The sequence below is a fragment of the Streptomyces sp. NPDC029152 genome (assembly GCF_055564355.1).
Window position 1 is genome coordinate 562,386 of the sequence record NZ_JBVHWR010000001.1, and the last position, 56,471, is coordinate 618,856.

Consider the following 56,471-nt stretch of genomic DNA (forward strand, 5'->3'; position numbering starts at 1 on the left):
TGTGGGTCCGGGCCGTGCCGGGGTGCGGGCGCGCCGCGTGGTGGGCGTACGGGGCAGGTTCGGGGCGTCGGCGCGTGGCGGCCGGCCGGGCCGGTCGGAAGCCGAGCCGGCGCAGCTGCTTCGGGTCGCGCTGCTGGTCCTCGGCGCCCTTCACGTGCGGGTCCGGGCCGTGCCGGGGTGCGGGCGCGCCGCGTGGTGGGCGTACGGGGCAGGTTCGGGGCGTCGGCGCGTGGCGGCCGGCCGGGCCGGTCAGAACCCGAGCCGGCGCAGCTGCTTCGGGTCGCGCTGCCAGTCCTTGGCGACCTTCACGTGCAGGTCCAGGAAGACGGGCGTGCCCAGCAGCGCCTCGATCTGCTTGCGGGACTTGATGCCGACGTCCTTCAGGCGCTTGCCCTTGGGGCCGATGATGATGCCCTTCTGGCTGGGACGCTCGATGAAGACGTTGGCGTGGATGTCCAGGAGGGGCTTGTCGGCGGGGCGGTCCTCGCGCGGGAGCATCTCCTCCACGACCACGGCGATGGAGTGCGGCAGCTCGTCGCGCACGCCCTCCAGCGCGGCCTCGCGGATCAGCTCGGCCACCATGACCTGCTCCGGCTCGTCCGTGAGATCGCCCTCCGGGTAGAGCGCGGGCCCCTCCGGCAGCAGCGGGGTCAGCAGGTCGGCGAGGAGGTCCACCTGCTTGTTCGCGGTGGCCGACACCGGGACGATCTCCGCCCAGGTGATGCCCAGCTCCTCCCCGAGCCGGTCGATCGCGATGAGCTGCTCGGCCAGCGTCTTGCCGTCGACCAGGTCCGTCTTCGTGACGATCGCGACCTTCGGGGTCTTCTTGATCCCCGCCAGCTCCTTGGCGATGAAGCGGTCACCGGGGCCCAGCTTCTCGTTCGCCGGCAGGCAGAAGCCGATGACGTCCACCTCGGCCCACGTCGTGCGCACGACGTCGTTCAGCCGCTCGCCCAGCAGCGTGCGCGGCTTGTGCAGACCCGGGGTGTCCACCAGGATCAGCTGGGCGTCCGGGCGGTGCACGATGCCCCGCACGGTGTGCCGGGTGGTCTGCGGACGGTTGGAGGTGATCGCCACCTTCTGCCCGACCAGAGCGTTCGTGAGGGTGGACTTGCCCGCGTTGGGGCGGCCCACGAAGCAGGCGAAGCCGGCCCGGTGGACAGCCTCGGCCGGCTCTTCGGATGACTGGGTACGCACGCTCATGGCGCCCATTGTCCCTGATCCCCGGAGCCCCGCCGTACCACCGTCGTGTGCGGGCCGGCGGGAGGCGCGAGGATCAGCCCGCGGCCACCGTGTCCCGGACCGTCCCGTCGGGCGAGGCGACCAGCACCGGCGTCCCCGCCCCGCCCAGGTCCCGGACCGCCGCCAGGTCCTCGGCCGACGCCGCCCCCGCCTCGGTCACCACGGCCGCCGCCTCCAGCGACGTCGCGCCGGACGCCACCGCCATCGCCACCGCGGTCCGCAGGGCGCTGAGCTTCAGGGAGTCCAGGGCGACGGTCCCGGCGACGTACGTGCGGCCGGTTTCGTCGCGTACGGCCGCCCCCTCGGGGACGCCGTTGCGGGCCCGGGCGGAACGGGCCAGGGTGACGATCTTGCGGTCCTCGGGGCCGAGGTCGGTGGTGTCGGTCATGGTCAGAGCATACGGAGGCGCCGCGCCGGTCACCCCGCCACCGGGTACATCGCCCCGCGCCGCCCCTGCGGCGACACCAGCCACTCCAGCTTCGCGGCGGTGTTCGCCTCGTCCAGCGGCGTGTGCAGCACGATCGTCAGGTCGGGCCGCGCGGGCACCTTCAGCGCCGTCGACTCCACGCACAGCAGACCGGCCAGCGGGTGCTCCAGCTCCTTGCGGATCTGCCCCGCGTCCTCGATGTCCCGCTCCTCCCACATCCGGACGAACTCGGGGCTGCCGTCCAGCAGCTGCGCCAGCACCGCCTGGAACCCCTCGTCGTCGGGACTGGCCGAGCACGCCGCGCGGAACTGGGCGACGACCGTACGGGCGTTGCGCTCCCAGCTCTGCGAACGGGCGCGGTACAGCGGGTCCGTGAAGAAGTCGACCAGGCAGTTCTGCGTGATGTCCGGCCGCATGCCCAGCACGATCGCCGCCGCGTCGTTGTACATCACGCAGTTGTAGTACCGGTCCATGATGTGCGCCGGGTACGGCATCCACGTGTCGATCAGCCGCCGCATCCCCTCGCACATGTCCCGCTTGGCGGGCTCCACCTCGGGCGCCGGCGGGTTGAGCCCGGCCAGCAGGTACAGGTGGCGGCGCTCGGCGTCGCTCAGCCGCAGCACGCGGCCGACCGCGTCCAGCACCTGCGGGGAGACGGAGATGTCCCTGCCCTGCTCCAGCCACTGGTACCAGGAGGCGCCCACCCCGGCGAGCACGGCGACCTCCTCACGGCGCAGGCCCGGCGTGCGGCGCCGTCCCCCGCCGTCCGGCAGCCCCGCCTCGGCCGGTGTCACGCGTGCGCGGCGGCTCATCAGGAACTCCCGCAGCTCGCGCCGCCGATGGGACTTGAGTCCGGTGTCCGTCACGTACCGATTCCCCCCTGCTTCCCGGCTGGTGGTGCCACCACCAGGACAACCGCCCGCTCCCCACGATCATTCCGGCGCCCGCAGGCTCTTGTCCATGGCGATCGACACCTCCACCTCCACTCCGCCGGCGGCCGCCGGCACGCCGGCCGCTCCCCGGTTCTCGGCCCGCGACCGGCTCGTCCTGTTCGTGCTCTGTGCCGCCCAGTTCATGGTCGCGCTCGACTTCTCCGTCCTGAACGTCGCCCTGCCCGTCCTCGGCGCGGACCTCGGCATGAACCGGTCCGCCCTCCAGTGGGCGGTCACGGCGTTCGCGCTGCCGTCCGGCGGCTTCCTGCTGCTCCTCGGCCGCATGGGCGACCTCTACGGCCGCCGCCGGCTGTTCCTCGCCGGCCTCGCGCTCTTCGGCGCCGCCTCGCTGCTGGCGACCTTCGCCTGGGACCCGGCCTCCTTCCTCGCCGGACGCGCCCTGCAGGGCCTCGGCGCGGCGGCCATCGTGCCGACCGGCATGTCCCTGCTGACCACGACCTTCCCGGAGGGGCCGGCCCGCGACCGCGCCCTCGGCATCTCCGGCACGCTGCTCTCGCTCGGGTTCACCGTCGGCATGGTGGCCGGCGGGGTGCTGACCGACCTGCTGAGCTGGCGCTCCACCATGGGCCTGCTGGCACTGTTCGCCCTGATCGTGCTGCCGCTGGCCCCCGGCCTGCTCCCGGAGTCCCGCACTCCCGACCGCCCCCGTCTGGACGTGCCCGGCGCGGTCACCGTCACCGGCGGTCTGCTGTCCCTGATCTACGCCCTGTCGACGGCCGCCGAACACGGCTTCGGCCGCACCGACGTCCTCGTCACCCTCGTCGCGGGCCTGCTGCTCCTGACCGCCTTCGGGGTCGTCGAGTCCCGCTCCGCCGCCCCGCTGGTCTCCCTGCCGATGCTGCGCCGCCGCACGGTGGCCTGGGGCAACCTGGGCGGTCTGGTCACCTTCTCGATGATGTCCACGGTGATCTTCGTGCTCACCCTGTACCTCCAGGAGGTCCTGCACCTGAGCGCCTTCGAGACCGGCCTGGTCTTCGGCGTGCAGGGCGTGCTGTCGGTGGTGGCCGGGACCTGCGCGTCCCGCGTCATCGGCCGCTTCGGCGCCCGCCGCACCCTGGTCGGCGCGCTCGCCGGACAGGGCGCCCTGGGGCTGCCCCTGCTGGCGCTGGGGGAGGGCGGCTGGTCGGTGTTCCTGGCCACGGCCGCCGTCTCCCTGGCCAGCATGTGCCACCTGGGCGCGATCATCTCCTACGGCCTGACCGTGACCTCCGGCGTCCCCGACGAGGAGCAGGGCCTGGCGACCGGCCTGGTCACCTCCACGCAGCAGGCCGGCATCACCGTCGGCATCCCGGTGCTGGGCGTGCTGGCCACCACCTCCGCGGACCTGCGCTCCGGCGTGCACACGGTGCTCGTCCTGGACGCGGCGATCGTCCTCGCGGCGGCCGCCCTGATCGCGGCCGGACTGCGCCCCCGCCGCTCAGGGACGGTCGAGGCGGAGCCGGTCGGCGCGCGGTAGACCGGCGACGACCAGGTCGTACGAGTCCTCGACCAGCTCCCGGACGACACGGTCCGGGAGCCCGCCGTCGGCGGTCACCGTGTTCCAGTGCCGCTTGTTCATGTGCCAGCCGGGCACGACCAGGCCCTCGTGCTCGGTGCGCAGCCGGATCGCGTCCTCCGGGTCGCACTTGAGGTTGACGGTGAGCGGGCGCGCGTCCAGGGAGGACAGCGCGAACATCTTGCCCAGCACCTTGAAGACCGAGATCTCCGGACCGAAGGGGAAGTCCTCCACGGCCGCGTTGAAGGACAGGCAGAACGCGCGCAGCTCCTGGGGCGTCACTCCTCCGCCATCTCCCCGGCACCGGACCTCGCCGGGGCCACCGGCTCCACCAGCACCGTCACGATCTTGTTCCGGCGGCCCGCGGCGGCCTCCGCCGTCAGCCGCAGCTCACGGCCGTCGGGCAGCTCGACGACCGACGTGGCCCCGGCGATCGGCACCCGGCCGAGCGCCTTGGCCAGCAGACCGCCGACGGTCTCCACGTCCTCGTCGTCGAACTCCTCCAGCCCGTACAGCTCGCCGAGGTCGCCGATGTCCAGGCGGGAGGTGACCCGGTAGCGGTCCTCGCCCAGCTCCTCGACCGGCGGCAGCTCGCGGTCGTACTCGTCGGTGATCTCGCCGACGATCTCCTCGAGGACGTCCTCGATGGTGACGATGCCGGCCGTGCCGCCGTACTCGTCGATGACGACGGCGACGTGGTTGTGCTCCTTCTGCATCTCGCGCAGCAGGTCGCCGGCGTTCTTGGTGTCGGGCACGAAGAACGCCGGGCGCATCGCCGTGGACACCAGGTCGCCCTCCGCGTCCCGGCTGATGTGCGTCTTGCGCACGAGGTCCTTCAGGTACACGATCCCGACGATGTCGTCCTCGCTCTCACCGGTGACCGGTATGCGGGAGAAGCCGGAGCGCAGGGCGAGGGTGAGGGCCTGGCGGATGGTCTTGTACCGCTCGATGACGACGAGGTCGGTGCGCGGCACCATGACCTCCCGCACCAGCGTGTCGCCCAGCTCGAACACCGAGTGCACCATGCGGCGCTCCTCGGCCTCGATCAGCGACTCCTTCTCGGCGAGGTCGACCAGCGCCCGCAGCTCCGCCTCGGAGGCGAAGGGGCCGCGGCGGAAGCCCTTGCCGGGGGTGAGCGCGTTGCCGAGGAGGATGAGCAGCGACGGGATCGGGCCCATGACCCGGTCCAGCGGCACCAGGACGTACGCCGCCGCCGTCGCCGTGTTCAGCGGGTGCTGGCGGCCGATGGTGCGCGGGGAGACCCCGATGGCCACGTACGACACCAGCACCATCACCGCGATGGCGACCACCAGCGCCTCGCCGGTGCCGTCGAACTGCTTCAGGCAGGCGTACGTGACCAGCGCGGCGGCGGCCATCTCGCAGGCGACGCGGACCAGCAGCGCCACGTTGAGGTAGCGCGTCGGGTCGGCGGCGACCTTGGCCAGCCTGGCGCTGCCGCGCCGTCCCGCGCGCACCGCCTCCTCGGCGCGGAAGCTGGAGACCCGCGCCAGGCCCGCCTCCGCGCAGGCGGCGAGCCAGGCGACCACGACCAGGGCGACGGCGCCGGCGACGAGCGGGAGGCTCATGAGACGGTCGGGGCCGGGGACGGGCCGGTCAGGCCCTTCTCCGCGCGCCAGCCGTCCACGATGGCGGCCTGCAGGCCGAACATCTCGGCCTTCTCGTCGGGCTCCTCGTGGTCGTAGCCGAGCAGGTGCAGCACCCCGTGGACGGTGAGCAGCTGGAGCTCCTCGTCCATGGAGTGCTGCGTCGGCGCCTCCTTGCCCTGCCTCTCGGCGACCTCCGGGCAGAGCACGATGTCGCCGAGCAGCCCCTGCGGCGGCTCGTCGTCGTCCTTCGACGGCGGACGCAGCTCGTCCATCGGGAAGGACATGACGTCCGTCGGACCGGGCAGGTCCATCCACTGGATGTGGAGCTGCTCCATGGCGTCGGCGTCCACGACGATCACCGAGAGCTCGGAGAGCGGGTGGATGCGCATCCGCGCGAGCGCGTAGCGGGCGATGTCGAGGATCGCCTGCTCGTCGACCTCGGTTCCGGACTCGTTGTTGACGTCGATCGACATGGTCGTGCTGGTCTACTTCCCCTTGGCCTTGGCACCGCTTCTGGGCGTCCGGCCGCCGTTGTGGCCGCCGTTCTCGGTGCCGTTCCTGCTGTCGTACTGCTCGTACGCGTCGACGATACGGCCCACCAGCTTGTGCCGGACGACGTCGTGGGACGTCAGCCGGGAGAAGTGGACGTCCTCGACGCCCTCCAGGATCTCCTGCACCTGCCGCAGACCCGACTTCGTCCCGCCGGGCAGGTCGACCTGCGTCACGTCACCCGTGATCACGATCTTCGAGTCGAAGCCGAGCCGGGTCAGGAACATCTTCATCTGCTCGGGGCTGGTGTTCTGGGCCTCGTCCAGGATGATGAAGGCGTCGTTGAGGGTCCGGCCGCGCATGTACGCCAGCGGCGCGACCTCGATCGTCCCGGCCGCCATCAGCCGCGGGATCGAGTCCGGGTCGAGCATGTCGTGCAGCGCGTCGTACAGCGGACGCAGGTAGGGGTCGATCTTCTCGTAGAGCGTGCCGGGCAGGAAGCCGAGCCGCTCGCCGGCCTCGACCGCCGGGCGGGTCAGGATGATGCGGTTGACCTGCTTGGACTGCAGGGCCTGCACCGCCTTGGCCATCGCCAGGTAGGTCTTGCCGGTGCCCGCCGGGCCGATGCCGAAGACGATCGTGTGCTTGTCGATCGCGTCGACGTACCGCTTCTGGTTCAGCGTCTTGGGGCGGATCGTGCGGCCGCGCGAGGACAGGATGTTCTGCGTGAGCACCTGGGCCGGGGTCTCCTGGCCGTCGCTCTCCCCGTTCTCGCTCGCCTTGAGCATGGCGATCGAGCGTTCCACTGCGTCCTCCGTCATCGGCTGCCCCGTGCGCAGCACCAGCATCATCTCGTCGAACACGCGCTGGATCAGGGCGACCTCATGGGCGTCGCCGACCGCGTTGATCTCGTTTCCCCGGACGTGGATGTCGGCCGCCGGGAAGGCCGTCTCGATCACGCGCAGGAGGGAGTCGCCGGATCCCAGGACGGTCACCATGGGGTGCTGGGCGGGGACGGTGAACTGTGCTCTCGCCTGCCCCTGCGCGGGGGTGTGAGCTGAGGGTGTCTGAGTCATGGGCCGGCGCTCGAGGCCTGCACGTCCTCCTCTGCGGCGTGCGCCGCGTGACGGGTGTGTCTGCTGTCTCCAGCGTACGACTCCGCGCCGACAGCACCCAGGTCTTTTATCCGACCGCCCCCGGAGTATGCCCGGGGGCGCTCACCGCTGGGCGCGCAGCAGGTCCCGGAACCAGCGGTACGACGCCTTGGGCGTCCGCGCCCGCGTGGCGAAGTCCACGTGCACCAGCCCGAACCGGCGCGCGTAGCCCTCCGCCCACTCGAAGTTGTCCAGCAGCGACCACACGAAGTAGCCGCGCACGTCCACGCCCGCCTCCAGCGCCCGGTGCAGGGCGCGGACGTGACCGTCGAGGTAGGCGATGCGGTCCTGGTCGTCGAGGCCCTCGTAGGAGCAGCCGTTCTCCGTGATGACGACGGGCGGCAGCCGGTCGCCGTAGCGCTCGGCCAGGCCGGTGAGCAGCTCCGTGAGCCCCTCGGGGACCACGGGCCAGCCGAAGTCCGTCAGCGGCCGGCCCTCGATCGGACGCACCGAGAAGGGCAGCCCGGCCGGGACGCGCACACCGCCGGACTCGGTCGCCTCGCCCCGCGGGGCGCCCACCCTCGCCGGCGCGTAGTAGTTCACGCCGTACCGGTCCAGCGGCTCGGCGATCACCTTCAGGTCGGCTTCGATCCCCCCGGCGGAGCCCGGCATCAGCTCGCCGAGGCCGTCCGGGTACCGGCCCAGCAGCAGCGGGTCGGCGAACAGGCGGTTCAGCAGGACGTCGTAGAAGTCCGCCGCCTCCCGGTCGGCCGGCTCGTCCGAGGCGGGCCAGGTCGGCCCGTGCGAGTTGGCGATCCCGACGTCGCCCGCGCCGGCCGCGCGCAGGGCCCGTACCGCCAGGCCGTGCGCGAGGAGCTGGTGGTGGGCCACCGGGAGGGCGTCGAACAGCAGCTCCCGGCCGGGGGCGTGCGTGCCCAGGGCGTGGCCGAGCAGGGTGTGCTCGGCGGGTTCGTTGAGGGTGAGCCACGTGCCGACCCGGTCGCCGAGCCGCCCCGCGACGACGGACACGTACTCCGCGAACCGGGACGCCGTGTCCCGGTCGAGCCAGTCCAGGTCCGCCGGGAGGTCCCAGTGGAAGAGCGTCGGCACCGGGCGGACGCCCGCCGCGCACAGCTCGTCGACCAGGCGGTCGTAGAAGTCGAGGCCGCCGGGGGAGTTCACCCGGGGCCAGGAGACCGAGAACCGGTAGGCGTCCACGCCCAGGCCGGCGAGCAGCGCCACGTCCTCGCGGTAGCGGTGGTAGTGGTCGCAGGCCACCGCCGCCGTCGAGCCGTCCCTGACCCGCCCCGGCTCGTCCGCGAACACGTCCCACACCGACCGCTCGCGCAGTTCGGCCGCGCCCTCGATCTGGTGCGCCGAGGTCGACACGCCCCACAGGAAGCCGTCCGGGAAACGGGGTACCGGGTCCGTGCGCGATGCGGTCGCCATGCGCGGATCATCCGCACCCCCGGCGACGGAAGTCAACGCCCTTGCGCGCCGGCGGCGTCACGCGCCCTCCTTCAGCACCCGCGAGATCAGCCTGCGCTGGTCGTCCGTCAGCCGGGGGTCGGCCGCGTACACCGTCCTCCCGTCCACGGTGATCTGGTAGCTGAACCCGTCCGGCACCCCGACGGGCGGCGTGCCCCGCCCGTCGGCGACCGCCCGCTCGGCCAGGGCGTGCCACTCGGCCGCGTCGGGGCGTCCCGCGGTGTCGATCTCCGCGTGGCGTTCGATGCCCGCGAAGCCTCCTGTGCGCCTCACCTGAATCCGCATGGGACCGTGTCTAGTACGGAACTACCGCGTGTGCACCCCGACCTGTTCCCAGCCCTTGCGCACCGCCTCCAGCTCGTCCCCGTCGCCGTAGCGCTCCCGGGCGGCCCTCACCGTCAGCGTCGCGAAGTCCGCGAACGACGCGTCCTCGCGCAGCTCGCCCCCGGTCAGCACGTCGTACCAGACCTGTCCGGCCCGCTCCCAGGCGTGGCCGCCCAGCTCCGTGGCGACGAGGTAGAAGGCGTGGTTGGGGATGCCGGAGTTGATGTGCACGCCGCCGTTGTCGCGGCCGGTGCGCACGTAGTCGTCCATCGTGGCGGGCTGCGGGTCCTTGCCGAGGACGTCGTCGTCGTACGCCGTGCCCGGCGCCTTCATCGAGCGCAACGCCTCCCCCGTCACGCGCGGGGCGAGCAGTCCGGCGCCGATCAGCCAGTCGGCCTCGGCGGCGCTCTGGCCGAGCGAGTACTGCTTGACGAGGGAGCCGAAGACGTCGGACACCGACTCGTTCAGCGCGCCGGGCTGGCCGTAGTAGGTCAGGTTGGCGGTGTGCTGCGTGACGCCGTGGGCCAGCTCGTGGCCGATCACGTCCACGGGGAGGGTGAAGTCGAGGAAGATCTCCCCGTCCCCGTCGCCGAAGACCATCTGCTCGCCGTTCCAGAAGGCGTTGTTGTACTCGCGGTCGTAGTGCACCGTCGCGTCCAGCGGCAGCCCCGCGCCGTCGATGGAGTCGCGCCGGTACGCCTTCAGGAACAGCTCGAAGGTGGCGCCGAGCCCCGCGTAGGCGCGGTTGACGGTGGCGTCCTGCCCGGGCCCGTCGCCCTCGCCGCGCACCTTGCGGCCGGGCAGGTCGGTGCCGTGCCGGGCGTCGAAGACCGTGCGGTGGGGCTTGCCGGCCTCGGCGCCCGCGCGCGGGGTCACGGCGGCGGCGCCGATGACGGTGGTCAGGCCGCGGCGGGTGCGCTCGACGGCGTCGCGCTGGATGGTCCGGCGGGCGGGCCCGGCGAGCACGGGATCCTCGTTCCGGGCGAGCTTGTCGAGGACGTGCGGCGGGACGATGGTGCAGAAGACGGGCTCGAAGCCCCCGTTGGTCGTCATGTCCGGAACCATCGCACTGCGTGACCACCCTGTCACTACCCGCGACCAGGATCGGTGGAATGCGGCGTCAAGAGGACCCGCCGAGCGGCCGGAAGTGGTATACGGCACTTTTTGTCCCGATACTCTCCGTGGTCCCGCATACTGATACGGACCCGCGTGACCGGCGTGGCTCGGCTAAGGTGCTGGGCATCATGCGTTTCGGGCTGCTTCTCCTTAGCTGCCGCGGCGAGGGCCTGTAAGAGGCCGACTCCCTCCCCGCGGTGCTTGGTGTTGCGCGTCGGCCGTCCTTCCGGACACGCGGACACCGCGGACATCACGAGGAGCCCACGCGATCATGGCCAACCGCCAGCAGCCCAGTTCCATGCCGACCACCAAGTACCGCGGCTACGAGCAGGTCGACATCCCCGACCGCACCTGGCCGGACCGGCGCATCACCACCGCCCCCCGCTGGCTCTCCACCGACCTGCGCGACGGCAACCAGGCCCTGATCGACCCCATGTCGCCCGCCCGCAAGCGCGCGATGTTCGACCTGCTGGTCAAGATGGGCTACAAGGAGATCGAGGTCGGCTTCCCGGCCTCCGGCCAGACCGACTACGACTTCGTGCGGTCGATCATCGAGGACCCGGACGCCATCCCGGACGACGTGACCATCTCCGTGCTGACCCAGGCCCGCGAGGACCTGATCGAGCGCACGGTGGAGTCCCTGAAGGGCGCCAGGCGCGCCACCGTCCACCTGTACAACGCCACCGCCCCCGTCTTCCGCCGGGTCGTCTTCCGCGGCTCGAGGGACGACATCAAGCAGATCGCCGTCGACGGCACCCGGCTGGTCATGGAGTACGCCGAGAAGCTGCTGGGCCCGGAGACGGAGTTCGGCTACCAGTACAGCCCCGAGATCTTCACCGACACCGAGCTGGACTTCGCCCTGGAGGTCTGCGAGGCGGTGATGGACACCTACCAGCCCGGCCCCGGCCGCGAGATCATCCTCAACCTGCCCGCCACGGTGGAGCGTTCGACGCCGTCCACGCACGCGGACCGCTTCGAGTGGATGCACCGCCGCCTGTCCCGCCGCGAGTACGTCTGCCTGTCCGCCCACCCGCACAACGACCGCGGCACGGCGGTCGCGGCGGCCGAGCTGGCGGTCATGGCCGGCGCCGACCGCGTCGAGGGCTGCCTGTTCGGCCAGGGCGAGCGCACCGGCAACGTCGACCTGGTCACCCTGGGCATGAACCTGTTCTCCCAGGGCGTCGACCCGCAGATCGACTTCTCCGACATCGACGAGATCCGTCGCACGTGGGAGTACTGCAACCAGATGGACGTCCACCCGCGCCACCCGTACGTGGGCGACCTGGTCTACACGTCCTTCTCCGGCTCCCACCAGGACGCCATCAAGAAGGGCTTCGACGCCATGGAGGCCGACGCCAAGGCCAAGGGCGTCACCGTCGACGACATCGAGTGGGCCGTCCCCTACCTGCCCATCGACCCCAAGGACGTCGGCCGCTCCTACGAGGCCGTCATCCGCGTCAACTCCCAGTCCGGCAAGGGCGGCATCGCCTACGTCCTGAAGAACGACCACAAGCTGGACCTGCCGCGCCGGATGCAGATCGAGTTCTCGAAGATCATCCAGGCCAAGACGGACGCCGAGGGCGGCGAGATCACGCCGACCGCGATCTGGGACGTCTTCCAGGACGAGTACCTGCCCAACCCCGAGAACCCCTGGGGCCGCATCCAGGTCAGGAACGGCCAGACCACGACCGACCGCGACGGCGTCGACACCCTCACCGTCGAGGCCACCGTCGACGGCGAGGAGACCACCCTGGTCGGCACCGGCAACGGCCCGATCTCGGCGTTCTTCCACGCGCTGCAGGGTGTCGGCATCGACGTACGCCTGCTGGACTACCAGGAGCACACGATGAGCGAGGGCGCCTCCGCGCAGGCCGCCTCGTACATCGAGTGCGCCATCGGCGACAAGGTCCTGTGGGGCATCGGAATCGACGCGAACACCACGCGCGCCTCGCTGAAGGCGGTCGTCTCCGCCGTCAACCGGGCGGCTCGCTGACCAGCCGGATCGGTGATCCGGGGCCCCGCCCGCCGTTCTCCGGCGGGCGGGGCCCCGTCGTATACCGGCCACCTCCACACGCAGGTCACGGAAAGGTCTCCTCCGGGGTACTGACTCCACGTCGGTGATGTGGCTAACATCACGCAAGCGCGGCGATGTTGCCGCGCGGTTACGGAGGTGCGACGTGCTGCCTGGACGGGGACGAGACGACCGAGCTGCCCGGCTGCCGCGCGTCCTGGGCACCCGCACCGCGTGGACGCCCGTCGGCGACGGCGAGTTCTTCTGCCCCGGCTGCGGTGGCGACCGCAACTACCAGCGCCTCGCCGGGCGCCGCCGCTTCACCCTGCTCGGGGTGCCCGTGCTGCCGCGCGGCGAGTCCGCGCCGACCGTCGAGTGCGCGGCCTGCCGCCGCCACTACGGCACCGAGGTCCTCGACCACCCGACCACCACCCGCTTCTCCGCGATGCTCCGCGACGCCGTCCACACCGTCGCCCTCGCGGTGCTCGCCGCGGGCGGCGCCTGCTCCCGCACCTCCCTGGAGGCGGCGGTCGCCGTGGTGCGCGCGGCCGGCTTCGAGGACTGCACCGAGGACCGGCTCGGCGCGCTGGTCGAGGCGCTCGAGGCGGACACCGGGCGGTTGCGCGACGAACCCCGCGTACCCGGGCTGGCCATAGAGCTCCACGAGGCGCTGGACCCGCTGGCCCCGCACCTCGCCGCCGCCGGCCGCGAATCGATCCTCCTCCAGGGCGCCCGCATCGCCCTGGCCGACGGCCCCTACACGCCCGCCGAGCGCGACGTCCTGGCGACGGCCGGCGCGGCCCTGACCCTCCGCTCCGACGACGTGACCCGGCTGCTGGAGTCGGCGGGCACCCCTTCGTGACGCCGCTCAGCGGCCCCCGGTGAGGTCCAGGCGCAGCACCAGGCGGTCCATGCCGGGCCCGAAGTAGTCCGGGCGCAGTCCGGCGTCGGGGCCCTCGGGGTCGAAGCCGAGGGAGCGGTAGAGCAGGATCGCGGCGTGGTTGGCGGGCTCCACGGTGAGACGGACCCGCTCGACGCCGTCCCGGCGCAGCCGGGCCAGGATCTCCGTCATCAGTTCCCGGCCAAGACCGTTCCGGCGGCGGTCCCGGGCCACGCACAGGCCGAGGATCCAGCTGTCCCGGCCGAGCGCCGGCGTGGTCGTGGCGGCCAGCACGTAGCCGCGCAGCCGACCCCCGCCGTCGTCGAGGACCAGGAAGTGGTCCGCGTACATGTCGAAGAGCTGGCGCAGCAGGAAACCCGGATAGGCGACCTCCTGGAAGACCTCCTCGTCGAGTCGTCGCAGTTCAGGCAGGTCGGACTCCCGTGCCGTCCGCAGGACCGGGGGCAGGGCGTCCGGGAGCGGCCCCCGCTGCGTGAGTTGCTCGTGGCGGTCCAAGGCGCGTTCCAGCGGTTCGGCGGTCATGCCACCCCCCAGTCATGATGTGCGGACGTCAACGCGACGAGCACCGGGCCGCACTCGATGGAATGAACGGTCCCGCTGGCGGCCCAGTGCTCCCTCTGGCTAGAGTGAGCGCCCAACTCCCGCCGTGCAAGGGAGAGTTAGGGTGTGCAACGGTGCGCCTGACGTGCGCCCGGAGGATGTGGACTGGCGGGATCCCGGCTGTCCGGACGTGTGGCGGCGGCCTATCTTGCGAACAAGGAGACGCCTCTTCACCGGTCGGCGTCCACGGGACCCGCGCTCGCGCGCGCGGTCCTGTCCACAAGCGAACGGAACGCGGCAGGGTGACTATGGATCGCAATGCCGACGCGCCTTGGTCGAAGTTCGATCCCGAGGTGTACGTCGACAACAACTACCGGACCCCGCTCGAAGTCGACCGGCTGATCGTGCGCCTGATGCGCGACTACTTCAGCCGCTGCTTCGAAGGGGCCGTACCGGACGCCGTCCGGGGTGTCGACGTCGGCGCCGGCGCGAACCTCTACCCCGCCCTGGCCATGCTCCCCTGGTGCGAGGAGGTGCTCCTCCTCGAGTACGCCGGCCCGAACGTCGAGTACCTGAGGAGGCAGGCCTCCCCCCAGGGGTACGACGCGGCCTGGGACGCCTTCTGGGAGGAGCTCCGAAAGGCCCCGGCCTACCGCGGCCTGGAGCCGAGGGCCCGCTTCAGCGAGATCGTCCGGGTGGAGCACGGCAACCTCTTCGACCTCGACGGGCGGACCCGCTGGGACCTCGGGACGATGTTCTTCGTCGCCGACTCGATGTCGGAGTGCCCCGAGGAGTTCCAGCGGGGCGTGCGGTGCTTCATGAACGCGCTCGACGAGGGAGCGCCCTTCGCCGCCGCGTTCATGAAGGAGTCGGTCGGATACCGGGTCGGGGAACACCGGTACCCGGCCTACCGGGTGAACGAGGACCGGGCCAGGGAGAGCCTGATCCCCTACTGCAAGGAACTGGAGATCCACGACCTGCACCACGTGGTGCGGCCGGGACACGAGGGAATCCTCCTCGCCCTGGGACAGCGCAACGCGGAGATTGCCGCCCCGTGAGAACGGGGACCATGTCCGAGCACACGGTCTGAACACAGGGCAACGAGATCTGTACGAGGGGTACGGGGATGCAGATCAAGCCACGCCAGCACCTGCTGGACATCTGGCAGGCCATGGCCCGCCACTCGTTCGACGACGGGAAGCTGGTCCAGGGGCCCACCGACGGACTGAGCAGCGTCGCGGACGCGGAGCGGCTGCTGTGCCTGCTGTATCCGGCGACCGAGGTCCCCGCGTTCCGCCTCGACCAGCCCGACACCACCGAACGCGACGTGCTGCGCGCGCTGGAGAGGGTCGGCACCCGGCTGGAGATCCCCGCCAACCTGATCACGGCGCTGGCCCAGTTCATGCGCACCCACGCCGGACCGGACGACAGCCCCACCTTCGCCGGCGGACACTACTTCAAACCGGCCGACCCCCAGGGGCAGATCACCCACGAGCAGAGCCAGCTGGGCGTGGTGGACTCCTACTCCATGTCCGTCACGCTCTCCCTCGCCACCCTCGGGTACCTCAAGGTCTACGAGACCACCACCACCCGCCCCGAGGTCCTCAAGGCGATCGCCGAGCTGCGCGAGGCCACGAACGCCCGGCTGACCTCCGCCATGATCAGCCTGCTGCGCTCCTTCACCGTCAACGTCTTCGACGCCGAGTCCGAGCAGGGCCGCAGGCTGATCCAGGTCATCGGCCAGGGCAACCAGTCCGACCGGATCGCCCTCCAGCAGTTCTCCCGGAAAATGCGTCCCCTGCGCGCCACGATCATCGAGAGCCTCACCCGCGGCATCCAGTTCGACGAAGGCATCCGGGACGAGAGCCAGCTCTTCGAGTGCGGCTGGGCCTGGGGCATCGTCCAGGACGCGCCCAAGATCACCGACCTGGACGTCCAGGTGCCCGGCCAGCCCGACGGCATCGCCGACCGGCTGCCCTACGTGTACTTCACCGTCGTCGCCCTGGACGGCATCCAGGACCTGTTCTCCGAGCGCACCCTCACCCTCGGTCTGCTCGACGCCGACCAGCAGAAGCTCGCCGAGGCCCTGCGCCTGCGCTGGGAACTCAGCCAGCAGTACTGGTCCGCGATCGCCCGCTTCGGATCCGAACGCTGGCCCCTGGAGGACCTGCCCTGGCAGACCACCGGCCTGCAGCTGGAGTCCGAGTACTTCTCCCTCACCGTCGCCGCCATCCTCGTCCACGACCTGGTCCGCCGGAAGGCCACCGACGACGACCTCACCCGCACCGTCGCCATCATGGAACGCCTCGCCGACCGCGGCCGCGTCACCAGCCGGATGACCCGGGACGACCCCACCATCCGACTGCACAACCCCGGCGTCACCATGCCGCTCGCCGGATCCGAGCGCTCCGGCGGCCTCCTCCTGTGGCGCATGACCGACTTCTCCGCCCAGCTCCTCAAGCGGATCATCCAGCTCGCCGAACTCTCCCGGAACATCGGCGCACAGGACCGGCTGCTCCGCCTCGCCGAGCAGACCTTCGAACACCTGTGGAACCGGCGGATAGAGGACGACGAGGGCGCCGGCCTCTGGGACAACGTCCGGGCCGTCTACCCCGGCGCGCGCGACGCCGAGCTGCGCATGTCCTGGAGCATCACCGAGCGCGTCACCGAATGCCTCGTCGCCGCCCGCAACCTGTACGAGCAGCAGCCCATCCGCAGCCCCGAACTCGCCGAACTGGCCCGCGAACTGCTCAGCGAGGCCACCCACCTGTTCGGCAAGGAACAGCTGGAGGCGTCCGCCGCCGCCGACGGAAGCAGAGCCCGGGCGATGCGCAGCATCGAGAGCCGCCTCGACCACGCCCGCAGCCTGGTCGACGACCGGCCCGCCACCGCCTTCGCCCTCGCCCTGCCCGTCCTGCAGGAACTCGACACCCTGGCCCAAGCCAGGGGCGCGGCCGCACAGGAGGTGTGAGCGTGCTCGTCTTCGCCGCCTCCGACAAGGGGGGCACCGGCCGCTCGGTGACCAGCGCCAACCTGGCCTACCAGCGCGCCCTCACCGGCGACCACGTGGCCTACGTGGACTTCGACTTCGGCTCGCCCACGGCCGCCGCCGTCTTCGACGTGCCCGGCGCCATGCGCGGCACCGAGGAACGCGGCCTCCACTCCTACCTGGAGGGCGAGACCGCCGAGCCCGCCCGGATCGACGTCTGGCGGCAGACCGAGCACCCCCTGCTGCGCTCCCGGCCCAACCAGTCCGGCCGGCTGGTCCTGTTCCCCGGCGACGCGGGCGGCGGCGAGTTCGCCACCGGCGAGGACGCCCTCGAACGCTGCGTCGACCTGCTGCTGCGCCTGAACGGCGAGTTCGACCTGATCGTCGTGGACCTCAGCGCCGGCCGCAGCTACGCCGTCGACATGGTCCTCGCGGCGACCGCCCACCCCCGGATGCAGTTCGTCCCCTTCCGCTGGCTCGTCTTCCACCGCTGGACCCGCCAGCACGTGATCGCCGCCTCCGGGCTCGTCCACGGCGAGCACGGCATCATCCGCGGCGGCGTCGAGCGCGGCCACGACGAGGAGGCGCTGCGCGCCGCGGTCCGCTTCGTACGGGCCGCCGTGCCCGACCCCGAGTCGCCGCTGTGGTCCCAGGGCTCGCCCGCCCAGGCCGCCTGGATGCAGGCCTGCGACGAGGCGCTGCGCCGGCTCGCCGCCGAGCACCGCATCGGCGACAGCGTCGTCCTCGGCATCGTGCCGCTGGAGCCCATACTCCAGTGGCGCGAGCAGCTGATCACCGAGGAGGACGTGCTCTCCACCCAGATCGCCAACAAGGAGACCCTGGAAGCGCTGGAGGAGATCGCCCGGCGCCTGACGGACGACACGCACTGGGGGCGGCCGTGACGGAGACCCGGTTCCGCGAGACCGCCGCCGAGCCGCGCACCGAGGCGGTGCCGCTGGCCCACCTCTCCCTGGAGCTGGGCCACCTCTACATGGAGGACTTCGAGGCCGGCCCCGAGCGGCTGCGGGACCACTTCACCCAGGTACGCCCCTGGGCAGAGGCGGCCCGCGCCGCCACCGCCGCGCGGACGGGCGGCAAGCGCGCCCGGATCAGCACCTGTTTCCTCATCGACGACTACTTCACCCGCTTCTCCACCCCCGCCGAGGTCGTCCCCATGCTCCTGGCGGAGGCCGAACGGGCCGGGCTGACCGTCGACTACCTCGCCCGCGAGTCCGGCTGCGCCGTCACCGGCAAGGTGCCCGTCGCCGAGGCGGTGGCCGGCCGCATCGTCGAGTCGCCGCCGCCCGGCAGCTACGGCATGCGTCCGCCCACCGCCCAGAGCGGCTGGCTGGCCAACGGCGAACGCAGCCCCGTCGCCCGCGCCCCGCAGGCGATGAAACGCGCCGCCGCCTGGCAGCCGCCCCGGGAGACCGCGGCCCGCCGCCACTCCGTCTTCCTGGACGTCGAGCTGTGGAGCGACGGCCCCGACGGACAGCGCACCTGGTCCTGCCCCTTCCTCGCCGCGGTGTGGCAGCTCGCCCGCCTCGGCCTGCTGCGCCACCAGGGCGAGGCCGTCCTCGTCCCCCAGCCGCACACCACCGCCGGCTTCCCCGACGACTGGGACGACCTGCCCTCGCTGCTGCGGCTCAACCCCCGCGCCGACCCGTTCGCCGCCTACCGGACCTGCTCGGTGCTGCCGGTCCGGTTCCTGCCCGTCGAGCACGCCGTCCGCGTGATCCTCGACCAGATCGAGGTCGACCCGGCCGCGCTGGACCAGGTGGCCAAGCGGTCCGCCGGCGAGAAGGACGCCGTCCCCCGCTCGGTGGCCGACCGCGCCTCCTACGTCTACTACGCGGGGCTCTGACGTGGCGCCGCGGGACATCACGCCGCGCGCCGTGCTCGCCGGCGGCGAGGTCCGCACCTGCCTGCTGCCCACCCGGCAGGCCCTCGACATCCGGGCCGCCGCCCAGCTCCTGGGCCTGCGCGCCGACGAGCGGGTCCTGCTCTCCGAACGCCCCAACCTCTACGCGCGTTCCCCCGACACCCTCACCGGCGTCGACTGCCCCCTGCCCAGCGCCAACGGCGCCCGGATCCGCGCCGTCGGCACGGTCGTCGCGCGGGCCGCGCTGACCGAGGGCCGCGTCCTGCAGACCTCCGCCCACTTCCGCGTCCCCGCCGCCGGGCCCGACCAGCGGCTGCCCTGGGGCCACTACCTGGTGCGGCCCGGAGTGGTCGAGCCGCTCGGCAGGCTGCCCCGCGAGGCGGTCGCGCAGGGCGTGCTCGGCGGCGGACGGCACGGCGACCTCGACGCCGGACTGATCGCCGACGGACTGCTCACCCGGCTGCTGCGCCACCCCCTCCTCGACCACCGGCCGCCGCTGAGGTCCCGCCCCACCCGGCTGCGCTGGGCGGCCCTGCCCGCCCCGCCGGGCGAGGGTCCGTCGATCGAACGGTTCACGCTCGCCGAGGACGAACTGCGCACCGTCCTGCTCCGGGTGCCCGAGGGCACCGCCGGCGCCGACCTCGCGGCCCTGTGCGACGACCTCGCCCTGCACGACTGGCTGCTCACCACGCTGGTCCGCATGCTCGACGGCATCCGCCTGGGCGCGGGCCCGGAACACGGCTCCGCCGTCGTCGAGGCGCTGCGCCCCGCCGTCGACCACCTGCTGCACCTGTGGATGCCGCGTGCCCGGGTGCCCCAGGAACTGGCCGCACTGTGGGACCCGCTGGAGGAACGGCCCGGCTTCACCCGCCAGTGGCAGACGCTGGTGCAGCGCATCCGCGACCAGCTCACCCTGCACGCGATCCCCTCGGCCCGCCGGGAGGTGGAGCCGGCTTCCTGAGCGGACGGCACGATCTCCCACGCACGTCCCCGCACCCCGATCCGACGCGTATCCCAACGGGGGGAGAAGCGAGATGAGCACGGCACAGTCACCCCAGCCCGACGACACGGCCGTTCCGTCCGGCCGTACGGACGGCCGGACGGTACCCGGCCTCGCGGTCCTGACGGGGGAGTCCCCCTGGCCGCGCCGCCTGCTGACCGGCCTGGTCCTCGGGGCCCTGGCCTGGAGCGTCACCGCACTGCTGAGCCCGGACAGCGGTCCGCTGCGGCAGTTCGCGACCGCCGCGCTGTGCGCCGGCGCCGCGGTGCTCGTCCAGTGCGTCCACGGTCTGGACCGGCACACCGAGGACCGGCGCGCGAGGGACTCCCACACCCGTGACCTGCTGGTGGAGGAGCACACCCGGCGGGTGGAGGAACACACCCGCCGCGTGGAGACCGCGCTGGCCGAGCACGCCGCCGCCGTGCGCGACGGCCTGAACCAGTACGACGACGAGTTGCGGACCGGCCTGGTCCGGCACACCGAGGACGTGAAGCAGCTCGTCGAGAACCACCTCGTCCAGGCGGGCCACGGCACCGAGCCGCCCTACCCCCCGCTCGACCGCGCCCGCATCGAGGGCGTGCCCGAACTGGCCAAGAGCTTCGCCGAGGTCCTCGCCCCCGGGCCCTCGATCCTCTACACCTTCGTCCGCCTGGAGATGACGCGGGTCGTCGGCTACATGGCGGACCTCACCAACCTGACCGCGGAGTGCCCGGGCGAGAACCACGACTGGATGCTCGCCCTCACCCGGGCCGCCGAGCAGTCCATCTGCGCCACCAGCACCTCCGTCGACCGCGAGTTCTGGAACAGCGAGCCCGCCAGCCGCTACCTGGAGGCCCAGCAGGACGCGGTCGACGAGCAGGGCGTGTCGGTGCGCCGGCTGTTCCTGCTGGAGAGCGCGCGGGAGCTCGACGACCGGCTGCTGCGGCTGTGCGAGGAGCAGGAGCTGCGGCACATCGAGGTCCGCGCGGCGGTCCTTCCCGAACTGCCCCCGCACCTCCAGCGCGGCACCACCAACGACTTCATCGTCTTCGACGAGGAGGTGTCCTTCGAGATCGAGCAGGACCTGCGCGACGTCAACGTCAGGACCCGGCTCATCGCCCGCCAGGAGCACGTACGGGACCGGATGAAGCGCTTCAAGGAGCTCTGGGAGGGGAGCATGAGCCTGCGCGAGCTGGAGGTGCGGGTCGACGCCGAGGAGGACGGCAACTGGATGGTCGACCAGGCCTGAACCGGGGCCCGTCACTCCCCGGGGAGCAACGGCGGGCGCGTGTCACCCCCCGCGGGTCGGCGCCGTGCGGGGCGTCGCGCGGGGCGGTGACGGGCTGAGCGTCGAGGCGGGCGGCCCGGGCGCGCTCGCCACCGACGCCGGCGAGGCCGGCAACTCCCTCGACGGCCCGCTGCTCCACACCACCGCGGGCGTGGTCGCCCTGCTGCCGGCCCTCATCCACCGCAGCCCGTTCCTGTGACCGGTCCCGCTGACCGCGAAGACCCGTGTGAGCCGCATCACGGGCAAGCCGGGGGCGGGGGGCGGGCGCGGAGGCGGTCACGGGCGCGGTGACGGCCAGGAGGGCGGTGGAGACGCCGACGACGGCGGCGTTGCGGACGGTTCGTGTGCGCTGCGTCATACGACGAGCCTCGCGGATCCCCGGGGCCCGTCCCATCCGGGCAACGCCCGGAGACCCAGGGGGGCTTGCCCCAGTGCGCAGCTCAGGGTCCTCCCGACGTCCTGCCGGGCGGTCACAGGAAGAAGCTGTCGTGCCTCACCTGGAACTCCCTCAGTTCCTCGCCGCCGCGCTGCGCGAACTCGGCGACGCGCTCGAAGTACTCCTCGCGCGGGGCGCCCGGCGAGAAGAGCATCAGCATGGACACGGGGGCGTCGCTGTCGTTCTTGAAGGCGTGCAGTCCGCCGACCGGCACGTACAGGAAGTCGCCCTGCCGTCCGGTGACCCAGCGCTCGCCGTCGTAGAGCTCCACCTCGCCCGACAGGACGTAGAAGGACTCGGAGATGCTCCGGTGGAAGTGCGTCCTGGCCCCGGGGGCCTTGGGCCCCATGTCCACCTTGTACAGGCCGAACTCACCTCCCGTGGAGGCGTGGCTCGCGAGGTAGTGGGTGGTCGTGCCGCCGGGGGAGACGATGTCCGGTGGGGTGCCGGCTCCCCTGAACACGGCGTTGATCTCGCCCTTCTCGCCGAGGTAGCGCGGCTCCGGGTACGACATGGCTGCCTCCTTCGTGTGGGTGCGTGGGGCGATCCTCACCGACGGGGGGCGCCCCGGTCATCGACCGGGAGACCGAGGGGGCGGGGGCCGGGAGACATAGGCCGGCCGGACCCGACGGTGCGCAGGAACTCCGCCCAGGCGGCCGGCCCGACGAGGACCACGGGCCCGTCGGCCACCTTGCTGTCCCGGACGGGGACGACACCGGGGACTCCGCCGGCGACCTCGACGCAGTCTCCGCCGTTGCCGTCGCTGTAGCTGCTCTTGTGCCAGCGGGCGTTGGTCAGCTCGTACTCGCGCATCGCCTGTGGTCCTCCACCGCCGCCTCGATTCGGGCCAGGGACGCCTCCGGGGACAGCGCGGCGGCCCTGATCAGATCGTATGCCGAGTGCACCTGCTTCACCACGGCTGGATCGTCCAGCAGGTTTCCCGAATACACGGCTTCTGTATAGACCGTTGGGGGAGCGTCCTCGAACTCCATGAGCTTCAGCGATCCCGTCATGACGGGGTGGGCCCCAGCCGTGAAGGGCAGTACCTGTGCCAGTACCGTGCGTGCCCGCACCAGCCCGGCGATGTGCTTCAGCTGGTCGGCCGCGACCGTCGGCCCACCCACGGGGATGCGCAGCACACTCTCGTGCAGGATCACCCAGTACACGGGGCGGGCAGAGTCCGCGAGGATCCTCGCCCGCTCCATGCGGCCGGACACCTTCCCCTCGATGTACTCGTCCGGAGCGAGCGGGTTCATCGCCAACGTGACCGCCCGCGCGTAAGCCGGTGTCTGCAACAGCCCGGGCACCAGTGCCGGCGCGAACTCGCAGATCTTCGTGGCGAGCGCCTCCAGCTCCGCCACCGCCGCGAAGTAATCCGCGTACCGCGGGTCGTCGATCAGCTTCCGGCACAGCCGCTCGAAAATACCGTCGGTTTGCAGTACCGCGTCGATCCGCTGGGCCACGTCCAACTGGGGCTTGCGAATCGCCTGTTCGAACTGACCGATGTAGCCGCCCGAGACGAATACCCGGTTCCCCAGCTCCACCTGGGTGATCCCGGCGTCCTCCCGGCGCCGCTTGAGTTCCGCGCCGAAGAACTCCCAGGCCGCCTGCCGCGAACCGTTGGCCATAACCAAACCCCCTGCGCTGACCTGCACTTGTAGTGCGCAGGTTCCTGCCGAGTGTAGGTGCGGGCGGGCATTCTGGGGGGGACGAAGAGTGAAAGAGGAAAGGCGAGGGGAACACGGTGGAGCCAACACACTCGGCGGTCGGTGCCGAAGAAGCGGAGGACACGGTGGAAGAATTGCGCGCGGCACTCGGGAAGGCCGGAATTACTCTGCCGTCGCTCGGGATCGACCCGGTGAGTCTTGCGCGGGAGGCACCTTGTCCGCTCATCGAATTGGGAAGGTGTTCCGTGGAGACCGCGCGGCGGCTCGCGGCGGCGCTGCGATGACGCCGGCGATCGGTTCCCACGCCGTCGACACCCGCACCGGACGGGTCGGCATCGTCATGGGGCACGAGGGCCCGTACGTCCAGATGCGGCCGTACGGCGGGGGCCGGGAGTGGGACGCCGAGCCGGGTGACGTGCGCCACGCCACCCAGGCCGAGCGGCTCAGCGCGGCGACGGCGTACACCAACGCCAGAAGCCGGGGCGAGGTGCCCTGAGGCATGCGGGAGAATGGACTCCATGAGTCTGTTCCGCGACGACGGCATCGTGCTGCGCACCCAGAAGCTGGGTGAGGCGGACCGGATCATCACCTTGCTCACGCGCGGTCACGGACGCGTACGCGCCGTGGCGCGCGGGGTCCGCCGCACGAAGTCGAAGTTCGGGGCGCGGCTGGAGCCGTTCTCGCACGTGGACGTGCAGTTCTTCTCGAAGGGCAGCGAGCTGGTCGGGCGCGGGCTGCCGCTGTGCACGCAGAGCGAGACCATCGCTCCGTACGGCGGCGGGATCGTCACGGACTACGGCCGGTACACCGCCGGGACGGCCATGCTGGAGACCGCCGAGCGGTTCACGGACCACGAGGGCGAGCCGGCCGTCCAGCAGTACCTGCTGCTGGTCGGCGCGCTGCGGACCCTCTCCCGGGGCGAGCACGCGCCGAACCTCGTCCTCGACGCGTTCCTGCTGCGCTCCCTCGCCGTGAACGGCTACGCGCCGACCTTCGGCGACTGCGCGAGGTGCGGCATGCCGGGACCGAACCGGTTCTTCTCGGTCGGATCGGGCGGCTCCGTCTGCGCCGACTGCCGGGTGCCCGGCAGCGTCGTACCCTCGCCGCAGGCCCTGGAACTGCTCGGTGCGCTGCTCACGGGAGACTGGGGGACCGCGGACGCGTGCGAGCCGCGGTACGTCCGGGAGGGGAGCGGGCTGGTGTCCGCCTACCTGCACTGGCACCTGGAGCGCGGCCTGCGTTCCCTGCGGTACGTCGAGAAGTCCTAGACACAGGCAGAGCACGAGGAGACGAGAGACACATGGCCGTACGCGGTTTCCTGGGGCGTCAGCGCCGGGAGTACAGGACGCCGGAGCCGCACCCGTCCGGCGCGCGGCCCCCGAAACTCGGTGAGCTGGTGCCGGAGCATGTGGCGATCGTCATGGACGGCAACGGGCGCTGGGCCAAGGAGCGCGGGCTGCCGCGCACCGAGGGTCACAAGGTCGGCGCCGAGCAGGTCATGGACGTCCTGCAGGGCGCGATCGAGATCGGCGTCGGGAACGTCTCCCTGTACGCCTTCTCCACCGAGAACTGGAAGCGCTCCCCGGAGGAGGTGCGCTTCCTGATGAACTTCAACCGCGACTTCATCCGCAAGTCCCGCGACACCCTCGACGGGCTCGGGGTGCGGGTGCGCTGGGCGGGGCGGATGCCCAAACTGTGGAAGTCGGTGGCCAGGGAGCTGCAGATCGCCCAGGAGCAGACCAAGGACAACGACCGGCTGACGTTGTACTTCTGCATGAACTACGGCGGCCGCGCGGAGATCGCGGACGCGGCGCAGGCCCTCGCCGAGGACGTGCGGGCGGGGCGGCTCGACCCGTCGAAGGTCAACGAGAAGACCCTCGCGAAGTACCTGTACTACCCGGACATGCCGGACGTGGACCTGTTCCTGCGGCCGAGCGGCGAGCAGCGGACGTCGAACTACCTGCTGTGGCAGAGCGCGTACGCCGAGATGGTGTTCCAGGACGTGCTGTGGCCCGACTTCGACCGGCGCGACCTGTGGCGGGCGTGCCTGGAGTTCGCCTCCCGGGACCGCCGCTTCGGCGGCGCGATCCCGAACGAGGAGCTCCTCGCCATGGAGGGCCGGGGCGGAGAGCCGGGCCCGTCCGGCGTGTGAGGAGGAGGCCGTCGGGCCGGGAAGAGGACCCGGGGCTCGGCCCCGGGCCCTCGGCGGCTCAGCCGCCGGAGGCACTCGCGCAGTCCGCGCAGGTGCCGAAGATCTCCACGGTGTGCGCCACGTTGACGTAGCCGTGCTCGGCGGCGACGGCCTCCGCCCACTTCTCCACCGCCGGGCCCTCGACCTCGACCGCCTTGCCGCAGATCCGGCACACCAGGTGGTGGTGGTGGTCGTCGCTGGAGCAGCGGCGGTAGACCGACTCGCCGTCCGCGGTGCGCAGGACGTCGACCTCGCCGGCGTCGGCGAGGGACTGCAGGGTGCGGTAGACCGTGGTGAGACCCACCGAGTCGCCCTTGTGCTTGAGCATGTCGTGGAGTTCCTGCGCGCTGCGGAACTCCTCGACCTCCTGGAGGGCCGCCGCCACGGCGGCCCGCTGCCGGGTGGCGCGGCCCTTCACGGGCGGTCCAGCGGTCGTCACGGGGTGCCTCCTCACGTCTGCACTGCCGGGGCCATTGTGCCAGCCCGGGCCGTCAGCGGTCAGGCGCCGACTTCGTCACCGGCCCCCCGGGAGGCCGGAATCCGGCACTCCGCGGGGTCCGCGGCGGACCGGGCGAGGGCGGCGGCCCGCGCGCGTCGCCGGGCCAGCGGTGTGGCCAGCGCGGTCAGCACGATGAACGCGCCGATGGTCAGCAGCACGATCGTCGCGCCGGGCGGCACGTCCTGGTAGTAGGACGTGACCGTGCCGCCGATCGTCACGGTCACGCCGATCGCGACGGCGATCGCGAAGGTCGCGGCGAAGCTGCGGCTGAGCTGCTGGGCGGCGGCCACCGGGACCACCATCAGCGCGGACACCAGCAGCAGGCCGACGACGCGCATCGCGACCGTCACCGTGACCGCGGCCGTGACGGCGGTCAGCAGGTTCAGCGCGCGCACCGGCAGGCCGGTGACCCGGGCGAACTCCTCGTCCTGGCTGACCGCGAACAACTGGCGGCGCAGGCCGAGGGTGACCAGCACCACGAAGGCGGCCAGCACGCAGATCGCGGTCACGTCGGACTCGGAGACCGTCGACAGCGAGCCGAAGAGGTACGAGGTGAGGTTGGCGTTGGAGCCCGTCGGCGCGAGGTTGATGAACATCACGCCGCCGGCCATGCCGCCGTAGAAGAGCATGGCGAGGGCGATGTCGCCGCGGGTGCGGCCGTACCAGCGGATCAGCTCCATCAGGACGGCGCCGAGGACGGAGACCAGGGTCGCCATCCACACCGGGGACCAGGAGAGCAGGAAGCCGAGGCCGACGCCGGTCATGGCCACGTGGCCGATGCCGTCGCCCATGAGGGCCTGGCGGCGCTGGACGAGGTAGATGCCGACGGCGGGGGCGGTGACGCCGACCAGGACGGCCGCCAGCAGCGCCCGCTGCATGAAGGCGTAGTTCAGGAGTTCCATCAGCTCAGCAGTCCCGTGCGGATCGGTTCGGCGCCCGCGGGTGCGTGCGGGTGTACGTGGTCGTGACCGGGCAGGGCGTGCTGGCCGACGGCCTTCGGGGGCGGGCCGTCGTGCAGGACGCAGCCGTCGCGCAGGACGACGGCCCGGTCGATCAGGGGCTCCAGGGGGCCCAGCTCGTGCAGGACGAGCAGGACGGTGGTGCCGGCGGCGACCTGCTCGCGCAGCGTGGCGGCCAGGACCTCCTGGCTGGCCAGGTCGACGCCCGCCATCGGCTCGTCCATGATCAGCAGCTCGGGCTCGGAGGCGAGCGCGCGGGCGATCAGGACGCGCTGGTGCTGGCCGCCGGAGAGGGCGTTCACGGAGTCCCTGGCCCGGTCGGCCATGCCGACGAGACCGAGGGCCCGGCGCACCGCCTCGTGGTCGGCCCTGCGCAGGACGCCGAAGCGGGCGCGGGAGAGGCGGCCGGAGGAGACCACCTCGGTCACGGTGGCGGGCACGCCGCCCGCGGCCGTGGTGCGCTGCGGGACGTAGCCCACGCGCGCCCAGTCGCGGAACCGGCGGCGCGGGGTGCCGAACAGCTCGATCTCCCCGGCGACGGGCGGCACCTGGCCGATGATCGTGCGCACGGCCGTGGACTTGCCCGAGCCGTTGGCGCCGAGCAGGGCGACGACCTCGCCGCGGCGCACGGTGAGGTCGATGCCGCGCAGGACGGGACGCGAACCGAGGTCGGCGCGGACGCCGCGCAGTGCGATGACGGACTCGGTCATGTCACCCTCCGGTGGGTCGGTCCGGCCGGGCCGGTCGGTCCGGCCGGTCACTTGGCGCCCAGGGCCGTCTGGAGGGCCTTGAGGTTGGCTTCCATGACCTGGAAGTAGTCGTCGCCGCGGGACTTGCCGGTGATGCCCTCGATCGGGTCGAGGACGTCGGTCCTGAGGTCCGCGTCCTTGGCGACCGTCTTCGCGGTCCTGTCGCTGACGAGCGTCTCGTAGAAGACGGTGGAGACGCCGTCGGCGGCGGCCATCTTCTGGAGGTCCTTGATCCGGGCGGCGCTGGGCTCGGACTCGGGGTCGAGGCCGCTGATGGCCTCCTCGGTGAGGCCGTAGCGCTCGGCGAGGTAGCCGAAGGCGGCGTGCGTGGTGATGAAGACCCTGGTCCTCGTGTCCTTCAGCCCGGTCTCGAACTCGGTGTTCAGGTCGCCGAGCCTCTTGACCAGGGCCGCGGTGTTCTTCTCGTAGTCGGCGGCGTGGTCGGGGTCGGCCTTCCCGAAGGCCTTGCCGACGCCCTGGGCGACCTCGGCGTACTTGACCGGGTCGAGCCAGACGTGGGGGTCCTTGCCGCCCTCTTCGCCGTGGTCGTGGCCGTGCTCGTCCTCCTCGGCGTGGTCGTGCCCGGCCGCGTGGCCGCCGACCTCGTCGCCGTGCTCCTCCAGGGAGGTCAGGGAGGCCGCGTCGATCTTCGTCTCGATCCCGGACTGGGTGACGGCCTCGTCGACGGCGGGCTGGAGACCCTTGAGGTAGAGCGCCGCGTCCGACTCCTCCAGCTGCGCCCGCTGCTTGGTGCTGACCTCGAGGTCGTGCGGCTCCTGGCCGGGCCCGGTGAGGCTGGTGACGTTGACGTGGTCCCCGCCGATCTGCTCGGCGAGGAAGGCCATCGGGTAGAAGGACGCGACGACGTCGAACTTGTCCGTGTTGCCCGCCGCCGCGGTGTCGCTGGAGCAGGCCGAGAGGGTCCCGAGACCGAGTGCGGTGGCCGCGGTGACCGCTATGCCGGATATGCGGCGTCGTCGTACGTTCATGACAGTCATTTTCAACGAATCTGGAAACCGTTGTCAACAAGCCCCCGAACGGCCCCCGATTTGGCCGGGGGGCGTCCCGCGCCGGTAACCTGAGGCATTCTCTGGAAGCATCTCGCTTCGTCGCCCGTCGTCGTAATGAAGAGAGCACCGTGGCCGCCGACAAGATCGACACCATCGTCAGCCTGAGCAAGCGCCGTGGCTTCGTATTCCCCTGCAGTGAGATCTACGGCGGTCAGCGCGCCGCCTGGGACTACGGTCCGCTGGGTGTCGAGCTCAAGGAGAACCTCAAGCGCCAGTGGTGGCGCTACATGGTCACCTCGCGCGAGGACGTCGTCGGTATCGACTCGTCCGTGATCCTGGCCCCCGAGGTCTGGGTCGCCTCCGGTCACGTCGCCACCTTCACGGACCCGCTGACCGAGTGCACCTCCTGCCACAAGCGGTTCCGCGCGGACCACCTGGAGGAGGCGTACGAGGAGAAGAAGGGCCACGCCCCCGAGAACGGCCTCGCCGACCTCAACTGCCCCAACTGCGGCAACAAGGGCACCTTCACCGAGCCCAAGCAGTTCTCCGGCCTGCTCTCCACCCACCTCGGCCCGACCCAGGACAGCGGCTCCGTCGCCTACCTGCGGCCCGAGACCGCCCAGGGCATCTTCACCAACTTCGCCCAGGTGCAGACCACCTCGCGCCGCAAGCCGCCGTTCGGCATCGCCCAGATGGGCAAGTCCTTCCGCAACGAGATCACGCCCGGCAACTTCATCTTCCGCACCCGCGAGTTCGAGCAGATGGAGATGGAGTTCTTCGTCAAGCCGGGCGAGGACGAGAAGTGGCAGGAGTACTGGATGGAGCAGCGCTGGAACTGGTACACCGGCCTCGGCATGCGTGAAGAGAACATGCGCTGGTACGAGCACCCGAAGGAGAAGCTCTCCCACTACTCCAAGCGCACCGCCGACATCGAGTACCGCTTCCAGTTCGGCGGCAGCGAGTGGGGCGAGCTGGAGGGCGTCGCCAACCGCACCGACTACGACCTCGGCGCGCACTCCAAGGCCTCCGGCCAGGACCTCTCCTACTTCGACCAGGAGGCCGGCGAGCGCTGGACGCCGTACGTCATCGAGCCGGCGGCCGGTGTCGGCCGGGCGATGCTCGCCTTCCTGCTGGACGCCTTCGTCGAGGACGAGGCGCCCAACGCCAAGGGCAAGATGGAGAAGCGCGCCGTGCTGCGCCTCGACCCGCGCCTGGCGCCGGTGAAGGTCGCGGTGCTGCCGCTCTCCCGCAACCCGGAGCTGTCGCCCAAGGCCAAGGGGCTCGCGCAGGCGCTGCGGCAGAACTGGAACATCGAGTTCGACGACGCCGGTGCGATCGGGCGCCGCTACCGCCGCCAGGACGAGATCGGTACGCCGTTCTGCGTGACCGTGGACTTCGACACGCTCGAGGACAACGCGGTGACCGTCCGCGAGCGGGACACGATGAAGCAGGAGCGCGTGTCGCTCGACCAGATCGAGGGCTACCTCGCGTCGCGGCTCGTCGGCTGCTGAGCCTTCCCGGGCGTGTGCCCGCCCCCCGTCCGGTTCGTCCGGGCGGGGGGCGGGCGCGTTCTGCGGCCCCGGGCGTCAGCGGCCCTGGAGGGCCCTCACGTTGTCGCCGAAGGTCCAGTTCTTCGAGCCGTCCCAGTTGAGCGACCACGTCATCAGGCCCTTGAGGGCGCCGTTGTAGTGCTTCCAGGCCTGGGAGACCAGGGACGGCGACATGTATCCGCCGCCCGCGCCGGGCTGGGCGGGCAGGCCCGGCACCTGCTTGTCGTAGGGCACGCGGATGGTGGTGCCCTGGATGACCAGGCCCTTGTTCAGGCAGTCCGTCTGGGCGGTGAAGCCCTGCACGGTGCCGGCCGCGTAGGAGTCGGCGGAGCAGCCGTACATGCTGCCGTTGTAGTACTGCATGTTCAGCCACCACAGGCGGCCGTTGTCGGCGTACTTCTTGATGACGGGCAGGTAGGCGCCCCAGATCGAGCCGTAGACGATGCTGCCGCCGGTGACGTAGGCGGTCTCCGGGGCCATGGTCAGGCCGAAGTTCGAGGGCATCCGGGCGAGGACGCCGTCGATGATGCGGATCAGGTTGGCCTGGGACGTGGAGAGCTGGTTGACGTTGCCGCTGCCCGTGAGCCCGGTCTCGATGTCGATGTCGATGCCGTCGAAGTTGTACTTCTTCAGGATCGGCACGATCGTGTCGACGAAACGGTCGGCGACGGCGGTGGAGTTGAGGTCGATGCCGGCGGTCGCGCCGCCGATGGAGAGCAGGATCGTCTGCCCGGCCGCCTTGGCCGCGCACATCTCCGCGGGCGTCGCCACCTTCACGCCCGTGTCCATGCCGTCCTCCCACAGGGCCGTTCCGTCGGAGCGGATGACCGGGAAGGCCGCGTTGAGCACGTTGTAGCCGTGCGCGGCGATGCGCGAGTCGGTGATCGGGGTCCAGCCGAAGGGCGGGTGCACGCCGTTGGCGGCGCCGTCCCAGTTCTCCCAGTAGCCCTGGAGGACCTTGCCGGCCGGCTTCGACTTCACGGCGCAGGTGTCGGCGGCGGGGGCGGCGGACGGGGCGGCGGACGACGCGGTGGCCGTCAGGGGAGTGAGGACGGCGGCCGCGAGAGCGGCGGCGAACAGACGGAATCGACGACGTGTCATGCGACGTGGCCTCCTGTGTGGGGGTGAGGTGGCGCAGGCATGACAATGCTCTGGTCCAGACCTTTCGTCAAGGGAGGGGCGGAGCGGCGCGACGCCCGGGCCGCCGCCCGCGACGCCCGGGCCGCCGCCCGCGCGGCCGGACGCCGGACGCCGGCCGCGCACCTCCGGAAGGCCCGCGTCAGCGGCGCCGGGTCCGAGTCAGCGGCGCCGGGTCCGGGTCCGTCGTGGCCGCCACCGGCGTCCGGCCGCCTCAGCCGATCGTCCGCGGCAGGCGCAGGCCCAGCAGCCCCGTCAGCGCCACCGCCGCCAACTGGACCAGCAGCGTCGTCACCAGCGCGTCCCGCATGCCCAGGGCCGGCACCAGGGACAGGAACAGCGTGCCCAGGACGGCCACCCCCAGCGCCAGCGACGACTGCTGCGTCGTCATCATGACGCCGCTGCCGACCCCCGCACGGGCGGGCGGAACCTCCGACAGGACGATCCGGAAGACCACGGGGAGCTGGAGCGCCTGACCGGCCCCGGCGACCGCCGCGCCCGGCAGCAGCTCGACCGGGCCGAGGTCCGGCCAGGAACGCCAGGCGGCCAGCGCCATCAGGGCCAGGCCCACGCCCTGGAGCACGGCACCCGCCGGCACCACCCGGGTGCCGTACCGGGCGACGAGCCGGGGCCCGGCGAGGGAGACGAGGAAGAACACCACCGCCAGCGGCGCGAGCGCCGTCCCCGCCGCCACCGGGCCGAGACCCGCGCCCTGCTGGAGCGCGACCGCGATGACGAACATGAAACCGCTGAAGCCGACCGAGAACGGCACGATCAGCAGCAGCCCGCGCCGCAGCGAGACGATCGCGAACAGGCTCGGCGGCACCAGCGGCGTACGGCCCGCGCGGTCCGCCCGGCGCTCCACCGCGTAGAACGCCGCCGCCGCGAACGGGAACGCCGCCGGCGTCAGCCACGTCCACAGCGGCCAGCCCGCCGCCCGGCCCTCGGTGAGCGGGACCAGCAGGGTCAGCAGCGAGACGGCCAGCAGGACCGTGCCGGGGCCGTCCACCGGCTCCGGGCGCGCCGAGCGGGTCTCCGGGACCGCGCGGACGGCCAGCAGCAGGCCCGCCAGCACGACCGGGACGTTCACCAGGAACACCGCGCGCCAGCCGGTGCCCGCGATGTCGGCGGCCACCAGGACGCCGCCCAGGATCTGGCCGGCCACCATCGACAGGCCCGCCGTGGCCCCGTACAGGCTCATGGCCCTGGCCCGCCGGGGGCCGGAGGTGGTCGCCTGGATGGTGGCCAGCACCTGCGGCAGCATCGCGGCGGCCGAGGCGCCCTGCGCCACCCGCGCCGCCACCAGCGACCAGGCGTCCGGCGCCAGGCCGCACGCCAGCGAGGTCAGGCCGAAGGCGGCCATGCCGCCCAGGAACATCCGCCGCCGGCCGAACAGGTCGCCGAGCCGGCCGCCGAGGACGAGCAGGACGGCGTACGCCACCCCGTACCCGGCGACGACGAGTTCGAGGACCGACTCGCCCGCCGAGAGGTCGGTGCCGATGGAGGGCAGGGCGACGTTGACGATGAAGAAGTCGACGAGGGGGAGCGCCGCGGCCAGCAGCACAGTGAACAGCCCGGGGCCGCTGAGCGCGGGTGGCGTCGGGGCTGCCGGACGGACAGGACGTGGAGTGAGGGTTTCGGTCACGGGATCGAGACTGCTGCGCCCTTTGGACCGGTACCAGAGTCTTCTTGTCCTGGTAGAAGGAGTACCTGGCAACAGGATCCGGTCGGCGGCACCCTGGAGACATGACGACGACGGCCCTGGAGGGCGTGGGGGCGGCGAGCCGGACGGCCGCTCGGGAGACGGACCGGGAACGGCGGCCCCTGGAGGCGGAGTCGCGGGTCCGGCGGCACGAACTCGCCGCCTTCCTGCGCAGCCGCCGCGAACGCATCGCCCCCGAACAGGTCGGACTGCCCCGCGGACGCCGGCGCCGCACACCGGGGCTGCGCCGCGAGGAGGTCGCCCAGCTCTCGGCCGTCGGCGTCACCTGGTACACCTGGCTCGAGCAGGCCCGCGACATCCAGGTCTCCGTGCAGGTCCTCGACGCCCTCGCCCGCGCGCTGCTGCTCGACCCGACCGAGCGCGCCCACCTCTTCCGGCTGGCCGGCGCCGTCGACCCGACGCCCGCGACGGTCTGCCCCTCGATCTCGCCGGCGGTGCGCGCCCTGCTGGAGCAGTTCGAGCCATATCCGGCGTGCGTGCAGAACAGCCGGTACGACATCCTCGCCCACAACCGCACCTACGGGCTGCTGCTGTGCGACCTGGACGCGGTGCCGCCCGAGGACCGCAACTGCATGATCCTGTCCTTCACCCACGAGGAGTGGCGGTCGTCCATCGTCCATCTGGAGGAGGCCCAGCGGCTGATGGCCGCCCGGTTCCGCGCCACGATGGCCGATCACCTCGCCGAGCCCGCCTGGAAGATGCTGCTGAAGCGGCTGCGGGCGGAGTCCGCCGAGTTCCTGGAGGCCTGGGAGCGGTACGAGGTGGTCGCCCACCGCGGCAAGCGCAAGGAGTTCCTCAACCGGTACGTGGGCCGCGTCAGCGTCGACCACACGGACCTGTGGCTGGGGCCGGAGGCCGGGCCCCGCATGGTGACGTACGTCCCGGCCGACGAGACCTCCCGGGAGCGGCTGGAGAAGCTGCACGCGATCGCCCTGGAGCGCGGAGCGGCGTCGCCGGGATGACCGCCCGAGGTGCGGGAACCCGGGGATGTGCGGAAGGTGATGTTCCAGGGTTTCGTCAGTTCGCACAGGGCGAGGACAGTCATGGCTGAGCAGAAGTCGGCGCAGACGCTGCCGCGACCGTTGCACGCGGCCGCCTCGGCGCTGCGGAAGGTGCCGGGCACCGGGACGGTCGGCCGGGTGGCCGAAGGGGCGTTGGACAGGATCGGAGCCGTGTCTCCGCGCGGTCGGCGCATGGTCGTCTACACCGGGGCCGGGGTGCTGGGCGTCGCCGGTCTGGTGGAGTGGCCGGTGGCGCTCACCGGAGCCGCGGTGGCGTGGCTGACGCGGCCGCGTCCACAGCAGTCCCCGCAGCAGGAGACGGGGGCGGCACGGGCGACGGCCGCCGACGGGAGCCCGCCGACGGCCACGACGGCGGCGAAGAGGAACGCCGCGAAGAAGACCACGACGAGGAGCACGGCCACGGGGGCCGGCGCCACCGGGAAGAGCGCCGTGGCGAAGAGGGCCGCGAGCAGGTCGGCGGCGGCGAAGACGGCCGCGGCGAAGACGGCGCGCAGTACGTCGGCCGCCACGAAGACCGCCGCGCGGAAGGGCACCGCGTCCGGCGCCGCCGCGCGGAAGTCCGCCGCCGCGAAGGCCGTCACGGCGAAGGCCACCCCGACGGGGACCGCCGCGCGGAAGACCACCGCGACCAGGGCCGCAGCCGCGCAGAAGGGCACCGCGACCGGTGCCGCCGCGCGGAAGTCCGCCGCCGCGAAGACTGCCGCCGCGAAGACCGCCGGGGCGAAGAAGACCACCGCGAAGAAGACCACCTCCGCGAAGGGCGCCGCCGGCGGCGGGTCCGCCGGTTCGGCCGGGAGCGGGGGCCGAGGGAAGGCGTCCGCGTCGCGCACGCGGAAGGCGGGCTGAGAGGCAGAGATGGCCGGTGGACTCCTGACGCGTTCCCGGGGTGCCGTCGCCGGCATCGTGCTGGCCGGCCCCCGGCTGGTCGCGCGCGGCACCGCCCCCGCCGTGGGCGCCGCGGCCGGCGCGGTCGCGGGCACCGCACGGGCCGGCGTGCGCGGCGCGGACTTCGCGGCGCGGGCGGCACGGGTCGCCCGCGCCGCGCTGCCGGGCGGCCCCCGCCACTGGCGGGCCGGCCCCCGGGCACACCTCGCGCTGCGGCCGGCCGCGGCCGAGAGGGTGCGCCGGGCGGGCGGCACGGCACACGTCGCGCGCCGCGTGGCGGCGGCCCTCGCCGAGCACCCCGACGTGGCGCTCGCCTACTGGGACGACGGGCTGGCCCGGCTGGTGGTGACCGCGACCGAGGAGGAACTCACCGACCGGGTGGTGGACCGCGCGACCGACCTCGCCGAACAGCACGGGCTGGCCCGGGCCGACGACGAGGTCGAGGAGCTGGCCCACCCCGGCGACCCGGCCGCCGTGCGCGTCGCGGCGACCGCCCTCGCGGCCGACGCGCTCGGCATCGCCGCCGCCCTGACCGCGTCGTCCCTGCGGCTGCCGCCCTCGCCCCGTCTGGTGACCGCCGTGGCGACGCTGCTGCGCGAGAACCCCAGGTTCCGCGCCTGGCTGCGCGGACGGCTCGGCGTCCACCGCATGGACGTCGCCCTGGCCGCCGCCAACGCGGCCGTGCACGGCGCCGGCCAGAGCCCGACCTCCCTGGTGCTCGACGGGGCGCTGCGCGCCTGCCAGTTGGCCGAGGAGGTGACCCGGTCGGCGGCCTTCGAGGCCGTGCACGACCGGCTGTGCGCCCCGGACCGGGGCAGCCTGCCCGCCGACCTCGCCCTGCGCCCGCCGCTGCGCACCTCCCCGGCTCAGGACTACGCCGCCCACGCCTCGACCGGCAGTGTGGCGGGCGCGGTGGCGACCCTGCTCGTCAAGCACGACCTGGCGGAGGCCGCGGAGGCGGTGCTCGCCGGATCGCCCAAGGCCGCGCGCTACGGGCCCGCCGCCTTCCACGCCGTGCTGAGCGCCGCGCTGTCCCGGACCGGCGTGCTGGTGCGCGACCCGGAGCGGCTGCGGCAGCTGGAGATGGCCGGCACGGTCGTCCTGCACCCCAGCGCGCTGCGCACCCCGCACGCGGGGGCGGACCCGTGGACCGAGGACGTCCTGGACGCGGCGCGGCGCGCGGGGCTGCGCGTGGTGATGGTGGAGGACCCGGCGCTGGCCGACTTCACCGGCCTCGCGGACCAGGTCGTCAGCGCCCGCCGCCCGCTCGGGGACGTGGTGGACGAACTGCGCGCCGAGGGAGGCGGCGTCATCACCGTCGTACGGCCCCTGCCCGGTGACGACGACACGGTGCTGGCCGGACTGTACGGCGGTGACGTGGCCGTGGCGCTGGCCGACGCGGACACCCCGGTGGCGTGGGGCGCGGACGTGCTGGCCTCGCGCGGTCTGGCCGACGTGTGGCGGGTGCTGCGGGCGGTGCCGGCGGCCCGCGCGGTCGGCAACCGCTCGCAGACGCTGGCCCGGGCCGGGGCGGCGCTGTCCGGGCTGCTGGTCGCGGTCGGCGAGGCGCACGGCAGGGGGGCCGGTTCTCCGCTGCCCGGGCTGCGGCACGCGCCGGTCGACGCGAGCGCGGCGGCGGCCCTGCTGTCCGGGACGCGCGCCGCCCTCGGCGTGGCGGCGGCCCGCGCCCCGCACCCCCGGCCGCGGGTGGCGTGGCACGCGCTGGACGTGGCGGACGTACGCGACCGGCTGGAGCGCGAGACCGAGCCCGAGCCGACCGTCGTCGAGCGGGCCACGGCACGGATGCGGGAGACGGCCGAACGGGCGGGCCGGGTGCGGGCGCTGGCGCCGGTGCGGTGGTCGTGGCAGCTGGCCCGGGCCGTGCGCGGCGAACTGGACGATCCGCTCACCCCGGTGCTGGCGGTCGGTTCGGCGGCCTCCGCGATCCTCGGTTCGGTCGTGGACGCGGCGCTGGTGGTCGGCGCGCTGGACCTGAACGCGCTGGTCGGCGGGTTCCAGCGGCTGCGGGCCGAACGGGCGCTGTCCGGGCTGCTCGCGGAGCAGAAGCAGAAGGCGCGGGTGAGCGAGGAGCCTCCCGCGGAGGGTGCGCAGGCGTCCGCGGAGGGGGAGGGGGCCCCCGCGGCGGGCGAGCCGAGGATCGTGGACGCCGCCAAGCTGCACTCGGGGCAGGTGATCGAGCTGAAGGCGGACGACGTCGTGCCCGCCGACGCCCGGCTGCTGTGGGAGGACGGCCTGGAGGTGGACGAGTCCGCGCTGACCGGCGAGTCGTTGCCGGTGGACAAGCGCGTGGACCCGGCGCCGAAGGCCCCCGTGGCCGAGCGGCACTGCATGGTCTTCGAGGGCACGACCGTGGTGGCGGGCCGGGCACGGGCCGTCGTCGTGGACACCGGCGAGCACACCGAGGCCGCGCGGGCGGTGGCGCTGGCCGCGCGGACGCCGGCGGCCGCGGGCGTGCAGGCCCGGCTCCAGGAACTCACCCGCAAGGCCCTGCCGTTGACGCTGGCCGGCGGCGCGGCGGTGACCGGTCTCTCACTGCTGCGCGGCACGCCGATCCGGCAGGCCGTCTCCGGTGGCGTGTCGGTGGCGGTGGCCGCCGTGCCCGAGGGGCTGCCGCTGGTGGCGACGGTGGCCCAGCTGGCGGCGGCCCGCCGGCTCAGCCGGCACGGCGTCCTGGTGCGCACCCCGCGCACGCTGGAGGCCCTCGGCCGCATGGACACCGTGTGCTTCGACAAGACGGGCACGCTCACCGAGAACAGGCTGCGGCTGACCCGGGTGGCGGGCGCCGACGGCACCGTCCGCAAGGCCGCCGACCCGGACGCCGCCGGCACCGTGCGGATCGCCGCGCGCGCCTGCCCCCGCCTGAACGGCGGCGGCGCCCGCCCGACCCACGCCACCGACGAGGCCGTCCTGGACGCCGCCGGGCCCGATCCGGAGTGGACGCAGGACGAGGGCCTGCCCTTCGAGACCTCCCGCGGATACGCCGCCGCCGTCGGCCGGGGCGCGGACGGCGTCCCCGTGCTGGTGGTCAAGGGCGCCCCCGAGACGGTGCTGCCCGCCTGCGCCGGTCCGCCGTCGCACGCCTCCGACGCGGCGCACGACCTGGCCCGTGCCGGACTGCGCATCATCGCGGTGGCGAGCCGGCCGCTCGGCGAGGGCGAGCAGGCGGCCGACGTGCTCGAACAACCGCCGTCCGCAATGGAGTTCACCGGACTGCTCGCGCTCGCCGACGTGGCGCGCGAGACGTCCCCGGCCCTGGTGCGCGGGCTGCGCGAGGCGGGCGTACGGCCCGTGGTGCTGACCGGCGACCATCCGCAGACCGCCCGCGCCATCGCCGTCGACCTGGGCTGGCCCGAGGACGCGGTCGTGGTCACCGGCGACGAACTCGCCGCCGCCGACCGCTCGGCCCGCTCCCGGATGCTGCGCGACGCCGACGTGGTGGCCCGGGTGGCGCCGGAGCAGAAGCTCCAGGTCGTCGAGTCGCTGCGGGACGCCGGTCGGGTCGTCGGCATGGTCGGCGACGGCGCCAACGACGCCGCGGCGATCCGCGCCGCCGACATCGGCGTCGGCATCAGCGCCCGCGGTTCGGCCGCGGCCCGCAACGCCGCCGACCTGGTCGTCACGGGCGACGACCTGCTGGTGCTGGTGGAGGCGGTGCGGGAGGGCCGGGCGCTGTGGCACAGCGTCGCCGACGCCATCGCCATCCTGATCGGCGGCAACGCGGGCGAGGTCGGCTTCGGCATCCTCGGCACCGTCCTCGGCGGCGCCGCCCCGCTGTCCACCCGTCAGATGCTGCTGGTCAACCTCTTCACCGACCTGTTCCCGGCGATGGCCGTGGCGGTGACGGAGACGGGGGACGCCGAGCAGGAGAAGGACGACGCGGGCGCGCCGCTCGGCACGGCGGTGCTGGGCGCGCCGCTGATCCGGCAGATCCGGCACCGGGCCCTGACCACGGCGCTCGGGGCGACCGCGGCCTGGCTCCTCGGCCGCTTCACCCCGGGCACGGCGCGCCGCTCGACGACCATGGCCCTGTGCGCGGTGGTCGGCACGCAGCTCGCCCAGACCCTCGCCGACCGGCGCGGCAGCCGGCTGGTGCAGGTGACGTCGCTCGGGTCCGCCGCCGCGCTGGTCGCCCTGGTGCAGACGCCGGGCGCGAGCCAGCTCTTCGGCTGCACCCCGCTGGGCCCGGTCGCCTGGGCGGGCGTGGTCGCCGCGATCACGCTGGCGCTGGCGGGGCAGCGGGCGCTGCCGGCGGTGGAGGAGGCGGTGGTGAAGTACTGGCCGAAGGTGACGGAGCTTTTGCCGGCGGCGATGAGGTGAGGCGCGCCTCGGCGAGGGCCGGGGGCGTCTGGTGGTGTGACGTGTGCGGGTGGGTGGGGGCTGGTCGCGCAGTTCCCCGCGCCCCTGGGAGGTGTGCCGGGGCTGGTCGTGCGGTCGCTCGGGTTCCTGGGGGTGTGCCGGGGCTGGTCGTGCGGTCGTCCGGGTTCCTGGGGGTGTGCCGGGGCTGGTCGTGCGGTCGCTCGGGCCCTCAGCGGGACGTGCCGGCCCTCCTCAAGGGGGGCGCGGGCTGTCACGCGTTGGAGTGGGCCGCCTCTCTGGCTTCCGGTGCCTCCAGGCGTTCGGCGGTCAGTTCCGCCGTGCGGCGGGCCCAGCGGCCGGTCGTGACGGCACCGAGGACGAGGACCGCCAGTCCGCAGGCGGCCAGGATCCACCAGCCGGGACGGGCGGCGGAGACGAACGCGGCCCGGTACGACGACGCGCCCACGCCCGCCGCCAGCACCGCGCCGACCACCGCCACGCCCAGGGTCTGGCCCAGCTGGCGGCTGGTGGAGGCGACGGCGGCGGCCACCCCCGCCTGGGCGCGCGGCATGCCGGAGACGGCCGTGTTGGTGATGGGCGCGTTGACGAAGCCGAAGCCGACGCCGAACAGGACGTACCCGAGGAAGAGGGTGACGTTCGACGTCTCGGCCTCGAAGGCGGCGAACAGGACCCCGCTCACGGTCAGCGCGCCGCCCGCGATCAGCAGGGGCAGCCGCGGCCCCCGGCTGCCGACCAGCCGCCCGGACAGCGGGGCGCACAGGAAGGTCGGCACGGCCATCGGCAGCATCCACAGGCCGGCGTGCAGGGCGCTCAGCCCGCGCACGTTCTGCAGGTACAGCGTGGACAGGAACAGGAAGCCGCCCAGCGCGGCGAAGGCGCTGATCGCGATGACGGTGGCCCCGCTGAACGGCGCCGACCGGAAGAAGCGCAGCTCGATCAGGGGCTCGGCGCGGCGCGGTTCGTGGCGCAGCAGGACGAGCAGCGCGGCCAGCGCCGCCACGGCGTAGGGGAGCACGGAGGTGACCCCGGCGTTCGGCGCCTCGATGATCGCGTACGTGAGGGAGCCGAACAGCACGATCACCATCAGCTGGCCCAGCGGGTCGGGACGGCGGGCCCTGGGGGCGCGGGACTCGGGGACGAAGCGCAGGGTGAGCAGGAGGGCGGCGAGCCCCACCGGCAGGTTGACCCAGAAGACCGAGCGCCAGCCGACCGACTCCACCAGCAGCCCGCCCACCAGGGGGCCGGCGGCCATCGAGATGCCGACGACCGCGCCCCACACGCCGATCGCCCGGGCCCGCTCGCGCGCGTCGGTGAAGGTGTTGGTGATGATCGACATGGCGACCGGATTGAGCATCGAGCCGCCCACCGCCTGCACCATCCGGAACACCACCAGCGACGACAGGTCCGGTGCGAGCGAACACAGCACCGAGCCGGCGGTGAAGACCACCAGGCCGGTCACGAAGACCCGTCTGCGGCCGATCCGGTCGGCCGTGGAGCCCGCGAGCATCAGCAGCGCGGCCAGCACCAGCGTGTACGCGTCGATCGTCCACTGGAGCCCCGACGTGCTCGCGTGCAGATCACGCTGCATGGCGGGCAGGGCGACGTTCAGGATCGTGTTGTCGATGCTCACGATCAGCAGGCTCATGCAGCAGATCGCGAGCACGAGCAGGCGTCGGCGGCGCGTGAGCTCGGGCATGGCCTCCATCGTACGCCCACTTCAATAGTGCGGCTAACTAATGACTGGTACACGGTCTTGCGGCCGGGCGGGCCGGGCACCGCCCCGCGTGCGTGACAATGGAGGAATGTCCACGCCCACCGCCCCCGCCCCCGCCACCGCGAACCCGCCGTTGCAGATCGGCCCGCACACCGTCGCACCGCCCGTGGTGCTGGCGCCGATGGCCGGGATCACCAACGCGCCCTTCCGCACCCTGTGCCGGGAGTTCAGCGGGGGCAAGGGCCTGTTCGTGAGCGAGATGATCACGACCCGGGCGCTGGTCGAGCGCAACGAGAAGACCATGCAGCTGATCCACTTCGACGCGACCGAGAAGCCGCGCTCGATCCAGCTGTACGGCGTCGACCCCGCGACCGTCGGCAAGGCCGTCCGCATGATCGCGGAGGAGGACCTCGCCGACCACATCGACCTCAACTTCGGCTGCCCGGTGCCCAAGGTGACCCGCAAGGGCGGCGGCTCGGCCCTCCCGTACAAGCGCAACCTGCTCCGGGCGATCCTGCGCGAGGCCGTCAGCGGCGCCGGTGACCTGCCCGTCACCATCAAGATGCGCAAGGGCATCGACGACGACCACCTCACCTACCTCGACGCCGGCCGCATCGCCGTCGAGGAGGGCGTGAGGGCCGTCGCCCTGCACGGCCGCACCACCGCCCAGCACTACGGCGGCACCGCCGACTGGGAGGCCATCGCCCGCCTCAAGGAGCACGTCCCGGAGATCCCGGTGCTCGGCAACGGCGACATCTGGTCCGCCGAGGACGCGCTGCGCATGGTCCGCGAGACCGGCTGCGACGGCGTCGTGGTCGGGCGCGGGTGCCTCGGGCGCCCGTGGCTGTTCGCCGACCTCGTCGCCGCCTTCGAGGGGCGCACGGAGGACTTCGTACGGCCCACCCTGCGCGAGGTCGCCGACGTGATGGTCCGGCACGCCACCCTGCTGGGCGAGTGGATCGGCGACGAGTCCCGCGGCGTGATCGACTTCCGCAAGCACGTCGCCTGGTACCTCAAGGGCTTCGTGGTCGGCTCCGAGATGCGCAAGCGCCTCGCGATCACCTCCTCCCTGGAGGCACTGCGTGCCGGGCTGGACGAGCTCGACCTCGACCAGCCCTGGCCCGCCGGCGCCGACGGCCCCCGCGGCCGCACCTCCGGCAACAACCGGGTCGTCCTGCCCGACGGCTGGCTGAAGGACCCCTACGACTGCGCGGGCGTCGGCGAGGACGCGGAGCTGGACACCTCCGGCGGCTGACCGGGCCCCTCAGCGCCCGGAAGGACGCGGGGTCGAGCCGTACGCCGTCAGGAAGCGGTCGCGGAACGAGCTCATCCGCCACACCGGCGCGTCGTGGGCGGGGCGCAGGCCGGCGGTCCAGTTCCAGCCGTCGATCGCGGCGAGCACCTCCGGGTCCTTCGCGACGATCGTGACGGGCACGTCCCGGCTCGCCCCGTCGCCGCTGACCCGGGCGATCGGCTGGTGGTCGCCGAGGAGGACCAGGACGGTGTCGTCGGTGCCGTAGCGCTCCAGCCACTGGGTGAGGCAGGTGACCGAGTACCGGATCGACCTGCCGTACCCCTCGCGGGACTTCGTGGAGTCGGCGATGACGTCCGCCGGCTTCTCGCCCGCCGCCGCGATGCCGTCGAACACCGAACCGTCGCCGAGTTCGTCCCAGCCGACCGTCCTCGGGACCGGCGCCCACGGCTGGTGGCTGGAGGTCAGGACGATCTCGGCCATCAGCGGCCTGTCGCGCTCCCTGCCGTGCTCCAGCCGCTGGAAGGCCTCCAGCGCGTACTGGTCCGGCATGGTCGACCAGCTGAACCTCGGGCCCCGGTAGCCCAGGTCGGACGCGTCGTAGACCTTGTCCAGCCCGTACCACTCCGCCTCCGGCCACGCCTTGCGCACCCCCGGCATGACACCGACCGTGTCCCACGCGCCGGTCCTCGCGAACGCCTTGGTGAGGGTGAGGCGGTCGCTCGCGGTGACGGTGCGGTAGCGCTGCTGGCTGTCCACCCACAGGCCGGACATGAACGTGGAGTGGCCGAGCCAGCTGCTGCCGCCGTACGTGGCGGACGTCAGCCAGCCGCTCCTGGCGCGGAAACCCGCCCCGGCCAGCGCCCTCGTCCCCGTGTCGAGCGTCCGGCCGACGCCCGGGGCCGTGACCGGGTCCTCGATCGCGCTCCGGCCGTAGCTCTCGACGAAGGCGAAGACGACGTCCTTGCCGCGGAGGTCCGGCAGCAGCCGGCCGGCCGGCGTGGCGCCGAAGCGGTCCGCGCTCGCCTCCTCGGCGAAGGCCGCCTCGTCCCGCAGCGTCTGCGTCACCCTGCGGGCCTGTGCCTGCAGGGCGGAGGACGCCCGTTGGGAGGCGACCGGCACACCGAAGGCGTGCAGCCCGAAGGCCGCGCAGGTCATCCACGCCGTGGCGGTGATCAGCGCGCCCCGCGCCGCCCGCTCCCGGTGCGCCGCGAGCAGCCCGGCCAGCCGGACCGTGGCCGTGGCCATGAGGACCAGCAGGGCCGGCACCAGCGCGAGGGCGCCCGCGGTGGCCCAGGCCGCCGCGGCCCCGCCCATCGAGTCCGCCAGGTACGACCGTGCGTCGTCGAGCAGGCCCCAGTCCAGGACCGGGTCGAAGCCCCGGCCGAGGTACTCGGCGAAGCCGATGTCGAGCAGGTTCAGCACCGTCAGCCCGCCGAGGCCCGCCCCGCACAGCGCCGCGGCCACCAGCCGCGGCCGGCGCGGCAGCCACGTCAGCACCACCGTCCCGATGACCGCCTCCGACGGGATCCGCGCGTACCAGTTCGCCTCCAGGCCCGCGGGGGTGTTCGGCAGCAGCAGCGCGCCGAGGACGAGGACGGCGGCGAGGACGGTGACGGTCCGCCGGAGGGCGAGGGCGGCGCGCGGGCACCGGGCGCGCAGGGCCCCCCGGTGGGCGATGCGGACCGCCCGGGAGCGCGGTGGACGGGCGGCGGCTTCCTCCGCCCGCGGACCCCCGGCTCCCGCCGTCCTCGGGGCGGGGGCCGGAGCGTCGCCGGTCGAGTGCGGCGCTCGGCGCGAGCGCGTGAAGACAGCCACCCGGAGGTCCTTCCGTACGAAAGCCGTGGGGTGGCGGACCCGCCGTGGGGGAACGGGTCCGCCGCCGTGTCGTACGTCCCGGGCGCGAGGTGTGTTCACCCGGCCGCGGACACCGTCCGCGACACGTCCGCATGGTGAAATCCGGCGGGCTGTGGCAGCGTGATTCTCGCCACCTCTGATATGAGGAGCGCTCAGATGAGCGGATCATGACCGAGTCCACTTCTCCAAACTGTGGCACTGAGTGCCACACCTTGATCGTTCATCGATCGAACTCAAACGTGGAGAATGATGCTCAGACGAGCGGAAGGGGGAATCTACGGGGGTTGATTCGTTCAAGAAGTGAAAACGCAAGCCGCCGCTCGCTTGCCAAGCCTTGACTTTCAATCCGCTGGCGGACGAGTGGTTACAGGCACACGACGCGCAAGTGGACGTACCCAGGTGCCTTCGATCTGGGTACATTCCTCGCCGTCAGGGCAGCCACCGCGTCCTCGAGGAGTCGAGACCCGTGTCGGAAAACAAAGAATCTCAGGCAGCCGAGCAGGGCACCGGCGTTGAGGGCGTGAAGTTCGTCTACGACTTCACCGAGGGCAACAAGGACCTCAAGGACCTCCTCGGCGGCAAGGGCGCCAACCTCGCCGAGATGACGAACCTGGGCCTACCGGTCCCTCCCGGCTTCACCATCACCACCGAGGCCTGCAAGACCTACCTCGACAGCGGCGAGGAGCCGGCGGCACTGCGTGACGAGGTGAGCGCGCACCTCGACGCCCTCGAGGCGAAGATGGGCAAGAAGCTCGGCCAGGCCGACAACCCCCTCCTCGTGTCGGTCCGCTCCGGGGCCAAGTTCTCCATGCCCGGCATGATGGACACCGTCCTCAACATCGGCCTCTCCGACAAGTCGGTGCAGGGCCTGGCCCAGCAGGCCGGCGACGACCGCTTCGCGTGGGACTCCTACCGCCGCCTCATCCAGATGTTCGGCAAGACCGTCCTCGGCGTCGACGGCGACCTCTTCGAAGAGGCGCTGGAGAAGGCCAAGGAGGCCAAGAAGGTCGCGGTCGACACCGAGCTCGAGGCCGCGGACCTGAAGAAGCTGGTCGCCACCTTCAAGAAGATCGTCAAGAAGGAGGCCGGCCGGGACTTCCCGCAGGACCCGCGCGAGCAGATGGACCTCGCCATCAAGGCGGTCTTCGACTCCTGGAACGGCGACCGCGCCAAGCTCTACCGCCGCCAGGAGCGCATCCCGCACGACCTCGGCACCGCCGTCAACGTCTGCTCCATGGTCTTCGGCAACCTCGGCCCCGACTCCGGCACCGGCGTCGCCTTCACCCGCGACCCCGCCTCCGGCCAGCAGGGCGTCTACGGCGACTACCTCCAGAACGCCCAGGGCGAGGACGTGGTCGCGGGCATCCGCAACACCGTGCCGCTCGCGGAGCTGGAGCGGATCGACAAGAAGTCGTACGACCAGCTGATGCAGATCATGGAGACGCTGGAGAACCACTACCTGGACCTGTGCGACATCGAGTTCACGATCGAGCGCGGCCAGCTGTGGATGCTCCAGACCCGCGTCGGCAAGCGCACCGCGGGCGCGGCCTTCCGCATCGCCACCCAGCTCGTGGACCAGGGCCTGATCGACGAGGCCGAGGCGCTCACCCGCGTCAACGGCGCCCAGCTCGCCCAGCTGATGTTCCCCCGCTTCGACGAGGGCGCCAAGGTCCAGCAGGTCGGCCGGGGCATCGCCGCCTCGCCGGGCGCGGCGGTCGGCAAGGCGGTCTTCGACTCCTACACCGCCGTCAAGTGGTCCCGTTCCGGTGAGAAGGTCATCCTGATCCGCCGCGAGACCAACCCCGACGACCTGGACGGCATGATCGCCGCCGAGGGCATCCTGACCTCGCGCGGCGGCAAGACCTCCCACGCGGCCGTCGTCGCGCGCGGCATGGGCAAGACCTGTGTCTGCGGCGCCGAGGAGCTGGAGGTCGACACCAAGCGCCGCCGCATGACCGTCCCCGGCGGGCACGTCGTGGAGGAGGGCGACGTCGTCTCCATCGACGGCTCGTCCGGCAAGGTCTACCTGGGCGAGGTCCCGGTCGTCCCGTCCCCGGTCGTCGAGTACTTCGAGGGCCGCATGCACCCGGGCGCCGACGACGCCGACGAACTGGTCGAGGCCGTGCACCGCATGATGGCCTTCGCCGACCGCAAGCGCCGGCTGCGCGTGCGCGCCAACGCCGACAACGCCGAGGACGCGCTGCGCGCCCGCCGCTTCGGCGCCCAGGGCATCGGCCTGTGCCGCACCGAGCACATGTTCCTCGGCGACCGGCGCGAGCTGGTCGAGCGGCTGATCCTGGCCGACACCGAGGCCGAGCGCGAGGAGTCCCTCAAGGAGCTGCTGCCGCTCCAGAAGCAGGACTTCGTCCAGCTCTTCGAGTCGATGGACGGCCTGCCGGTCACCGTCCGCCTGCTCGACCCGCCGCTGCACGAGTTCCTGCCCGACATCACCGAGCTGTCGGTCCGCGTCGCCCTCGCCGAGTCCCGCCAGGAGCCGCACGAGAACGAGCTGCGCCTGCTCCAGGCCGTGCACCGCCTGCACGAGCAGAACCCGATGCTGGGCCTGCGCGGCGTCCGCCTCGGTCTGGTCATCCCCGGCCTGTTCACCATGCAGGTCCGCGCGATCGCCGAGGCCGCGGCCGAGCGCAAGGCCGCCAAGGGCGATCCGCGCGCCGAGATCATGATCCCGCTGGTCGGCACGGTCCAGGAGCTGGAGCTCGTCCGCGACGAGGCCGACCAGGTCATCGCCGAGGTCGAGGCGGCCACGGGCACCAGGCTGAAGCTGTCGATCGGCACGATGATCGAGCTGCCGCGCGCCGCGCTGACCGCCGGACAGATCGCCGAGGCCGCGGAGTTCTTCTCCTTCGGCACCAACGACCTGACCCAGACCGTGTGGGGCTTCAGCCGCGACGACGTGGAGGCCAGCTTCTTCACGGCCTACCTGGAGAAGGGCATCTTCGGCGTCTCCCCGTTCGAGACGATCGACAAGGACGGCGTCGGCTCGCTCGTCGCCGCCGCCGCGAAGGCCGGCCGCGCCACCCGCCCCGACCTGAAGCTCGGCGTCTGCGGCGAGCACGGCGGCGACCCCGAGTCGGTCCACTTCTTCCACGAGGTGGGTCTGGACTACGTCTCCTGCTCCCCGTTCCGCATCCCGGTCGCCCGCCTGGAGGCCGGCCGCGCGGCGGTCACGTCGAAGGGCAGCGACCACCGCTGACCCCGTGCGGGGCACGCAAGACCCCGGAGCCGCCGTCTGTCACCCGACCACCCTCACCGATCGGCGGCGGCTCCGGATCACGAGAAGGGGCGGCACCCTTGTGCGGGGGTGCCGCCCCTTCGTGTGTCCGTGGGAGGCGGTCAGCGGGTGCCGGCGTCCCGGCGCCTGCGCGCCGCCAGGAGCAGCCCGCCGCCGGCGAGCACGACGGCCGCGCCGCCCGCCGCGAGGTACGGGGTGCTGTCGTCGCCGCCGGTCTCGGCCAGGTCGGTGCCCTGCGCGCCCGCGGCCCGGTCGCCTCCGGCCCCGTCACCGGTCTTTCCGTCGGCCTTGCCGGAGCCGGAGCCGGCACCGGCGTCCGCGTCCGTGTCGTTCCCGGCGTCCGTGTCCTCGTCGCCCGCGGGGACGAAGTCCGCGGGCGGCTTGTCGCAGCCGACGCCGTCCTTGTCGCGGTCGAGGTGCTCGCCGTAGTGCTCGTCGCCCTCCTCGATGGCGGAGTACCCGGCGTCGTAGGCCTCGGTGCAGTTCTTGAACGGGTGCGTGCCGTCGTGGGCCTCGGCGGCGGCCGGCAGGGCGGCCAGGGCGAGCGCGGCGACGGCCACGGCGGCCGGCTTGCGGAGCAGGTTCATCGGGTGTCCCGGGAATGGTGTGGAGCGGCTGGGTCGGAGGTGCCGAAGTTAGTGAGGTGACGGGAATGCGGCAGCGATATGGGGGATCCGTGACGGGAACGTGACGTGACCGCTCGGCAACTCTCCGCTTCCGCCCTCCCGGCGCGTACGGTGAGGTGGGGTCCGGGAGATCGGGAAGGAGCCGTGGATGGCCGGCTGGAGTGTGCGCGACATCCCCGACCAGGGCGGGCGGACCGCCGTCGTCACCGGGGCCAACAGCGGACTCGGATACGTGGTGGCGCGGGAGCTGGCGCGCAAGGGGGCGCGGGTCGTGCTCGCCTGCCGCGACGAGGCGCGGGGCGAGGCGGCCCTGGAGCGGCTGGCCGGCGAGGTGCCGGACGCGGGCGTGGAACTGGCGCGGCTCGACCTCGGCGACCTGGCCTCCGTGCGGAAGTTCGCGAGCGCGCTGCCGTACGGGCGGGTCGACCTGCTGGTCAACAACGCCGGGGTGATGGCGCTGCCCTACGGCACGACGGCGGACGGGTTCGAGACGCACTTCGGCGTCAACCACCTGGGGCACTTCGCCCTGACCGGACTGCTGCTGCCGGCGCTGCTCGCCGCGCCGGGCGCCCGGATCGTCACCGTCTCCAGCATGCTGCACGCGCTGGCCGACGTGGACCCGCGCGACCTCAACAACGTGCGGCGCTACGGGCGGTGGACCGCCTACGCCCGCTCGAAGTCCGCCAACCTGCTCTTCACGCACGAGCTGGCGCGCCGGCTCGCGGCCCGGGACGGGGGCCCGAAGGTGACGGCGGCAGCCGCCCACCCGGGGTACGCGGAGACCAACCTCCAGACCGCCGGACCGCGCGCCGAGGGGCGGCGGGTCGCCGAGCGCCTGATGCTGCTCGCCAACCGGGTCGTCGCCCAGCCCGCCGAGGCGGGCGCGCTGCCCGTGCTGTACGCGGCCACCGCGCCCGCCGTCGCCCCCGACTCCTTCACCGGCCCGTCCTTCGCGATGTGGCGCGGGGTGCCGGCGCCGTCCTGGCGGGCGCCCCGGACACGGGACGACGCGAGGGGGGAGCGGCTGTGGGCCGCCTCCGAGCGGCTGACGGGGGTCACCTACGAGGCGCTGCGGACCTGAGCGCGGGGCGCACTAGGCCCGGAACGGCCCGCGGACCTCGTACGTGATCCCGCCGGACGAACTCCCGCTCGTGCCCCGCTGGCTGGAGAAGTACAGCCGGGTGCCGTCGGGGGAGAACGCCGGGCCGGTGATCTCCGAGCCGGACTGGCCGTCGACGCGCAGGAAGGGGGCGATCACGTCGTCGGGCGTGATCACGCAGATCTCCATGGTGCCCCCGTCCTCCGCCACGAACAGGTCGCCGGAGGAGCTGCCGGTGACGTTGTCGACGCCGGTCAGCGGCGCCGTGCCGGACGTCACCAGGGAATCGTCGTAGGCCAGTTCGATGGTCTGGGCGGCCGCGTCGTACTGCCAGACGCGGTTGTCGCCCTTGGTGGTGAACCAGCAGGTGCCGTCCGCGTAGTGGCAGCCCTCGCCGCCGTTGAAACGCTTGGCGCCGGAGACCTGGTTCCGGGTGGCCGTGGCGCCGGAGGGGTCGGGGACCCGCGCCCACGTCACCGGGCCGCTGGTCGCCGGCCCCGCGACCAGCACCTCCAGCGTGCCGGAGGACAGATCGCCCCAGGTCGTCGGGCGGAAGCGGTAGAAGCAGCCGTCGGTGACGTCCTCCGTCAGGTACACGACCCCACGGATCGGGTCGGCCGCGGCCGCCTCGTGCTTGAAGCGGCCCATGGCGTCCCGCCGCACCGCGGCCTTCACGCCCCAGGGGTCGGTCTCGTAGACGTAGCCGCGGTCCACCTCCTCGCAGGACAGCCAGGTGTTCCACGGCGTCCGGCCGCCCGCGCAGTTCTGCCGGGTGCCGGAGAGCACGCGGTACGCCGACGTGATCGCCCCGGTGGAGGAGAACCGCACCGCGCTCGCTCCGCCGGAGGGGTTGAGCTCCGAGTTGGAGACGTAGATCCAGCCGGAGCCGTCCGCGTAGCAGGCGCCGCCGTCCGGAGCGTCGTGCCAGGTGTACGAGGTGCCCGTGACCTTCCGGCCGGAACGGGCGATCACCCTGCTGGTGAAGCCGGCGGGCAAGCGGATGCCGTTGGCGTCGGGCGAGCCGAGCGCTCCGTACGGTCCGCTGCCGGGCTGGGCGGGGGCGGCGTACGCGGCACCGCGCCACAGGGTTCCGCCGAGGACGGCCGAGCCGCCGACGACGGCCGTGCGCAGGAGGGTACGACGATCCACTGCTGCCTCCGGGTGTCATGACCTCTCCCGCCGCCGGCCGGCGGCGGGAGCGTGCGGTCACGGACCCTAGGGCGGCCGGGTTGACGGACCATGGACAACTCGTGACGGCCGGACGGCGCGTCCCGTCCCCCGGGTGGACGGGACGCGGCCCCGGCGGGACTCAGGCGGTCTGGCCGCCGTCGACGACCAGGTCCGTGCCCACCACCGACGACGCGTCGTCCGACGCCAGGTACAGCACGGCCGCGGTGACCTCCTCCACCGACGAGACCCGGCCGAGCGGCGTCTCGCCCCGCATGCGCGCGGCCCGCCCCTCCTCCGTCTCCCCGGGCCGCAGCGACATGGAGGTCGCCGTGGCGCCCGGGCTGACGGCGTTGATGCGGACCCCGTCGGCGATGTGGTCCAGCGCGGCGCCCCGCGTGAGCACCGAGACCGCCGCCTTGGTGGCGGCGTAGGCGGTGGCGCCCGGGCTGCGCTTGTGCAGGCCGAAGGTCGAGGCGATGTTCACGATCGCCCCGCCGGACGGCTGGGCGCGCATCCGGCGGACCTCCGCCCGGAGGGCGAGGAACACGCCGGTGACGTTGATGTCGAGCTGCTCGTGCCAGTCGTCCTCGGCCAGGTCGGCCACCGGGGTCCCGCCGCGGAAGACGCCCGCGTTGTTGACGGCCACGTCGAGCGAGCCGAAGCGGTCCACGGCCGCGTCCACGACGGCCCCGATGTCGGCGGCCCGGGACACGTCGGCGGTGACGGCCAGCGCCTTGCCGCCCGCCTCCTCGATCAGGGCCACCGTCTCCTCGAGCGGCTCCCGTCCGCGCCCGGCCACGACGACGTTCGCGCCCTCCCGGGCGAAGGCGAGGGCGACGGCCCGGCCGATGCCGGAGCCGGCACCGGTGACGAGGGCGGTCCTGCCGGTGAAGCGCTGGGTGGTCATGAATCTCCCCTTTTCTTGACCGATCGGTTCATTATCGAGGCGTGCGAAGCCCCCCAAGGAGGGGGCTCAGTCGAGCAGCGCCAGTGCCTGTTCCGCCGCGTCCCGCGCGCGTGCCGGGTCCGCCGACGCCTTCCCGACGACCCGCAGTCCCTGGAGCAGCACCAGCAGCATCCGGGCCAGGGCGCGCGGGTCGCGGCCGGCGGGCAGTTCGCCCTGGGCCCGGGCCCGTTCCAGGGTCGCGTGCAGCACCGTCTCGAGCTGGTCCCAGTTGCGTTCGACCCGCCGCGCGGCGACCGGGTCGTGCGGGGCCAGCTCGGCGGCCGTGTTGGTGACGAAGCAGCCGCGCTCCCGCAGCTCCTCGGCGGTCGCCTCGGCCGCGTAGCGCCGCACCAGGGACCGCACGCCCGGCAGGGCGGGGCCCGGCCGGGCCAGGTCCGCCAGCAGGTCCGGGAGCAGCCCCTGCTCGTAGCGCTCCAGCGCCTTCAGGTACAGCTCGCGCTTGTTGCCGAAGGTCGCGTAGATGCTGGCGCGCCCGACGCCGAGGTGCTCCACGAGGTCGGACATCGACGTCGCCTCGTAGCCGCGCCGCCAGAACAGCTCCAGGGCTGCCCGCAGCGCGGCGTCCGGATCGAACTCCTTGGTCCTGGCCACGCGTCGCAGCCTAGGACTTACTGAAACGTTCGGTCAAGAACCGTCGGCTCAGGCGGTCTTCACCTCGTACGTCTCCACCCGCACCGTCTCGTCGTCCAGGCACACCCCGGTCGCCAGGTCGAAGCGCTGCTTGAGCAGCGGGGAGGCGACGAAGGGGCGGCCCCGGTGGCTGCCGGTCAGGCCGCGGGAGAGGACCGCCGCGCCGGTGAACGGGTCGCGGTTGTCGATGGCGTACAGCTCGCCGTTGCGGTCGCGGAACAGGGCCGCCTGTCCGCCGTCCGGCAGCAGGGCCGCCACGCCGCGGCCGGGGAGCAGGGCGCCGAGGTCGCAGGCCGTGAACCAGTCGTCCGCCAGCCGCAGCCGGACCTTCAGCTCGGTCGTCTCGGGTGCCAGGGTCATCGCCGGGTGCTTCCTTCCAGGAGGTCGTTCTCCGAGGGGCGCCGCCTGCCGATGTCCAGCAGCGGCAGGTCGGGCTTCATCTGGTCGCGTTCGGGCACGAAGCCGACAACCGGGTCGGGGGTGTCCGGCGCGTTGACGAAGGACACGAACCGGGCCAGCTTCTCGGGGTCGTCGATCGTCTGCGCCCACTCGTCCCGGTAGTGCGCGACGTGCGCGCGCATCAGGGACTCCAGCTCGTCGCAGATGCCGAGCGAGTCGTGCACCACCACGTCCCGGACGTGGTCCAGGCCGCCGGGGACGCGCTCCAGCCAGGTGGAGGTGCGTTCCAGCTTGTCGGCGGTGCGGATGTAGAACATCAGGAACCGGTCGATCAGGCGGACCAGTTCGGCGTCGGAGAGGTCCTGCGCGAGCAGGTCCGCGTGGCGCGGGGTGGCACCGCCGTTGCCGCCGACGTACAGGTTCCAGCCGTTGGACGTGGCGATCACGCCGAAGTCCTTCGACCGGGCCTCCGCGCACTCGCGGGCGCAGCCCGAGACCGCCGCCTTCAGCTTGTGCGGGGACCTGAGCCCCCGGTAGCGCAGCTCCAGGTCGATCGCCATGCGCACCGAGTCCTGGACGCCGTAGCGGCACCAGGTCTGCCCCACGCAGGACTTCACGGTGCGCAGCGACTTGCCGTACGCGTGCCCCGACTCGAAGCCGGCGTCCACCAGCCGGGCCCAGATCAGCGGCAGCTGCTCGACGCGGGCGCCGAACAGGTCGATGCGCTGACCACCGGTGATCTTCGTGTAGAGCCCGAAGTCGCGGGCGACCTCGCCGATGACGATCAGCTTCTCCGGGGCGATCTCGCCGCCGGGGATGCGGGGGACGACCGAGTACGAGCCGTTCTTCTGGAGGTTGGCCAGGAAGTGGTCGTTGGTGTCCTGGAGGGCCGCCTGCTCGCCGTCCAGGACGTAGCCGCTCGCGCCGATCGCCGGGGCGAGGGAGGCGATGATCGAGCCGACCGCCGGCTTGCAGACCTCGCAGCCGTCACCGCCCCGGGCCTCCTCGCGGCCGTGCCGGTCCAGGAGGTCCTGGTAGGAGGTGATCCGCAGGGCGAGGACGATCTCGTACAGCTCCTCGCGGGTCTGGGCGAAGCAGCCGCACAGGCCCTTGTCGACCTCGACGCCGCCGGCCTCCAGCTCGGCGGTGACCAGCTGACCCAGCGCCTTCACGCAGGAGCCGCAGCCGGTGCCGGCCCTGGTGCACTTCTTCACCTCGGGCACGGTCGTGCAGGAGTGCTCCGTCACCGCGCCGCGGATCGTGCCCTTGGTGACGTTGTGGCAGGAGCAGATCACCGCGTCGTCGGGAAGCGCGGACGGGCCCAGCCGGTCCGGCGCCCCGGCACCGGCGGGCAGCACCAGGGACTCCGGCGGGACGGGCGGGACCGAGCCGGTGAGGGCGCGCAGCGTGCCGTAGGCCTCCGCGTCGCCGACCAGGATGCCGCCGAGCAGGGTGCCGTCGCGGCCGACGACCAGCTTCTTGTAGAGACCCGCGCGGGAGTCGGAGTAGACGACGTCCAGGCAGTCCTCGGCGGTGCCGTGCGCGTCGCCGAAGGACGCCACGTCCACGCCGAGCAGCTTCAGCTTGGTGGACAGGTCGGCGCCGGTGAACGCCGGCTGTCCGGCCTCGTCCCGGGCGATCGCCGCGGCGGCCGTCTCGGCCTGTTCGTACCCCGGCGCCACCAGGCCGTACACCCGGCCGTCGGCGGCCAGCGCGCACTCGCCGATCGCGAACACGCGCGGGTCGGTGACGGTGCGGCACCGCTCGTCCACCGCGATGCCGCCGCGCTCGCCGACGGCCAGCCCGCAGTCGCGGGCCAGCTGGTCGCGGGGGCGGACGCCGGCGCTGAACACGACCAGGTCGGTGGCGAGTTCGGAGCCGTCGGACAGCCTCATGCCGGTGACGGCGCCGTCGTCGCCGGTCACGATCTCCTGCGTGCCGACGCCCGTGTGGACGGACAGGCCCATCCCCTCGATGGTGCGCAGCAGCGCGGCGCCGCCGCCCTCGTCGACCTGCACCGGCATCAGGCGCGGCGCGAACTCCACGATGTGCGAGGTGAGTCCGAGCCCCTTGAGCGCGCCCGCCGCCTCCAGACCGAGCAGTCCGCCGCCGACCACCGCGCCGGTCGTCGCGTTCCTCGCGTACTCCTCGATGGCGAGGAGGTCCTCGATCGTGCGGTAGACGAAGCAGCCCTCGGCGTCCTTGCCGGGGACCGGCGGGACGAACGGGTAGGAGCCGGTGGCCAGGACCAGGACGTCGTAGTCGACGGCCAGCCCCGAGCGGGCGGTCACCCGGCGGGCCTCGCGGTCGATCGTCTCGGCCGGGTCGCCGACGTGCAGCTCGATGCCGTGCTCGGCGATGAAGGCCGGGTCGGTCATCGACAGGTCCTCGGCGGACCTGCCCGAGAAGTACGAGGTGAGCTGGACGCGGTCGTAGGCCGGGCGCGGCTCCTCGCACAGCACGACCACGCGGTGCGTGGCGGTCAGGCCGCGCTCGGCGAGCGCCTCCAGGAAGCGCTGGCCGACCATGCCGTGGCCGACGAGCACGAGGGTGGGGACGGGCCCCGGGGTGGCGGTCATCAGGAGCCTCCGTCGTTGGTGAGCAGGTGGAGCAGGGGGCCGCCGTCGGAGGGGAGCGGCTCTGCTCCCTCCCAGGCGCGCGCCAGCGCGCCGACGGTGCCGAGTTCGCCGACCAGGACCCCGCCGACCAGGCGGTCGTCGCGGACGACGACCTTGCGGTAGGTGCCCCGGGTGGCGTCGGCGAGCTGCACGACGTCGTCGCCGGGGCGGGGGTCGGTCTCGCCGAACGCGGCGAGGTCGAAGGGGCTGCCCGGCCCGGTGAGGGTGAGCCGGGTCAGGGAGCGGGTGCCGGTGTAGCGGGCGGCGCGGTCGCCGGCCAGCAGCGCGGCCAGCGCGCCGGCCTGTTCGAGGGCGGGCGCGGCCAGTCCGTACACCGTGCCCGCGTGCTCGGCGCAGTCGCCGACGGCGCGGATGTGCGGGTCGGAGGTGCGCAGCTCGTCGTCGACGACCACGCCCTTCGCGACCTCCAGGCCCGCCGCCCGCGCGAGACCCACCCGGGGCCTCACCCCGCAGGCGAGGACGACCAGGTCGGCACCGAGGGCGTACCCGTCGGCCATCTCGACCGACCGCACCGCGCCGCCGACCGAGCGCACGTCCCGCACCCGGCACTCGGTGTGCACCTCGACGCCGAGGCCCTCCAGGCGGCGCCGGACGAGCGCGGAGGCGGCCGGGTCGAGCTGGCGTTCCATCAGCCGCTCGGACTGCTGGGCGAGGACGACCTGCGCGCCGCGCGCGGCCAGCGCGCGGGCGGCGGAGACGCCGAGCAGCCCGCCGCCGACGACGACCGCCCGCGCCCCCGGCCGTACCGCCCCGGACAGGCCCAGGCAGTCGTCCATGGTGCGGAACGCGTGCACGCCCCCGGGCAGCTCGCGGCCCGGGGCGAACAGGCCGCGCAGCGGGGGCAGCACGGCGTTGGAACCGGTGGCCAGGACCAGCGTGCCGTACGCGATCTCCGAGCCGTCGGCGCAGCGCACCGTCCGCGCGGACCGGTCGACGCCGGTGACCCGGGCGCGGACCAGCCGCGCGGGCGCCGGCAGGGCGGTCACCTCGGGGCCGAACCGTCCGGCCAGCACCTCCGCGAGCAGCACCCGGTTGTACGGGCGGTGCTCCTCGTCGCCGACCAGCAGTGCGGGCGTGCCGAGCTCACCGAGCCGCCGGGCGAGCGTCACACCCGCGAGCCCGGCGCCGATCACCACCACACGCGCGTTCGAGGTCATGACGACGAGCGTGCGGTGCGGGTGTTACCCGACGGCATCCCCTCTGTTTCCCACGGGGAACGCTGCCCTCAGCGGGGACGGGGGAGGGGTGTGAGGGGCGCCGGGCCCGTCCGGGAGGGGCGCCGGGCCCGTCCGGGAACCTCAGAAGTCCCTCATCTCGATGGACGGCACATCCATCCCGTCCATAGGGTCGCGATCATGCCCGACATATCGCTGACCACGGTCGTCCTGCTGTGCCTCGCCGCCTTCGCGGCCGGGTGGATCGACGCCGTGGTCGGCGGCGGCGGACTCCTGCTGCTGCCGGCGCTGCTGCTCGGCCTGCCCGCCGGGACCCCGGCCGCGCACGCCCTGGGCACCAACAAGGCGGTCGCCATCGTCGGCACCACGGGCGCGGCGGTGACGTACGCCCGCAAGGCGCCCGTGGACGTCCGCACAGCGGTGCGCATCGGCCTGGCGGCCCTCGCGGGCTCCTCGGGCGGGGCCTTCTTCGCCGCCGGGATGAGCACCGAGGTGCTCAAGCCGGTGATCATGGTGGTGCTGCTCGCCGTCGCGGCCTTCGTGATCCTGCGTCCCGCCTTCGGCACCGCCCCGGCCCCCGGTCCGGCCACCCGCCGCCAGATCCTCGCCGCGATCGGCCTCGCGGGCCTCGGCATCGGCTTCTACGACGGCCTGATCGGTCCCGGCACCGGCACCTTCCTGGTCCTGGCGCTCACCGCC

At 73.0% G+C, this 56,471-nt stretch carries 49 protein-coding genes and 1 pseudogene (1 of these 50 only partly in view); 20 read left to right on the plus strand and 30 right to left on the minus strand.

Annotated features, from left to right (window positions below; translation table 11 throughout):
• Positions 1–249: 249 nt before the first annotated feature.
• The 3 genes from era to ACZ4V6_RS02415 form a co-directional block, all read right to left on the minus strand.
• Positions 250–1,203 (minus strand): GTPase Era, encoded by a 954-nt coding sequence (era, locus tag ACZ4V6_RS02405; protein ID WP_467821877.1) that lies wholly within the window; start codon positions 1,201–1,203, stop codon positions 250–252.
• Positions 1,204–1,276: 73 nt separating this feature from the next.
• The gene (locus ACZ4V6_RS02410; protein WP_467821878.1) at positions 1,277–1,630 is read right to left on the minus strand and encodes a cytidine deaminase; all 354 of its coding nucleotides are present in this window, start codon (positions 1,628–1,630) and stop codon (positions 1,277–1,279) included.
• Between the two features lie 29 nt (positions 1,631–1,659).
• A complete protein-coding gene (locus tag ACZ4V6_RS02415) occupies positions 1,660–2,481 on the minus strand; it encodes a helix-turn-helix transcriptional regulator (protein WP_467822226.1) in 822 nt (273 codons plus the stop codon).
• Between the two features lie 148 nt (positions 2,482–2,629).
• Between ACZ4V6_RS02415 and ACZ4V6_RS02420 the strand changes: the two genes are divergently transcribed.
• The gene (locus ACZ4V6_RS02420) at positions 2,630–4,078 is read left to right on the plus strand and encodes an MFS transporter (protein ID WP_467821879.1); all 1,449 of its coding nucleotides are present in this window, start codon (positions 2,630–2,632) and stop codon (positions 4,076–4,078) included.
• On the opposite strand, the gene ACZ4V6_RS02425 is transcribed toward ACZ4V6_RS02420, so the two are convergent.
• From ACZ4V6_RS02425 to ACZ4V6_RS02455, 7 genes are all read right to left on the minus strand, one after another.
• Positions 4,040–4,399 (minus strand): MmcQ/YjbR family DNA-binding protein, encoded by a 360-nt coding sequence (locus ACZ4V6_RS02425; protein WP_467821880.1) that lies wholly within the window; start codon positions 4,397–4,399, stop codon positions 4,040–4,042. The two genes, ACZ4V6_RS02420 and ACZ4V6_RS02425, sit on opposite strands and share 39 nt — an antisense overlap.
• Positions 4,396–5,703 carry a hemolysin family protein gene (locus ACZ4V6_RS02430; RefSeq protein WP_467821881.1) on the minus strand — a complete coding sequence of 436 codons (1,308 nt, stop codon included), beginning with the start codon at positions 5,701–5,703 and terminating at the stop codon, positions 4,396–4,398. The genes ACZ4V6_RS02425 and ACZ4V6_RS02430 overlap by 4 nt, the downstream gene beginning before the upstream one ends.
• Positions 5,700–6,197 carry an rRNA maturation RNase YbeY gene (ybeY, locus tag ACZ4V6_RS02435; RefSeq protein ID WP_189708918.1) on the minus strand — a complete coding sequence of 166 codons (498 nt, stop codon included), beginning with the start codon at positions 6,195–6,197 and terminating at the stop codon, positions 5,700–5,702. Before ybeY ends, ACZ4V6_RS02430 begins: the two co-directional genes overlap by 4 nt.
• Before the next feature lie 12 nt (positions 6,198–6,209).
• A complete protein-coding gene (locus tag ACZ4V6_RS02440) occupies positions 6,210–7,289 on the minus strand; it encodes a PhoH family protein (RefSeq protein ID WP_467821882.1) in 1,080 nt (359 codons plus the stop codon).
• Between the two features lie 141 nt (positions 7,290–7,430).
• Complete coding sequence (locus ACZ4V6_RS02445) at positions 7,431–8,756, minus strand: GH1 family beta-glucosidase (protein WP_467821883.1); 1,326 nt, start codon at positions 8,754–8,756, stop codon at positions 7,431–7,433.
• A 57-nt stretch (positions 8,757–8,813) separates the two neighbouring features.
• Positions 8,814–9,080: a protealysin inhibitor emfourin gene (locus ACZ4V6_RS02450; protein ID WP_467821884.1), complete on the minus strand. Its 267-nt coding sequence runs from the start codon at positions 9,078–9,080 to the stop codon at positions 8,814–8,816.
• Positions 9,081–9,101: 21 nt separating this feature from the next.
• The gene (locus ACZ4V6_RS02455; protein ID WP_467821885.1) at positions 9,102–10,172 is read right to left on the minus strand and encodes a M4 family metallopeptidase; all 1,071 of its coding nucleotides are present in this window, start codon (positions 10,170–10,172) and stop codon (positions 9,102–9,104) included.
• Between the two features lie 334 nt (positions 10,173–10,506).
• Between ACZ4V6_RS02455 and leuA the strand changes: the two genes are divergently transcribed.
• Both leuA and ACZ4V6_RS02465 read left to right on the plus strand, forming a co-directional pair.
• Positions 10,507–12,228 (plus strand): 2-isopropylmalate synthase, encoded by a 1,722-nt coding sequence (leuA, locus tag ACZ4V6_RS02460; RefSeq protein ID WP_467821886.1) that lies wholly within the window; start codon positions 10,507–10,509, stop codon positions 12,226–12,228.
• A gap of 184 nt (positions 12,229–12,412) precedes the next feature.
• Positions 12,413–13,108 carry a TerB family tellurite resistance protein gene (locus ACZ4V6_RS02465; RefSeq protein ID WP_467821887.1) on the plus strand — a complete coding sequence of 232 codons (696 nt, stop codon included), beginning with the start codon at positions 12,413–12,415 and terminating at the stop codon, positions 13,106–13,108.
• Between the two features lie 6 nt (positions 13,109–13,114).
• Here ACZ4V6_RS02465 and ACZ4V6_RS02470 read toward each other — a convergent pair whose 3' ends face one another.
• A complete protein-coding gene (locus ACZ4V6_RS02470) occupies positions 13,115–13,669 on the minus strand; it encodes a GNAT family N-acetyltransferase (protein ID WP_467821888.1) in 555 nt (184 codons plus the stop codon).
• Between the two features lie 326 nt (positions 13,670–13,995).
• On the opposite strand from ACZ4V6_RS02470, the gene ACZ4V6_RS02475 reads away from it, so the two are divergent.
• The 7 genes and pseudogenes from ACZ4V6_RS02475 to ACZ4V6_RS02505 all read left to right on the plus strand — a co-directional run.
• A complete protein-coding gene (locus tag ACZ4V6_RS02475) occupies positions 13,996–14,745 on the plus strand; it encodes an SCO2525 family SAM-dependent methyltransferase (RefSeq protein WP_467821889.1) in 750 nt (249 codons plus the stop codon).
• A 68-nt stretch (positions 14,746–14,813) separates the two neighbouring features.
• On the plus strand, positions 14,814–16,658 hold the full coding sequence (locus ACZ4V6_RS02480) for an SCO2524 family protein (protein ID WP_467821890.1): 1,845 nt from the start codon (positions 14,814–14,816) through the stop codon (positions 16,656–16,658).
• 2 nt (positions 16,659–16,660) lie between these two features.
• Positions 16,661–17,578 (plus strand): SCO2523 family variant P-loop protein, encoded by a 918-nt coding sequence (locus ACZ4V6_RS02485; protein WP_467822227.1) that lies wholly within the window; start codon positions 16,661–16,663, stop codon positions 17,576–17,578.
• Entirely contained in the window at positions 17,575–18,540 is a 966-nt protein-coding gene (locus ACZ4V6_RS02490) for an SCO2522 family protein (protein ID WP_467821891.1), read from the plus strand. Before ACZ4V6_RS02485 ends, ACZ4V6_RS02490 begins: the two co-directional genes overlap by 4 nt.
• 1 nt (position 18,541) lies before the next feature.
• Positions 18,542–19,519 carry an SCO2521 family protein gene (locus ACZ4V6_RS02495; RefSeq protein WP_467821892.1) on the plus strand — a complete coding sequence of 326 codons (978 nt, stop codon included), beginning with the start codon at positions 18,542–18,544 and terminating at the stop codon, positions 19,517–19,519.
• A gap of 73 nt (positions 19,520–19,592) precedes the next feature.
• The gene (locus ACZ4V6_RS02500; protein WP_467821893.1) at positions 19,593–20,786 is read left to right on the plus strand and encodes a hypothetical protein; all 1,194 of its coding nucleotides are present in this window, start codon (positions 19,593–19,595) and stop codon (positions 20,784–20,786) included.
• A 55-nt stretch (positions 20,787–20,841) separates the two neighbouring features.
• Positions 20,842–21,021, plus strand: a pseudogene (locus ACZ4V6_RS02505) (hypothetical protein); the annotation flags it as partial.
• A 274-nt stretch (positions 21,022–21,295) separates the two neighbouring features.
• Here the strand turns inward: ACZ4V6_RS02505 and ACZ4V6_RS02510 are convergent.
• Genes ACZ4V6_RS02510 through ACZ4V6_RS02520 form a run of 3 tightly spaced genes read right to left on the minus strand, consistent with a single transcriptional unit; the run spans position 21,296 to position 22,889 of the window.
• Positions 21,296–21,775: a cupin domain-containing protein gene (locus ACZ4V6_RS02510; protein WP_467821894.1), complete on the minus strand. Its 480-nt coding sequence runs from the start codon at positions 21,773–21,775 to the stop codon at positions 21,296–21,298.
• A gap of 35 nt (positions 21,776–21,810) precedes the next feature.
• Entirely contained in the window at positions 21,811–22,074 is a 264-nt protein-coding gene (locus tag ACZ4V6_RS02515; RefSeq protein ID WP_467821895.1) for a DUF397 domain-containing protein, read from the minus strand.
• Positions 22,056–22,889: a helix-turn-helix domain-containing protein gene (locus ACZ4V6_RS02520; protein ID WP_467821896.1), complete on the minus strand. Its 834-nt coding sequence runs from the start codon at positions 22,887–22,889 to the stop codon at positions 22,056–22,058. The genes ACZ4V6_RS02515 and ACZ4V6_RS02520 overlap by 19 nt, the downstream gene beginning before the upstream one ends.
• Before the next feature lie 319 nt (positions 22,890–23,208).
• On the opposite strand from ACZ4V6_RS02520, the gene ACZ4V6_RS02525 reads away from it, so the two are divergent.
• Genes ACZ4V6_RS02525 through ACZ4V6_RS02535 form a run of 3 tightly spaced genes read left to right on the plus strand, consistent with a single transcriptional unit; the run spans position 23,209 to position 25,080 of the window.
• Positions 23,209–23,424 (plus strand): hypothetical protein, encoded by a 216-nt coding sequence (locus ACZ4V6_RS02525; protein ID WP_467821897.1) that lies wholly within the window; start codon positions 23,209–23,211, stop codon positions 23,422–23,424.
• Between the two features lie 22 nt (positions 23,425–23,446).
• The gene (recO, locus tag ACZ4V6_RS02530) at positions 23,447–24,196 is read left to right on the plus strand and encodes a DNA repair protein RecO (protein WP_467821898.1); all 750 of its coding nucleotides are present in this window, start codon (positions 23,447–23,449) and stop codon (positions 24,194–24,196) included.
• 32 nt (positions 24,197–24,228) lie between these two features.
• Entirely contained in the window at positions 24,229–25,080 is an 852-nt protein-coding gene (locus ACZ4V6_RS02535; protein ID WP_467821899.1) for an isoprenyl transferase, read from the plus strand.
• A gap of 58 nt (positions 25,081–25,138) precedes the next feature.
• Here the strand turns inward: ACZ4V6_RS02535 and ACZ4V6_RS02540 are convergent, their stop codons facing one another.
• The 4 genes from ACZ4V6_RS02540 to ACZ4V6_RS02555 are packed head-to-tail and all read right to left on the minus strand — an operon-like array spanning position 25,139 to position 28,315.
• The gene (locus tag ACZ4V6_RS02540; protein WP_467821900.1) at positions 25,139–25,558 is read right to left on the minus strand and encodes a Fur family transcriptional regulator; all 420 of its coding nucleotides are present in this window, start codon (positions 25,556–25,558) and stop codon (positions 25,139–25,141) included.
• 59 nt (positions 25,559–25,617) lie between these two features.
• Entirely contained in the window at positions 25,618–26,520 is a 903-nt protein-coding gene (locus ACZ4V6_RS02545; protein WP_467821901.1) for a metal ABC transporter permease, read from the minus strand.
• The gene (locus tag ACZ4V6_RS02550) at positions 26,520–27,287 is read right to left on the minus strand and encodes a metal ABC transporter ATP-binding protein (protein WP_467821902.1); all 768 of its coding nucleotides are present in this window, start codon (positions 27,285–27,287) and stop codon (positions 26,520–26,522) included. The genes ACZ4V6_RS02545 and ACZ4V6_RS02550 overlap by 1 nt, the downstream gene beginning before the upstream one ends.
• Before the next feature lie 47 nt (positions 27,288–27,334).
• On the minus strand, positions 27,335–28,315 hold the full coding sequence (locus ACZ4V6_RS02555) for a metal ABC transporter solute-binding protein, Zn/Mn family (protein WP_467821903.1): 981 nt from the start codon (positions 28,313–28,315) through the stop codon (positions 27,335–27,337).
• 149 nt (positions 28,316–28,464) lie between these two features.
• Here ACZ4V6_RS02555 and ACZ4V6_RS02560 point away from each other — a divergent pair, with 149 nt between their 5' ends.
• Complete coding sequence (locus ACZ4V6_RS02560; RefSeq protein ID WP_467821904.1) at positions 28,465–29,847, plus strand: glycine--tRNA ligase; 1,383 nt, start codon at positions 28,465–28,467, stop codon at positions 29,845–29,847.
• Between the two features lie 75 nt (positions 29,848–29,922).
• Here ACZ4V6_RS02560 and ACZ4V6_RS02565 read toward each other — a convergent pair whose 3' ends face one another.
• Both ACZ4V6_RS02565 and ACZ4V6_RS02570 read right to left on the minus strand, forming a co-directional pair.
• Positions 29,923–30,987 (minus strand): chitinase, encoded by a 1,065-nt coding sequence (locus tag ACZ4V6_RS02565; protein ID WP_467821905.1) that lies wholly within the window; start codon positions 30,985–30,987, stop codon positions 29,923–29,925.
• 250 nt (positions 30,988–31,237) lie between these two features.
• Complete coding sequence (locus tag ACZ4V6_RS02570) at positions 31,238–32,668, minus strand: MFS transporter (RefSeq protein ID WP_467821906.1); 1,431 nt, start codon at positions 32,666–32,668, stop codon at positions 31,238–31,240.
• A 101-nt stretch (positions 32,669–32,769) separates the two neighbouring features.
• On the opposite strand from ACZ4V6_RS02570, the gene ACZ4V6_RS02575 reads away from it, so the two are divergent.
• Positions 32,770–33,708: an MmyB family transcriptional regulator gene (locus tag ACZ4V6_RS02575; RefSeq protein WP_467821907.1), complete on the plus strand. Its 939-nt coding sequence runs from the start codon at positions 32,770–32,772 to the stop codon at positions 33,706–33,708.
• A gap of 239 nt (positions 33,709–33,947) precedes the next feature.
• Here ACZ4V6_RS02575 and ACZ4V6_RS02580 read toward each other — a convergent pair whose 3' ends face one another.
• Positions 33,948–34,598: a hypothetical protein gene (locus ACZ4V6_RS02580; protein ID WP_467821908.1), complete on the minus strand. Its 651-nt coding sequence runs from the start codon at positions 34,596–34,598 to the stop codon at positions 33,948–33,950.
• Between the two features lie 25 nt (positions 34,599–34,623).
• On the opposite strand from ACZ4V6_RS02580, the gene ACZ4V6_RS02585 reads away from it, so the two are divergent.
• Positions 34,624–38,991 (plus strand): HAD-IC family P-type ATPase, encoded by a 4,368-nt coding sequence (locus ACZ4V6_RS02585; protein WP_467821909.1) that lies wholly within the window; start codon positions 34,624–34,626, stop codon positions 38,989–38,991.
• A gap of 250 nt (positions 38,992–39,241) precedes the next feature.
• Here ACZ4V6_RS02585 and ACZ4V6_RS02590 read toward each other — a convergent pair whose 3' ends face one another.
• Positions 39,242–40,687, minus strand: a complete 1,446-nt coding sequence (locus ACZ4V6_RS02590) for an MFS transporter (protein WP_467821910.1) — start codon at positions 40,685–40,687, stop codon at positions 39,242–39,244.
• Between the two features lie 106 nt (positions 40,688–40,793).
• Between ACZ4V6_RS02590 and dusB the strand changes: the two genes are divergently transcribed.
• On the plus strand, positions 40,794–41,960 hold the full coding sequence (gene dusB, locus ACZ4V6_RS02595; RefSeq protein WP_467821911.1) for a tRNA dihydrouridine synthase DusB: 1,167 nt from the start codon (positions 40,794–40,796) through the stop codon (positions 41,958–41,960).
• A gap of 9 nt (positions 41,961–41,969) precedes the next feature.
• On the opposite strand, the gene ACZ4V6_RS02600 is transcribed toward dusB, so the two are convergent.
• Positions 41,970–43,775, minus strand: a complete 1,806-nt coding sequence (locus ACZ4V6_RS02600) for an alkaline phosphatase family protein (RefSeq protein WP_467821912.1) — start codon at positions 43,773–43,775, stop codon at positions 41,970–41,972.
• A gap of 505 nt (positions 43,776–44,280) precedes the next feature.
• Here ACZ4V6_RS02600 and ppdK point away from each other — a divergent pair.
• Positions 44,281–47,028 carry a pyruvate, phosphate dikinase gene (ppdK, locus tag ACZ4V6_RS02605; RefSeq protein ID WP_467821913.1) on the plus strand — a complete coding sequence of 916 codons (2,748 nt, stop codon included), beginning with the start codon at positions 44,281–44,283 and terminating at the stop codon, positions 47,026–47,028.
• Positions 47,029–47,168: 140 nt separating this feature from the next.
• On the opposite strand, the gene ACZ4V6_RS02610 is transcribed toward ppdK, so the two are convergent.
• Positions 47,169–47,654, minus strand: coding sequence for an excalibur calcium-binding domain-containing protein (locus ACZ4V6_RS02610; RefSeq protein ID WP_467821914.1), 486 nt, complete (start codon positions 47,652–47,654; stop codon positions 47,169–47,171).
• A gap of 187 nt (positions 47,655–47,841) precedes the next feature.
• Between ACZ4V6_RS02610 and ACZ4V6_RS02615 the strand changes: the two genes are divergently transcribed.
• The gene (locus ACZ4V6_RS02615; RefSeq protein WP_467821915.1) at positions 47,842–48,774 is read left to right on the plus strand and encodes an oxidoreductase; all 933 of its coding nucleotides are present in this window, start codon (positions 47,842–47,844) and stop codon (positions 48,772–48,774) included.
• Between the two features lie 12 nt (positions 48,775–48,786).
• Here ACZ4V6_RS02615 and ACZ4V6_RS02620 read toward each other — a convergent pair whose 3' ends face one another.
• From ACZ4V6_RS02620 to ACZ4V6_RS02645, 6 genes are all read right to left on the minus strand, one after another.
• The gene (locus tag ACZ4V6_RS02620) at positions 48,787–49,941 is read right to left on the minus strand and encodes an alkaline phosphatase PhoX (RefSeq protein WP_467821916.1); all 1,155 of its coding nucleotides are present in this window, start codon (positions 49,939–49,941) and stop codon (positions 48,787–48,789) included.
• Between the two features lie 160 nt (positions 49,942–50,101).
• On the minus strand, positions 50,102–50,869 hold the full coding sequence (locus tag ACZ4V6_RS02625; protein ID WP_467821917.1) for an SDR family NAD(P)-dependent oxidoreductase: 768 nt from the start codon (positions 50,867–50,869) through the stop codon (positions 50,102–50,104).
• 66 nt (positions 50,870–50,935) lie between these two features.
• Positions 50,936–51,520: a TetR/AcrR family transcriptional regulator gene (locus tag ACZ4V6_RS02630; RefSeq protein WP_467821918.1), complete on the minus strand. Its 585-nt coding sequence runs from the start codon at positions 51,518–51,520 to the stop codon at positions 50,936–50,938.
• Between the two features lie 48 nt (positions 51,521–51,568).
• Positions 51,569–51,919, minus strand: coding sequence for a nitrite reductase small subunit NirD (gene nirD, locus ACZ4V6_RS02635; protein ID WP_467821919.1), 351 nt, complete (start codon positions 51,917–51,919; stop codon positions 51,569–51,571).
• Positions 51,916–54,537 (minus strand): nitrite reductase large subunit NirB, encoded by a 2,622-nt coding sequence (gene nirB, locus ACZ4V6_RS02640; RefSeq protein WP_467821920.1) that lies wholly within the window; start codon positions 54,535–54,537, stop codon positions 51,916–51,918. The genes nirD and nirB overlap by 4 nt, the downstream gene beginning before the upstream one ends.
• Entirely contained in the window at positions 54,537–55,754 is a 1,218-nt protein-coding gene (locus tag ACZ4V6_RS02645; protein ID WP_467821921.1) for an NAD(P)/FAD-dependent oxidoreductase, read from the minus strand. Before ACZ4V6_RS02645 ends, nirB begins: the two co-directional genes overlap by 1 nt.
• Positions 55,755–55,952: 198 nt before the next feature.
• Here ACZ4V6_RS02645 and ACZ4V6_RS02650 point away from each other — a divergent pair, with 198 nt between their 5' ends.
• On the plus strand, positions 55,953–56,471 hold the 5' portion of the coding sequence (locus ACZ4V6_RS02650; RefSeq protein ID WP_351017894.1) for a sulfite exporter TauE/SafE family protein. It continues 264 nt past the right edge of the window; the window shows 519 of its 783 coding nt (coding positions 1–519); the start codon lies at positions 55,953–55,955; the stop codon falls past the right edge of the window.

Bases quoted from the DNA above. Each gene is read 5' to 3' on its own strand.
- nirD (WP_467821919.1), bottom strand. From the start codon at position 51,919: ATGACCCTGGCACCCGAGACGACCGAGCTGAAGGTCCGGCTGCGGCTG.
- recO (WP_467821898.1), top strand. From the start codon at position 23,447: ATGAGTCTGTTCCGCGACGACGGCATCGTGCTGCGCACCCAGAAGCTG.
- ACZ4V6_RS02420 (WP_467821879.1), top strand. From the start codon at position 2,630: ATGGCGATCGACACCTCCACCTCCACTCCGCCGGCGGCCGCCGGCACG.
- nirB (WP_467821920.1), bottom strand. From the start codon at position 54,537: ATGACCGCCACCCCGGGGCCCGTCCCCACCCTCGTGCTCGTCGGCCAC.
- ACZ4V6_RS02590 (WP_467821910.1), bottom strand. From the start codon at position 40,687: ATGCCCGAGCTCACGCGCCGCCGACGCCTGCTCGTGCTCGCGATCTGC.
- ACZ4V6_RS02455 (WP_467821885.1), bottom strand. From the start codon at position 10,172: ATGACGACCAACGGGGGCTTCGAGCCCGTCTTCTGCACCATCGTCCCG.
- era (WP_467821877.1), bottom strand. From the start codon at position 1,203: ATGAGCGTGCGTACCCAGTCATCCGAAGAGCCGGCCGAGGCTGTCCAC.
- ACZ4V6_RS02615 (WP_467821915.1), top strand. From the start codon at position 47,842: ATGGCCGGCTGGAGTGTGCGCGACATCCCCGACCAGGGCGGGCGGACC.
- ACZ4V6_RS02565 (WP_467821905.1), bottom strand. From the start codon at position 30,987: ATGACACGTCGTCGATTCCGTCTGTTCGCCGCCGCTCTCGCGGCCGCC.
- leuA (WP_467821886.1), top strand. From the start codon at position 10,507: ATGGCCAACCGCCAGCAGCCCAGTTCCATGCCGACCACCAAGTACCGC.
- ACZ4V6_RS02500 (WP_467821893.1), top strand. From the start codon at position 19,593: ATGAGCACGGCACAGTCACCCCAGCCCGACGACACGGCCGTTCCGTCC.
- ACZ4V6_RS02430 (WP_467821881.1), bottom strand. From the start codon at position 5,703: ATGAGCCTCCCGCTCGTCGCCGGCGCCGTCGCCCTGGTCGTGGTCGCC.
- ACZ4V6_RS02535 (WP_467821899.1), top strand. From the start codon at position 24,229: ATGGCCGTACGCGGTTTCCTGGGGCGTCAGCGCCGGGAGTACAGGACG.
- ACZ4V6_RS02520 (WP_467821896.1), bottom strand. From the start codon at position 22,889: ATGGCCAACGGTTCGCGGCAGGCGGCCTGGGAGTTCTTCGGCGCGGAA.
- ACZ4V6_RS02470 (WP_467821888.1), bottom strand. From the start codon at position 13,669: ATGACCGCCGAACCGCTGGAACGCGCCTTGGACCGCCACGAGCAACTC.
- ACZ4V6_RS02545 (WP_467821901.1), bottom strand. From the start codon at position 26,520: ATGGAACTCCTGAACTACGCCTTCATGCAGCGGGCGCTGCTGGCGGCC.
- dusB (WP_467821911.1), top strand. From the start codon at position 40,794: ATGTCCACGCCCACCGCCCCCGCCCCCGCCACCGCGAACCCGCCGTTG.
- ACZ4V6_RS02555 (WP_467821903.1), bottom strand. From the start codon at position 28,315: ATGAACGTACGACGACGCCGCATATCCGGCATAGCGGTCACCGCGGCC.
- ACZ4V6_RS02550 (WP_467821902.1), bottom strand. From the start codon at position 27,287: ATGACCGAGTCCGTCATCGCACTGCGCGGCGTCCGCGCCGACCTCGGT.
- ACZ4V6_RS02475 (WP_467821889.1), top strand. From the start codon at position 13,996: ATGGATCGCAATGCCGACGCGCCTTGGTCGAAGTTCGATCCCGAGGTG.
- ACZ4V6_RS02575 (WP_467821907.1), top strand. From the start codon at position 32,770: ATGACGACGACGGCCCTGGAGGGCGTGGGGGCGGCGAGCCGGACGGCC.
- ACZ4V6_RS02585 (WP_467821909.1), top strand. From the start codon at position 34,624: ATGGCCGGTGGACTCCTGACGCGTTCCCGGGGTGCCGTCGCCGGCATC.
- ACZ4V6_RS02480 (WP_467821890.1), top strand. From the start codon at position 14,814: ATGCAGATCAAGCCACGCCAGCACCTGCTGGACATCTGGCAGGCCATG.
- ACZ4V6_RS02515 (WP_467821895.1), bottom strand. From the start codon at position 22,074: ATGCGCGAGTACGAGCTGACCAACGCCCGCTGGCACAAGAGCAGCTAC.
- ACZ4V6_RS02645 (WP_467821921.1), bottom strand. From the start codon at position 55,754: ATGACCTCGAACGCGCGTGTGGTGGTGATCGGCGCCGGGCTCGCGGGT.
- ACZ4V6_RS02415 (WP_467822226.1), bottom strand. From the start codon at position 2,481: ATGAGCCGCCGCGCACGCGTGACACCGGCCGAGGCGGGGCTGCCGGAC.
- ACZ4V6_RS02610 (WP_467821914.1), bottom strand. From the start codon at position 47,654: ATGAACCTGCTCCGCAAGCCGGCCGCCGTGGCCGTCGCCGCGCTCGCC.
- ACZ4V6_RS02445 (WP_467821883.1), bottom strand. From the start codon at position 8,756: ATGGCGACCGCATCGCGCACGGACCCGGTACCCCGTTTCCCGGACGGC.
- ACZ4V6_RS02440 (WP_467821882.1), bottom strand. From the start codon at position 7,289: ATGACTCAGACACCCTCAGCTCACACCCCCGCGCAGGGGCAGGCGAGA.
- ACZ4V6_RS02525 (WP_467821897.1), top strand. From the start codon at position 23,209: ATGACGCCGGCGATCGGTTCCCACGCCGTCGACACCCGCACCGGACGG.
- ACZ4V6_RS02410 (WP_467821878.1), bottom strand. From the start codon at position 1,630: ATGACCGACACCACCGACCTCGGCCCCGAGGACCGCAAGATCGTCACC.
- ACZ4V6_RS02510 (WP_467821894.1), bottom strand. From the start codon at position 21,775: ATGTCGTACCCGGAGCCGCGCTACCTCGGCGAGAAGGGCGAGATCAAC.
- ybeY (WP_189708918.1), bottom strand. From the start codon at position 6,197: ATGTCGATCGACGTCAACAACGAGTCCGGAACCGAGGTCGACGAGCAG.
- ACZ4V6_RS02625 (WP_467821917.1), bottom strand. From the start codon at position 50,869: ATGACCACCCAGCGCTTCACCGGCAGGACCGCCCTCGTCACCGGTGCC.
- ACZ4V6_RS02450 (WP_467821884.1), bottom strand. From the start codon at position 9,080: ATGCGGATTCAGGTGAGGCGCACAGGAGGCTTCGCGGGCATCGAACGC.